Annotated in this window: 54 protein-coding genes (1 of these 54 only partly in view); 27 read left to right on the forward strand and 27 right to left on the reverse strand. The window is 64.0% G+C overall.

Going from position 1 to position 54,860, the window contains the following annotated elements; genetic code table 11:
• The 6 genes from SOM39_RS09245 to SOM39_RS09270 all read right to left on the reverse strand — a co-directional run.
• Positions 1-686, reverse strand: partial view of a hypothetical protein gene (locus SOM39_RS09245; protein WP_320458166.1) — the 5' portion only. It extends 415 nt beyond the left edge of the window; 686 of the gene's 1,101 nt are visible here — the first part of the coding sequence; the start codon lies at positions 684-686; the stop codon falls past the left edge of the window.
• Positions 677-1,882 carry a hypothetical protein gene (locus SOM39_RS09250; RefSeq protein WP_237334311.1) on the reverse strand — a complete coding sequence of 402 codons (1,206 nt, stop codon included), beginning with the start codon at positions 1,880-1,882 and terminating at the stop codon, positions 677-679. Before SOM39_RS09250 ends, SOM39_RS09245 begins: the two co-directional genes overlap by 10 nt.
• A gap of 102 nt (positions 1,883-1,984) precedes the next feature.
• Positions 1,985-3,247: an RNA polymerase sigma factor gene (locus SOM39_RS09255; RefSeq protein WP_320458167.1), complete on the reverse strand. Its 1,263-nt coding sequence runs from the start codon at positions 3,245-3,247 to the stop codon at positions 1,985-1,987.
• 57 nt (positions 3,248-3,304) lie between these two features.
• Complete coding sequence (locus tag SOM39_RS09260) at positions 3,305-3,712, reverse strand: VOC family protein (protein ID WP_068848929.1); 408 nt, start codon at positions 3,710-3,712, stop codon at positions 3,305-3,307.
• A gap of 16 nt (positions 3,713-3,728) precedes the next feature.
• The gene (locus SOM39_RS09265; RefSeq protein ID WP_320458168.1) at positions 3,729-4,154 is read right to left on the reverse strand and encodes a VOC family protein; all 426 of its coding nucleotides are present in this window, start codon (positions 4,152-4,154) and stop codon (positions 3,729-3,731) included.
• 30 nt (positions 4,155-4,184) lie between these two features.
• Positions 4,185-4,604, reverse strand: coding sequence for a YciI family protein (locus SOM39_RS09270; protein WP_095364561.1), 420 nt, complete (start codon positions 4,602-4,604; stop codon positions 4,185-4,187).
• Positions 4,605-4,815: 211 nt separating this feature from the next.
• On the opposite strand from SOM39_RS09270, the gene SOM39_RS09275 reads away from it, so the two are divergent.
• A complete protein-coding gene (locus SOM39_RS09275; RefSeq protein WP_320458169.1) occupies positions 4,816-5,190 on the forward strand; it encodes a YciI family protein in 375 nt (124 codons plus the stop codon).
• Between the two features lie 13 nt (positions 5,191-5,203).
• Here SOM39_RS09275 and SOM39_RS09280 read toward each other — a convergent pair whose 3' ends face one another.
• Positions 5,204-7,288 carry an NHL repeat-containing protein gene (locus tag SOM39_RS09280; protein ID WP_320458170.1) on the reverse strand — a complete coding sequence of 695 codons (2,085 nt, stop codon included), beginning with the start codon at positions 7,286-7,288 and terminating at the stop codon, positions 5,204-5,206.
• A 140-nt stretch (positions 7,289-7,428) separates the two neighbouring features.
• Here SOM39_RS09280 and SOM39_RS09285 point away from each other — a divergent pair, with 140 nt between their 5' ends.
• Positions 7,429-8,949 (forward strand): hypothetical protein, encoded by a 1,521-nt coding sequence (locus SOM39_RS09285; protein WP_320458171.1) that lies wholly within the window; start codon positions 7,429-7,431, stop codon positions 8,947-8,949.
• Between the two features lie 7 nt (positions 8,950-8,956).
• On the opposite strand, the gene SOM39_RS09290 is transcribed toward SOM39_RS09285, so the two are convergent.
• The gene (locus tag SOM39_RS09290) at positions 8,957-9,730 is read right to left on the reverse strand and encodes a transglycosylase SLT domain-containing protein (RefSeq protein ID WP_184124495.1); all 774 of its coding nucleotides are present in this window, start codon (positions 9,728-9,730) and stop codon (positions 8,957-8,959) included.
• A gap of 296 nt (positions 9,731-10,026) precedes the next feature.
• Between SOM39_RS09290 and SOM39_RS09295 the strand changes: the two genes are divergently transcribed.
• From SOM39_RS09295 to SOM39_RS09305, 3 genes are all read left to right on the forward strand, one after another.
• A complete protein-coding gene (locus SOM39_RS09295) occupies positions 10,027-11,628 on the forward strand; it encodes an EAL domain-containing protein (protein WP_068848914.1) in 1,602 nt (533 codons plus the stop codon).
• 166 nt (positions 11,629-11,794) lie between these two features.
• Entirely contained in the window at positions 11,795-13,405 is a 1,611-nt protein-coding gene (locus SOM39_RS09300) for an ABC-F family ATP-binding cassette domain-containing protein (protein WP_320458172.1), read from the forward strand.
• Between the two features lie 132 nt (positions 13,406-13,537).
• The gene (locus SOM39_RS09305; RefSeq protein WP_320458173.1) at positions 13,538-13,909 is read left to right on the forward strand and encodes a MerC domain-containing protein; all 372 of its coding nucleotides are present in this window, start codon (positions 13,538-13,540) and stop codon (positions 13,907-13,909) included.
• Positions 13,910-13,940: 31 nt separating this feature from the next.
• On the opposite strand, the gene SOM39_RS09310 is transcribed toward SOM39_RS09305, so the two are convergent.
• Positions 13,941-14,276 carry a hypothetical protein gene (locus tag SOM39_RS09310; RefSeq protein WP_320458174.1) on the reverse strand — a complete coding sequence of 112 codons (336 nt, stop codon included), beginning with the start codon at positions 14,274-14,276 and terminating at the stop codon, positions 13,941-13,943.
• Positions 14,277-14,387: 111 nt separating this feature from the next.
• On the opposite strand from SOM39_RS09310, the gene SOM39_RS09315 reads away from it, so the two are divergent.
• Positions 14,388-14,813, forward strand: a complete 426-nt coding sequence (locus SOM39_RS09315) for a hypothetical protein (protein WP_068848907.1) — start codon at positions 14,388-14,390, stop codon at positions 14,811-14,813.
• A 306-nt stretch (positions 14,814-15,119) separates the two neighbouring features.
• Here the strand turns inward: SOM39_RS09315 and SOM39_RS09320 are convergent, their stop codons facing one another.
• Both SOM39_RS09320 and SOM39_RS09325 read right to left on the reverse strand, forming a co-directional pair.
• Positions 15,120-15,605, reverse strand: a complete 486-nt coding sequence (locus SOM39_RS09320) for an REP-associated tyrosine transposase (RefSeq protein ID WP_217539100.1) — start codon at positions 15,603-15,605, stop codon at positions 15,120-15,122.
• A gap of 81 nt (positions 15,606-15,686) precedes the next feature.
• Positions 15,687-16,502, reverse strand: a complete 816-nt coding sequence (locus SOM39_RS09325; protein ID WP_320458175.1) for a hypothetical protein — start codon at positions 16,500-16,502, stop codon at positions 15,687-15,689.
• Between the two features lie 151 nt (positions 16,503-16,653).
• Here SOM39_RS09325 and SOM39_RS09330 point away from each other — a divergent pair, with 151 nt between their 5' ends.
• The 3 genes from SOM39_RS09330 (at position 16,654) to SOM39_RS09340 (ending at position 18,978) form a co-directional block, all read left to right on the forward strand.
• On the forward strand, positions 16,654-17,007 hold the full coding sequence (locus tag SOM39_RS09330; protein ID WP_320458176.1) for a hypothetical protein: 354 nt from the start codon (positions 16,654-16,656) through the stop codon (positions 17,005-17,007).
• A gap of 86 nt (positions 17,008-17,093) precedes the next feature.
• Complete coding sequence (locus tag SOM39_RS09335; protein ID WP_320458177.1) at positions 17,094-17,936, forward strand: SAM-dependent methyltransferase; 843 nt, start codon at positions 17,094-17,096, stop codon at positions 17,934-17,936.
• A gap of 109 nt (positions 17,937-18,045) precedes the next feature.
• Entirely contained in the window at positions 18,046-18,978 is a 933-nt protein-coding gene (locus tag SOM39_RS09340; protein ID WP_320458178.1) for a GAF domain-containing protein, read from the forward strand.
• A gap of 78 nt (positions 18,979-19,056) precedes the next feature.
• Here the strand turns inward: SOM39_RS09340 and SOM39_RS09345 are convergent, their stop codons facing one another.
• From SOM39_RS09345 to SOM39_RS09360, 4 genes are all read right to left on the reverse strand, one after another.
• The gene (locus tag SOM39_RS09345) at positions 19,057-19,884 is read right to left on the reverse strand and encodes an alpha/beta hydrolase (RefSeq protein WP_320458179.1); all 828 of its coding nucleotides are present in this window, start codon (positions 19,882-19,884) and stop codon (positions 19,057-19,059) included.
• 193 nt (positions 19,885-20,077) lie between these two features.
• Positions 20,078-20,251: a hypothetical protein gene (locus SOM39_RS09350; protein WP_320458180.1), complete on the reverse strand. Its 174-nt coding sequence runs from the start codon at positions 20,249-20,251 to the stop codon at positions 20,078-20,080.
• A gap of 27 nt (positions 20,252-20,278) precedes the next feature.
• On the reverse strand, positions 20,279-21,091 hold the full coding sequence (locus tag SOM39_RS09355; RefSeq protein WP_320458181.1) for an alpha/beta hydrolase: 813 nt from the start codon (positions 21,089-21,091) through the stop codon (positions 20,279-20,281).
• Between the two features lie 139 nt (positions 21,092-21,230).
• Positions 21,231-22,058 carry an alpha/beta hydrolase gene (locus SOM39_RS09360; protein WP_320458182.1) on the reverse strand — a complete coding sequence of 276 codons (828 nt, stop codon included), beginning with the start codon at positions 22,056-22,058 and terminating at the stop codon, positions 21,231-21,233.
• Between the two features lie 195 nt (positions 22,059-22,253).
• Here SOM39_RS09360 and SOM39_RS09365 point away from each other — a divergent pair, with 195 nt between their 5' ends.
• Positions 22,254-22,427 (forward strand): hypothetical protein, encoded by a 174-nt coding sequence (locus SOM39_RS09365; protein ID WP_320458183.1) that lies wholly within the window; start codon positions 22,254-22,256, stop codon positions 22,425-22,427.
• A gap of 11 nt (positions 22,428-22,438) precedes the next feature.
• Here SOM39_RS09365 and SOM39_RS09370 read toward each other — a convergent pair whose 3' ends face one another.
• The 3 genes from SOM39_RS09370 to SOM39_RS09380 form a co-directional block, all read right to left on the reverse strand.
• Positions 22,439-23,398 carry an XVIPCD domain-containing protein gene (locus tag SOM39_RS09370; RefSeq protein WP_320458184.1) on the reverse strand — a complete coding sequence of 320 codons (960 nt, stop codon included), beginning with the start codon at positions 23,396-23,398 and terminating at the stop codon, positions 22,439-22,441.
• Between the two features lie 3 nt (positions 23,399-23,401).
• On the reverse strand, positions 23,402-23,917 hold the full coding sequence (locus SOM39_RS09375; RefSeq protein WP_320458185.1) for a hypothetical protein: 516 nt from the start codon (positions 23,915-23,917) through the stop codon (positions 23,402-23,404).
• Positions 23,918-24,176: 259 nt separating this feature from the next.
• A complete protein-coding gene (locus SOM39_RS09380) occupies positions 24,177-24,524 on the reverse strand; it encodes a helix-turn-helix domain-containing protein (RefSeq protein WP_320458186.1) in 348 nt (115 codons plus the stop codon).
• Positions 24,525-24,632: 108 nt separating this feature from the next.
• On the opposite strand from SOM39_RS09380, the gene SOM39_RS09385 reads away from it, so the two are divergent.
• Positions 24,633-25,622: an MDR family oxidoreductase gene (locus SOM39_RS09385; RefSeq protein WP_320458187.1), complete on the forward strand. Its 990-nt coding sequence runs from the start codon at positions 24,633-24,635 to the stop codon at positions 25,620-25,622.
• Positions 25,623-25,786: 164 nt separating this feature from the next.
• On the forward strand, positions 25,787-26,869 hold the full coding sequence (locus SOM39_RS09390; protein WP_320458188.1) for a S41 family peptidase: 1,083 nt from the start codon (positions 25,787-25,789) through the stop codon (positions 26,867-26,869).
• A gap of 232 nt (positions 26,870-27,101) precedes the next feature.
• On the opposite strand, the gene SOM39_RS09395 is transcribed toward SOM39_RS09390, so the two are convergent.
• Entirely contained in the window at positions 27,102-28,244 is a 1,143-nt protein-coding gene (locus tag SOM39_RS09395; protein WP_249833675.1) for a YncE family protein, read from the reverse strand.
• A 198-nt stretch (positions 28,245-28,442) separates the two neighbouring features.
• Between SOM39_RS09395 and SOM39_RS09400 the strand changes: the two genes are divergently transcribed.
• Positions 28,443-28,658 carry a hypothetical protein gene (locus SOM39_RS09400; RefSeq protein WP_083214053.1) on the forward strand — a complete coding sequence of 72 codons (216 nt, stop codon included), beginning with the start codon at positions 28,443-28,445 and terminating at the stop codon, positions 28,656-28,658.
• A 6-nt stretch (positions 28,659-28,664) separates the two neighbouring features.
• Here SOM39_RS09400 and SOM39_RS09405 read toward each other — a convergent pair whose 3' ends face one another.
• Together SOM39_RS09405 and SOM39_RS09410 are read right to left on the reverse strand one after the other, a co-directional pair.
• Positions 28,665-32,294, reverse strand: a complete 3,630-nt coding sequence (locus tag SOM39_RS09405) for a zeta toxin family protein (RefSeq protein WP_320458189.1) — start codon at positions 32,292-32,294, stop codon at positions 28,665-28,667.
• A 12-nt stretch (positions 32,295-32,306) separates the two neighbouring features.
• The gene (locus SOM39_RS09410; RefSeq protein WP_320458190.1) at positions 32,307-32,636 is read right to left on the reverse strand and encodes a hypothetical protein; all 330 of its coding nucleotides are present in this window, start codon (positions 32,634-32,636) and stop codon (positions 32,307-32,309) included.
• Between the two features lie 462 nt (positions 32,637-33,098).
• Between SOM39_RS09410 and SOM39_RS09415 the strand changes: the two genes are divergently transcribed.
• Positions 33,099-33,728: a hypothetical protein gene (locus tag SOM39_RS09415; protein ID WP_095364584.1), complete on the forward strand. Its 630-nt coding sequence runs from the start codon at positions 33,099-33,101 to the stop codon at positions 33,726-33,728.
• Positions 33,725-34,255: a hypothetical protein gene (locus SOM39_RS09420; RefSeq protein WP_320458191.1), complete on the forward strand. Its 531-nt coding sequence runs from the start codon at positions 33,725-33,727 to the stop codon at positions 34,253-34,255. Before SOM39_RS09415 ends, SOM39_RS09420 begins: the two co-directional genes overlap by 4 nt.
• A gap of 119 nt (positions 34,256-34,374) precedes the next feature.
• Here SOM39_RS09420 and SOM39_RS09425 read toward each other — a convergent pair whose 3' ends face one another.
• Entirely contained in the window at positions 34,375-35,226 is an 852-nt protein-coding gene (locus SOM39_RS09425; RefSeq protein WP_320458192.1) for a hypothetical protein, read from the reverse strand.
• A 169-nt stretch (positions 35,227-35,395) separates the two neighbouring features.
• Here SOM39_RS09425 and SOM39_RS09430 point away from each other — a divergent pair, with 169 nt between their 5' ends.
• The 5 genes from SOM39_RS09430 (at position 35,396) to SOM39_RS09450 (ending at position 40,886) form a co-directional block, all read left to right on the forward strand.
• A complete protein-coding gene (locus tag SOM39_RS09430) occupies positions 35,396-36,259 on the forward strand; it encodes a hypothetical protein (protein WP_249833667.1) in 864 nt (287 codons plus the stop codon).
• 24 nt (positions 36,260-36,283) lie between these two features.
• Positions 36,284-37,603 carry an XVIPCD domain-containing protein gene (locus SOM39_RS09435; RefSeq protein WP_249833666.1) on the forward strand — a complete coding sequence of 440 codons (1,320 nt, stop codon included), beginning with the start codon at positions 36,284-36,286 and terminating at the stop codon, positions 37,601-37,603.
• 173 nt (positions 37,604-37,776) lie between these two features.
• The gene (locus SOM39_RS09440) at positions 37,777-38,601 is read left to right on the forward strand and encodes an NYN domain-containing protein (protein WP_320458193.1); all 825 of its coding nucleotides are present in this window, start codon (positions 37,777-37,779) and stop codon (positions 38,599-38,601) included.
• A 189-nt stretch (positions 38,602-38,790) separates the two neighbouring features.
• Complete coding sequence (locus tag SOM39_RS09445) at positions 38,791-39,546, forward strand: hypothetical protein (RefSeq protein WP_320458194.1); 756 nt, start codon at positions 38,791-38,793, stop codon at positions 39,544-39,546.
• A 26-nt stretch (positions 39,547-39,572) separates the two neighbouring features.
• A complete protein-coding gene (locus tag SOM39_RS09450) occupies positions 39,573-40,886 on the forward strand; it encodes an XVIPCD domain-containing protein (RefSeq protein WP_320458195.1) in 1,314 nt (437 codons plus the stop codon).
• Between the two features lie 307 nt (positions 40,887-41,193).
• On the opposite strand, the gene SOM39_RS09455 is transcribed toward SOM39_RS09450, so the two are convergent.
• Positions 41,194-41,547 (reverse strand): SymE family type I addiction module toxin, encoded by a 354-nt coding sequence (locus SOM39_RS09455; protein WP_249833662.1) that lies wholly within the window; start codon positions 41,545-41,547, stop codon positions 41,194-41,196.
• 339 nt (positions 41,548-41,886) lie between these two features.
• Here SOM39_RS09455 and SOM39_RS09460 point away from each other — a divergent pair, with 339 nt between their 5' ends.
• A complete protein-coding gene (locus SOM39_RS09460; RefSeq protein WP_320458196.1) occupies positions 41,887-42,078 on the forward strand; it encodes a hypothetical protein in 192 nt (63 codons plus the stop codon).
• A 146-nt stretch (positions 42,079-42,224) separates the two neighbouring features.
• Entirely contained in the window at positions 42,225-43,118 is an 894-nt protein-coding gene (locus tag SOM39_RS09465; RefSeq protein WP_320458197.1) for an HNH endonuclease, read from the forward strand.
• Between the two features lie 307 nt (positions 43,119-43,425).
• Here the strand turns inward: SOM39_RS09465 and SOM39_RS09470 are convergent, their stop codons facing one another.
• Together SOM39_RS09470 and aceE are read right to left on the reverse strand one after the other, a co-directional pair.
• Positions 43,426-46,464, reverse strand: coding sequence for a metallophosphoesterase (locus tag SOM39_RS09470; protein ID WP_320458198.1), 3,039 nt, complete (start codon positions 46,462-46,464; stop codon positions 43,426-43,428).
• A 130-nt stretch (positions 46,465-46,594) separates the two neighbouring features.
• Positions 46,595-49,282 (reverse strand): pyruvate dehydrogenase (acetyl-transferring), homodimeric type, encoded by a 2,688-nt coding sequence (aceE, locus tag SOM39_RS09475; protein WP_068848840.1) that lies wholly within the window; start codon positions 49,280-49,282, stop codon positions 46,595-46,597.
• Between the two features lie 437 nt (positions 49,283-49,719).
• Here aceE and SOM39_RS09480 point away from each other — a divergent pair, with 437 nt between their 5' ends.
• From SOM39_RS09480 to SOM39_RS09490, 3 genes are all read left to right on the forward strand, one after another.
• The gene (locus SOM39_RS09480; RefSeq protein WP_320458199.1) at positions 49,720-50,223 is read left to right on the forward strand and encodes a PadR family transcriptional regulator; all 504 of its coding nucleotides are present in this window, start codon (positions 49,720-49,722) and stop codon (positions 50,221-50,223) included.
• A 93-nt stretch (positions 50,224-50,316) separates the two neighbouring features.
• Entirely contained in the window at positions 50,317-51,111 is a 795-nt protein-coding gene (locus tag SOM39_RS09485; protein ID WP_095364439.1) for a siderophore-interacting protein, read from the forward strand.
• A 187-nt stretch (positions 51,112-51,298) separates the two neighbouring features.
• Positions 51,299-51,715, forward strand: a complete 417-nt coding sequence (locus tag SOM39_RS09490; RefSeq protein ID WP_320458200.1) for a hypothetical protein — start codon at positions 51,299-51,301, stop codon at positions 51,713-51,715.
• Positions 51,716-51,974: 259 nt separating this feature from the next.
• Here SOM39_RS09490 and SOM39_RS09495 read toward each other — a convergent pair whose 3' ends face one another.
• Together SOM39_RS09495 and SOM39_RS09500 are read right to left on the reverse strand one after the other, a co-directional pair.
• Positions 51,975-52,682 (reverse strand): YceI family protein, encoded by a 708-nt coding sequence (locus tag SOM39_RS09495; RefSeq protein WP_320458201.1) that lies wholly within the window; start codon positions 52,680-52,682, stop codon positions 51,975-51,977.
• 88 nt (positions 52,683-52,770) lie between these two features.
• Complete coding sequence (locus SOM39_RS09500; protein ID WP_093533002.1) at positions 52,771-53,361, reverse strand: malonic semialdehyde reductase; 591 nt, start codon at positions 53,359-53,361, stop codon at positions 52,771-52,773.
• A 142-nt stretch (positions 53,362-53,503) separates the two neighbouring features.
• On the opposite strand from SOM39_RS09500, the gene SOM39_RS09505 reads away from it, so the two are divergent.
• Complete coding sequence (locus SOM39_RS09505; RefSeq protein WP_320458202.1) at positions 53,504-54,475, forward strand: mitochondrial fission ELM1 family protein; 972 nt, start codon at positions 53,504-53,506, stop codon at positions 54,473-54,475.
• 75 nt (positions 54,476-54,550) lie between these two features.
• The gene (locus SOM39_RS09510; RefSeq protein ID WP_249833654.1) at positions 54,551-54,766 is read left to right on the forward strand and encodes a hypothetical protein; all 216 of its coding nucleotides are present in this window, start codon (positions 54,551-54,553) and stop codon (positions 54,764-54,766) included.
• The last annotated feature ends 94 nt before the right edge of the window (positions 54,767-54,860 follow it).

Raw genomic sequence — 54,860 nt, forward strand, 5'->3', positions numbered from 1 at the left:
GCTGCGCTGAACGCGCCGGTCATCGCGGTGTTGATCTCGTTGGCGTTGGCCACCTTCCAGGCGATGTTGTCGCTGCGCGCGGTGGTGCTGCCACCGGCGGTGATCGACACCGACGCGTTCTGGTTGATGCTGCCGTTGGTGCTCACCGAGTTGCCACGGAAGCTGTCGCCTTCGCGGGTCTTCTCGTCGTAGCTCTGGCTGGCGTCGACCCGGCGGTATTCCTTGTCCTGGAACGACTGCACGGTGTCCTGCGAGCGCGCCATGAACAGGAAGGTCAGCATCGAGCGCTCATTGCTGCGTGCACCGGCGGTGGCCGAGCCGGCATCCAGCTTGGTCTGCAGCAGGGTGGTATTGATCTCGGCGCGGACGCTGACGGTGTAGGTCTTGGCCTTCTTGTCTTCGGTATCCGACAGCGGCACCGCCGACAGCACGTAACGGTCGATTTCACCGATGAACTCGGCGCGGCGGTCTTCGAACAGGCGCAGCTTGGCCGCGCCGGATTCGGCGATGTACGCCTCCAGTGCATTGACCTTGGCCTTGTTCAGGGCCTGGGCGCGGGTGTCGGCACTCAGGCGCAGGCCATAGCTGGCCGAACCGGTACCACGGGAACTGGCGGTCTGCGCCGAAACCGGCGCGGCAACCAGCAGTGCAATGAGAATCAGCAGTACGGCACGAATCAACGGCATGAGGTGATCAACTCCTGGAGGGCTTGGGTCTGTTGCTGCAGCGGCTTGCCGCCGGGCTTCTGTTCGTCCAGCCACGCTTTCGAATCCGCGCGCTTGGCGGCGGCGCCGGCGAAGGCGTCCAGGCCGGCCAGCGTGGTTTCGTAGCTGGCCGACCACTGGTCAACATGCCACTGGGTCGACGGCACCACCTTGGTGGCGCCCTTGCGCAGCGGCTGGTCGAAGAACACCTTGCCCGAGAACGGCTCCACCACCGTGGCCTGGAAGAACGCGCCGAACAGCATCGTCTTCATCGCCGGGGTTTCATTGATCACGCCGTTCTTCAGCGCATCCAGGCGCAGCTTCACCACGTAATCCGGCTCGGGGATCTTCAGCTGGTACACCTTGCCGTCGGCAAAGCGTGCGGCCATCGCACCGCCGATCGCCTGGCCGGTGGCCGGCGGCAGCAGCCCGATGCCGGTGTTGGACGACAGCGTCTTGGACAGCTCATGGGCCAGCGTGGCGCGCAGCACCTGCTCATCCACCGCGTCGGGCAGCTTGGCGCGCACCGCGTCGGAAAGGGTCACCTCGCCCACCTGCAGGCGCCGCGTCGACGCGGCCGGCAGCTTTGCCTTGGCCAGCGTATCGGCCAGCACCTGCGGCAGGCCGGTGGCGGCCTTGCCGTACAGCAGGTCGGCCACGATCGCATCGATGTCGTCCTCGTCCGGCAGGAACTCCATCACGTCGATGCGCTGCAGCGTGATCGGGTAGGACGCCACCACCTGGCGTTCGCGGAAATCGAAGAACAGCGCCTGCAGCGCCACTTCCACCAGCACCTTGTACTGGCCACCGATCGGTTCGATCGACACCAGCTCGCGGTCCAGCGCGGTGGCCAGCACCGTGGCACTGGTGGTGCCATCAAGCATCGCCAGCGGTTGGTCGATCAGTTCCAGGCTGGCCGGGCGCTGCGCCTGCAGCCGGGCCCACAGGGCCTGGTTGAGCGGGGCCAGGCCACGCGCCTTGAGCACGGCGGCCGCACGCGGGGTGCTGGCTTCAACGGCGCTCTGGTCGGCGGTGTAGGCAAAACCGGCCCAATAGGCCTGCTGCGATTTGTCGGCGGCCTGCGCGGCGCTGGCGAAGGTGGCAGTGCCAACCAGTACGAACCCGCACAACAGCAGCCACGCGCTACGCGCGCGCGTACGCTTCTTCCCTGAAACCATCGTCCCGCAATCCTTCTCGAACGGACCCGGCAAGGCGCCCGGTCACTTTTGTGAGGCGCCACCATAGTGCCTGTTCAGGTTTCGGGCAAGTGGAGAATTGTGTCAGTCCGGCTGCAGCTGCGCCGCCCGCGCCTGCAGCAGCGCGCGTTCGCGCGCGTTGGGAGTAAGCCGCGCCGCCCGCGCAAAGGCATCGGCCGCCTCTGCGTGCCGGCCCATCTGCGACAAAAGGTCACCCTGCACCGCCGCCATCGGCGCGTAGTCGCGCAACCGTGGATCGTCGGCCAGCTGCTCCACCAACGGCCATGCGGCTGCCGCCCCTTCCGCGCGCGAAACCGCCACCGCGCGGTTGAGTTCCACCACCGGTGACGGCTGCACTTCCCCCAACCGCGCATACAGCGCGGCCATGCGCGCCCAGTCGGTCGCATCGGCGTGGCGCGCGCGCGCGTGGCAGTCGGCGATGGCCGCCTGCAGCACGTAGCCATCATCGGCCCCACCCAGCGCCACAGCCTGCTGCAGCGCCGCCTGCCCGCGCGCCACCTGCAGGTGGTCCCAGCGGCTGCGGTCCTGGTCGGGCAGCAGGATCGGATTGCCGTTCACATCCACGCGCGCGGCCGCGCGTGAGGCCTGCAGTTCCATCAGCGCCAGCAGGCCGTGCACCTGCGGCCAGGTCGGCAGGCGCTGCTGCAGCACCCGCCCCAGCCGCAGGGCTTCCTCGCACAGCGCCGGGCGCATCCAGTCATCGCCGCTGCTGGCCGCATAGCCTTCGTTGAAAATCAGGTACACCACTGCCAGCACCGAGCCCAGCCGCTCCGGCAATGCCGCCTGGCGCGGCACTTCGAACGGCACCTGCTTGTCGGCCAGCGTGCGCTTGGCGCGCACGATGCGCTGGGCAATGGTCGGCTCCGGCTGCAGGAACGCGCGCGCGATCTCATCGGTGGTCAGGCCGCCCAGCAGGCGCAGGGTCAGTGCCACCCGTGCATCGGCCGACAGCACCGGGTGGCAGGCCACGAACATCAGCCGCAGCAGGTCATCCCCGATGTCGTCCTGCAGGGCGTCGCTGTCGTCGGGCAGCGGCAAGGGCTGCGGCTCCAGCTCGCTGCCCCATTGCGCATGCTGGCCGGCCACGCGCTGGTGCTGGCGCAGCACGTCGATGGCGCGATTGCGTGCAGTAGTCATCAGCCACGCTCCCGGATTATCCGGAACGCCCTGGGTGGGCCAGCGCTCCAGCGCGGCCAGCCAGGTGTCCTGGGCCAGTTCTTCGGCACGCCCGATATCGCCGCCCAGCATCCGCGCCAGGCGTGCGATCAGCGCCGGCGACTCCATGCGCCAGAGGGTATCCAGTCGTTGTGTCAGCGCAGCTTCCATGCGGCGAATGAGAGCATCCGTCACCGCGCCGCACAAGGTGCGGCGCGGCACCTGGCATCAGCCGGGTTCGCCATCCATGTGCGCCACTTCCCACAGGTGGCCATCGAGGTCCTCGAAGCTGCGCTGGTACATGAAGCCGTAATCGCGCGGCGGGGTCGGTTCACTGCCGCCGGCCTTGAGCACTTTTTCCAGGGTTTCATCCACCGCCGGGCGGCTGGGCGAAGACAACGCAAGAATCACCTGCGCCTGCTTGCGCGCATCGGCGATGGGCCGGTTGATGAAGGTGGCGAAGAACGGCTCCAGCAGCAGCATCAGCATGATGGTGTCGCTGATGTTGAACGAGGCCGCCTTGTCATCGGTGTAGGTCAGGTTGGGCGTGAAACCCAGCGCGGTGAAGAACGCCTTGCTCCTGTCCAGGTCGCGGACGGGCAGGTTCACGAAGATCATCTGGGGCGTGTCGGTCATGATGGGTTTCCCGTGATCAGTAGGGTTTCATGCAGTTGACCATCCACGGCTTGCCGTAGCGGTCTTCCAGCATGCCCCAGCGCTTGGCCCAGAACGTTTCGCCGATCGGGAACGTGACCTTGCCGCCCTCGGACAGCGCCTTGAACAAGCGCTCGGCTTCTTCCTCGGTTTCCACCTCGATGTTGATCGTGGTGGTGCCTTGGCCCGAAGAAGGCGGGCCATCGGCCGCCATCAGGATCGCGCTGCCCACTTCCAGCTGGCTGTGCGCGATCAGGTTCGGATCGGACGGGCCAGGGTTGTCGCCACAGCCGTCCATGTTGTCGCTGGGCGGCATGTCGCTGTACTTCATTTCCGAGGTGACCTTGCCGCCCAGCACCTGGGCATAGAACGCCATGGCTTCGTGGGTCTGGCCATTGAAGCCAAGAAATGGAATCAGTTTCATGGGAATCTCCTGAAAAGCACGGGGGGTGGGTCAGTCGGCCTGGCCGATCTGCTCGCGCAGACGCTGTTCCTGCGCACGTAATTCCGGGGTGAAAACCTCGCCAAAATCTTCTTCGGTATAGAACGGGCGGATCTCCACCACGTCGCCGGGCAGGAACGGGGCGCGCTTGAGCCATTCGGTGGCTTCGTCCACCGAACGCACCTGCCACAGCCAGAACCCGGCCACCAGCTCGCGGGTTTCGGCGAACGGGCCGTCGATCACCTGCGGTGCCGTGCCTGTGTAGGCGACCCGGCGGCCGTGGCTGCTGGGGCGCAGGCCATCGCCGGCCAGCATGATCCCGGCCTTGACCAGCTCCTCGTTGAAGGCGCCCATGTCCCGGAACTGCGCTTCGGTGGGCAGCACCCCGGCCTCGGTGGCCTCGGTCGCCTTCACGATCACCATGACTTTCATCGGCTTTCCTCGTTGTCGGCCCGGTTGGCGGGCCCTTCATGAGATACGACGCCCCAGTGGAACGGAAATCGACATGCCTGCCAAAAAATATTCCGATGCCGGCAGCTGTTGACGGTCACGGCCCTGAACGGGCCGGCAGCGCTGCACTGCAACAGGACCGCAGCGCAGGCTGGGGCATCATGGGCATCCCCTGCCCAGCGGTGCGCCGGCCATGCAATTCCTGCTGCTGATCTATATCGACGAATCCCTGATCCAGGACGTGCCCGCCGAGGAATACGACGCCATGATGCGCGGCTGCATCCAGCATGCTGACACGCTGAAGGCCGAAGGCACGCTGGTCGCCTCGCAGCAGCTCGAGCCGGTCGCCCAGGCGCGCACCCTGCGCACGCGCCAGGCGCAGGTGCGCATCACCGACGGCCCATTCGCCGAAACCCGCGAACTCCTCGCCGGCTTCAACCTCATCAACGCCAGCGACCACGATGAAGCCCTGCGCATCGCCCAAGGGTTCCCGTGGTCGCGCTACGGCAGCATCGAAGTCCGCCCGGTAGCCGACTTCGAAGCAGAACGCCGCCGGGTCGGCGCCTGAGGTTGCCTGGAAATCACGGCAACACCGTGACCTTCAACTCGCGCTCTCCGATCGCCTCGTTCCCGCTGTAGTCCCGCGCGCTCCCACGAATGATGTAATCCCCCGCCGGCAATGCCTCCGGCTGCCAGCGCCCGGTCTCCACCAGGCCATCGCGCACCGTATTGGTCACCAGGTAGCGGAACCGCGTCACCGCACTGCCGTGCACGGTAATCCCACTGTCCGGCGCATACGCCACCACCGTGGCACTGTCCTCGCGCGGCATCCGGTTGAACACGATGTTGAAGCGCGGCTGCTCGTACCCCGCCAGCGGCGTGCCAGCCGCGTCCAGGATCTGGTACCCCACCTGATATGCCCCCAACCGACGCCTCGGCAGGTTGTTGTCCACCTGGTCCCACGCCTCCACCACGATCTGCACGCCCGGCCCAACGCGCGAAATCGGCACGCGCCCGTTCGCCCCGGCCTTGATCGGCTGGTCCAGGTCATCCAGCACCGCGACGTCCGTAATACGCGGCGCGAAGCTGTCGGCGTAGCCCACGAAGCCCAGCGCCACCGCATTGCGCTGGAATCCACCCGCGCCGACGCTCAGGTGCACGTGCGCCATGCGGTTGATGCTGCCCAGCGGCTCACCGGCCTTGAAGCGCGTGCCCCGGCGAACGCGTACCCGCTCCAGCTTGCCGTCCAGGTCGCGCAGCTGCGGCCAGCGCGCGTCGAACGCGCGGTCACGCGCATCGCGGCCTACCTTCATGTGGATGTAGCGCAGCCGGTCCAGCGACAACCCTTCGGCCTGCCCGCCCACCGACCAGCTCGGGAAGGGACTGCTCACCTTCGCATCGGCCATCGCCAGCACCGTCTGCCCGACATCGCCACGGATATCAAAGCCATCGTGCAGGTGGTGGCGGCTCTCACCACTGAAGTTGCCGCGCACCTCACCCAGCGTGCCCACCACCTCATGCCAGCCGAGCTGCGGAGCCAGCGGCCAGCGCCCACCGGTGTCCGGCAGCGCGGCATCGGCGGCTGGACCGATCAATGACGGCGCCGGCGTGGCGCCGACCGCCAGCGCACGCAGGCGATGCACCCGGTATGACGCCGCATCGGACACATACAGCCCGCCATCGGCATCCAGCGCCAGCCCGCCCGGACGCGAGAAGCGTGGCTGCGCCGACGCGCCGGTGAGGTCCACCACATGGCCCAGTGCCGACAACTGCACGACCTTGCCGTCGAAATCGCTCACATACACCACGTCATCGTGGGTCACCGCCAGCGCCAGCGGCCCGTTTAGCAGGCTGCCGCGGGCCAGCAGCGTATCCAGCGTGCCGTCCGGCGCCAGCCGGCGGATCGCGGCGTTGAGCAGGTCGGCGATCAGCAGGTTGCCGTGGGAATCCAGCGCCAACGCCACGGGCGTATCCAGCCGCGCGCCCACCCCTGCCCCATCCACGTTGCCCGGCGCATCACCGCCGGCCAGCGTGCGCACCTGGCCATCGGGCTCGATCACGCGGATGCGGTCGTTCCAGGTATCGGCCACGAACACACGGCCACCGGCATCCACCGCCACGCCCATCGGCCCATCAAAGCGCGCCTGTGCGGCCGGGCCATCGGCGTAACCGGCGGTGCCATCACCGGCAATCGTGCTGACCACACCATCGGCGCCGATCCGGCGGATCACGTGGTTGCCGGTATCGGCGACGAACACATTGCCGGCACCATCCAGTGCAATGCCTGACGGCGTATTGAACTGCGCCTGCAGCGCCGGGCCATCGCGCCAGCCCTCGCCCTGCCCGGCCAGCGTGTCCACCCGCCCATCGGCAAACACCCGGCGGATGCGGTTGTTGTCGCCCGCATCGGCCACATACAGCACGCCGTGCGCATCCAGTGCGAGGCCGTAGGGGTCGGCAAACCGGGCCTGCGCCGCCGCGCCATCGCGCAGCCCGCCCACGCCGTCACCGGCCAGCAGGCTGACCTGCGGGGTCCAGCCCAGCACCGTGGCCACCGGGCCCGGCGGCGGGGCCGGCGCGGCCGGTTCGCGCAGGAAGGTCCACGCCAGTGCCGCTGCCACCGCCACGCCTACCAGCGCCACCATTGCCCATCGTGCGCGCGTCATCGCTGTCCTTGCCTGCTCGTTCGGGACACGACCTTAGCCGCTCGCCGCGTGCCTGCAAACCCTGCGTGCGTCCGCATCGACTTGTGTGGATGCCGCGTTCCGGTTTCAATCGTGGCTCAGACCAAGGAAGGAAGCACCGCATGACCTGCCATACCGGCACTGCCCTCGTCCTGCTGCTCTCGCTGTGCGGGGTGCCGGCCGCAGGCGCGGCCGCCGCTGCCAGTGGCGCTACCCTGGATGCTTCCACTGTTGAGGCATCGCCCGCCAACGCCGCGTTCCTGGCCGAAGTAGGCGCCGCCCTGCAGCAGTCCGACGCAGGTGACAGCCTGGGCGCGGCCATTACCCTGGATCGCCTGCTGGTCGATCCGCGCATGGCGCAGCTGGAGGTGGCCCAGCGCAGCGACGTATGGGCATCGGCGGCCATGGTGTCCGGTGCACAGAAGCAGGACGACATCGCCCTGCAGCGCCTGCAGCAGGCGCTGGCGATCAATCCACGCAACGCCTACGCGCGGCTGCGGCTGGCGTGGACGCAGATGGTCGATGGCACGCCGGAGAACGCCGCCGACAACGTCATTCTCGCGCTGGCCGATGGCGAAGGGCAGCCGGACATGTCCGCCGAGATGGTGTGGCAGCTGGACACGGACCTGAAGCACCTGCCGGCCAAACGCCTGGCTGTGCTGCAGGGTCTGTTCGACCGCGAGTGGAAGATCGACGGCATCGAACCGGTTGAACTGTGGTCCATCCTGGCCATCCTCCAGGTCGAGGCCGGCCAGACCGACAAGGTCGCTGCCGCGCTGGAACGCATCGATGCACCGATCCCGCTGGTGCGTCTGCGCGCCGACAAGCGCTTTGACCGCTTCCTGCGCCGCGATGATCCCCGCTACGACCCGGTGGCCGCCGCACGTCGCCATATCGACCGGCTTCGCGTGGACACCATGCTGTCACCGGGCGTGAATGAAACCGCCGTTGAACTGACCTCGGCGCTCATGGTGGCCGGCGAGCTGCAGGAAGTGGTGGGCATGACCGCACCCATCGCCGAGGCTGCCGCGGCCGCGCGTTCGGCGCCGCCGGAGATGGCGCGCCACATTGCGTGGATGCTCGACACCCGCAGCCGCGCCTACCGGCGCCTGGGCAAGGCCGACGACGCGGTAGGCGCGCAGCTGCTGGCGATCCGCATGGCCGACCCCGCGGGCGATACGGTCAGTCAGCGCCTCAACCTGGCCAACCTGTATGCCGCCCTGCACCGTCCGTCGATGGCACGCGAAACGATGCAGGGCCTGGACAACATGAGCACGTATGGCCGCAGCACGAAGGCGGTGATCGAACTGCAGGCAGCCCTGCAGCTCGACGATGCCGCCGCAGCGTCGCGCGCACGCGAGCAACTGTTCGCCAGCCGCGTTGAAACCCCCGGCCACTACCGTGAGGCGCTGTTGCTGGAGAATCGGATGGACGAAGCCGCGGCCGGCCTGATCGTCCAGCTGCAGGACCCGATGGACCGCAGCGATGCCCTGCTTGAGCTGCAGGACACGCGCGATGCGCCACCGCTGCCGGAGGAAGTCCTGCTTACGGCGCGTTGGAAGCAGCTCAAGCAACGTGCCGATGTGCAGGCTGCGGTGCGTCGTGTTGGCCGCATCGAGTCCTACCCGCTGTTCACCTTCTGAGCGCAGGTCAGCGCGCCGGGGTTTCCGCCTTGAACCCCATCGCCTCGCGGTAGCGCGCGTACAGCGTGCCCACCTTCTCCACGTAGGCCAGCGTTTCGGCATACGGCGGCACGCCCTTGTAGCGGGTCACCGCACCGATGCCTGCGTTGTAGGCGGCCGCCGCCAGGGTGCGGTCGCCCTTGTAGCGCGCCAGCAACGCCTTCAGGTACCGCGCGCCGCCATTGATCGACTGCTCGGCGGAAAGCGGATCGGACACGCCCAGTTCGGTAGCGGTATCGGGCATCAGCTGCATCACCCCCTGCGCGCCCTTGGGCGACACCGCGCCGGCATCGAAGCCGCTTTCGGCATGGGCAATCGCGCGCAGCCAGGCATCGTCCACGCCCGTGGCACGCGCCGCCGCCTTGAACTGTTTCGCATGGCGGTTGAGCTGCGGCGCGCCGACCTTGCCCAGCCCTTCGTGCGCGGGTTCGCCTGGTGGGGTGGCCACAGTGAATTTCAGGAATACCCGCGAACCGGGAAGGTTGCGGGTGGAGTACACCAGCTGCCCGTCCTGTTCGCGCTCATACAAGGTGCCGCTGAACACCCCCATGTTGCCCCACAGGTTGGGAGCCTGCACCGCGTTGTCGTCGATCTGCTGCGCCTTGCACTTCGAACCCGGCTCCGGCGCCGTGGCCAGGCTGACGGTGTTGTTCTGTACGCAGCGATACACCGTGCGCGCGGACGCAGTGCCGGGCAACAGCAACGGCAACAGGGCCAGCACGGCAGGCAGCAGGGGCTTCATGGCTCCGGGGCCGCACGGGGGCGGCCAGATCTAGGGGTGGCGCGATCATCCGGCGGGCAGTGCGAACCGCAGGTGAAGCCTATGCGGGTGGTTGAGAAAATGACCCTGTTGGCCAACGGGGTGGGCGAAGCAAGCACCAGCCATGGCTGCCGGGGTGACGGCTTCACCTCCCCCTTGCGACCTGATGCCGACACTGGGGAAATACCGACAGGAATCTACGTGAAGCCCTGTTCCAAACCGACGTTACAGATGGTCATATAGGGCTCAATCCACGCCCGCCGGGCAGAGAGGTCCGCTTGAAGCGCGCCAGCACCATCGCCGCCATCGCGCTTGCCGCCCTTCTGGGGGCGATCCTGCCCGTGGCCGCGCTGGTCTACATCAGCTGGAGCCGCGCCCAGGTCGCCGAGACCGACCGCCTCGAGCGCACCGCCGAACGCACCCTTCAACGTGCCCACCGCGCCTACGAGGCCGGCCTGCTGGCGCTGCGCAAGCTCAACCAGGCGCAACTGCCCGGCTGCTCGCCCGAGCACCTCAAGCTGATGCGCAGCCTCACGCTGAGCACCACCTCCGCCGAACAGGTGGGCTATTTCGAGGAAGGCCGGCTGCGCTGCACCTCCTGGGGCATGGTCGAGGACCTGGTGCCCGAACCCACTCCAGACCACATCACCGCCGACGGCGCCTCCATCACCCTTGGCGTGCGGCCGGTGGCCGGCGATGGTGCCGCCTCGCTGCTCTCCCTGCAGCTTGGCCGCCACGACATCCTGATGGACCCCTCCCGGTTCGTGGATGTCATCGCCGAACCCAACGTGCGGCTGGCGGTGGCCACGCCCGATGGCCGCCTGATCGCCCAGCAGCCCATGGCCGACCCGGAACTGCTGCAGCGGCTGCTGCGCGAACCGCACAACGGACATACCCCGCGTACGCTGTTTGCCAGCGCGCAGGACCAGGAATGGCTGGCCATCGCCATCGCCCCACGGGTCGGGCTGGTGGCCGCCTTCCAGCAGCAGCTGTGGCAGCTGGTGCCGCTGGGCGTGGTCGGCGCCGTGCTGGCTACCGTCGCCGGTATCTGGCTCTCGCGCCGCCGCCTGTCGCTGCGCAACGAACTGGCCAGCGCGGTGCGCCGCCGTGAGTTCCGCATGGACTACCAGCCCATCATCGAACTGGACACCGGCATCTGCGTGGGCGCCGAAGCGCTGGTGCGCTGGTCGCGCGCAGACGGCACCCAGGTGCGGCCGGATCTGTTCATTCCGGTCGCCGAAGAAACCGGCCTGATCGAAGCGCTCACCGACCACGTGATGGACCTGGTGATCAGCGACATGCGTGAGCTGCTCATCCATGATCGCAGCGCGCATATCGCCATCAACCTGTCTGCCGGCGATGTCAGCAGCGGGCGGGCATTGAAGGTGCTGTCCGGCAAGCTGGTCGGCAGCGGCATCCACCCGCAGCAGATCTGGCTGGAAGCCACCGAACGGGGTTTCCTCGATATCCAGGGCGCGCGCACCTCGCTGGCTGCCGCGCGGCGTGCCGGGCACTGCGTGGCCATCGATGATTTCGGCGTCGGCTATTCCAGCCTGCAGTACCTGCAGCAGCTGCCCCTGGATGCGTTGAAGATCGACAAGTCGTTCATTGATTCCATCGGCACCCACAGCGTGACCAGCCCGGTCACCTCGCACATCATCGACATGGCCAAGACGCTGGGGCTGTTCACCGTGGCCGAGGGCATCGAAACCTCGGCCCAGCTCGCCTACCTGCAGTCGCGGCAAGTGGAGTTCGGCCAAGGCTGGTTGTTCTCGCGGCCGCTGCCGGCCCCCGAGTTCGTGGCCTTTCATGAGCAGCGGCGCATGCAGTATGGGAAGGCGCCGGAAGACATGCAGAACCCCAACTCGATCACCGAGTAGCGGGTTCATCGGCCGGTTGAAATGCAGCCCTATAATGGGCACGCGGCATCCAGCCGTCCCCGTCATGAGGTGTGCCTGCATGCGCCAGTAATGCCGCCGTCGTTGGACGGCCAGTCTCCTCCCCGCCCTGTTCGCAGGGGGAGTCCTTGGCATTGCTGGAGGTCGCATGACCGCATTCACCCTCACGCTCGACCGCGTGACATTCACCCTGCCCGATGGCCGGGTGCTGTTCCCAGAGCTTTCTGCTTCGTTCGATACCACCCCCACCGGCCTTGTCGGTCGCAACGGCGTGGGCAAGAGCGTGCTCGGCCGCCTGCTGGCCGGGCGGCTCCAGCCCAGCAGCGGACACATCCAACGGCAAGGCCACGTGCACCTGCTTGCCCAGCACAGTGGCGTGCTGCCCGGCCGCATTGCCGACCTGGCGGGCGTCGCCCCGCAGTTGGATGCACTGGACCGGATCGAAGCCGGCAGCGTGGACCCGCACGACTTTGCTTTGGTGGGCGAACGCTGGACCCTGCGCGAGCAGTTGCAGGCGCAATGGCAGCGACTTGGCCTGCCCGAACTGGATCCCGCGCAACCGGCCGCCACGCTCAGCGGCGGCCAGGCCATGCAGGTGGCGTTGGCCGGTGCCCTGCTCTCAGACGCGGATGCCCTGGTGCTGGACGAGCCCAGCAACCACCTCGACAGCGCACATCGGACCCGGCTGATCGATGCGCTGGCGCAGTGGCGTGGCGGCCTGATCGTCATCAGCCACGACCGCGCGTTGCTGCGGGAGATGCAGCGCATTGTCGAACTCACGCCCAGCGGGTTGCGCAGCTACGGCGGCAACTACGACCTGTATGCCGCGCAGAAGCAGGCCGAACAGGCCAGCGCCGAAGCCGAGCTCGCCCTGCGCAAGCGCGAGCGCCGACAGGAGCAGGCCGCACTGCGCGAACAGCGTGAGCGGCAGGAACACCGCCAGTCACGCGCCCAGCGCGATGCCCGCACCGCCAACCAGGCCCCCATCCTGCTGGGCGGCATGAAGAACCGCGCCGAGCACAGCGCCGGCCGGCTGCAGGCGCAGCAGCTTGAACGGCGCGCAGCGGCCGACAACCGGGTACGGGAGGCGGCAGCGGGGGTTGATGAGGCCGCCCAGATTGCAATGCTCGGGCCCAGCCTGGCTGCGCCCGGTCCGCAACAGGTCGCCACGCTTGCCAACGTGCACCTGCCATGGGTGGAGGCGCCCTGCCAGCGCATCACCCTGCACCTCCAGCGCGGCGACCGCATCGGCGTGCGTGGCCGCAACGGCAGTGGCAAATCCACCCTGCTGCGGGTGCTGGCCGGTGAGGTGGCGCCGCTCAGTGGCGAGGTCAGGCGCGGGGCTGACATCGCCCTGCTTGACCAGACGTTGTCCGCGCTCCCCGCGCAGGATTCCGCGCTGCAGCTGTTGCAGCGCGCGAACCCGAAGGCCAGCGAGGGCACCTTGCGCACCCGGCTGGCCCTGCTCGGCCTGGATGCCGAGCGCAGCCTGCGTCCGTTGGCCAGCCTGAGCGGTGGCGAACGGGTCAAGGCCGCGCTGGCCTCCGTGCTGTATGCGGACGTCCCGCCGCAGCTACTGCTGCTCGACGAGCCGGGCAACCACCTGGACCTGGCCTCGCTGGCCGCGCTGGAGCAGATGCTCAACCAGTACTGCGGCAGCGTGGTGATCGTCTCGCACGACCAGGCACTGCTGGATGCGGTGCAGCTGACCCATCATCTGGATGCCGGCGAGGAGGGGTGGCAGTTGAAGCTGCTGTAGTCGCGAACATCAGCACGCGCCCAAGTGAACGGCAGGCGGGAGTCGAAAGGGATGAGGCAGTCATGGTGGCGAAAGCTTGGAAGTGGATTGAAATGTTACTATATAACACCCAACGTTCCAGACCCTTCCCCCATGAAGACCACCAACGCCCTGCTCGACGCCGGCGCCATCGCCCTTTCCAGCCTGTGCCTGCTGCACTGCCTGGCCCTGCCGCTGCTCGCCGCCGCCCTGCCGCTGATGGGGGTGTGGGCCGAAGCGGAGTGGGTGCACATCGTGTTCGTGGCCATCGCCGCCCCGACCACCGGTTTCGCGCTATGGCGCGCCCACCGCAAGCAACCGCTGCCGGCCGCGGCGATCATCAGTGCAACCGCCGGTCTGCTTTTGCTGCTGGCGGGCGCAGCCGGGTGGCCGAGCCACGAAGCGGAGACGCCGATGACTGTAACCGGCAGCCTGCTCCTCGCCAGCACCCACATCTGGAACGCCTGGCGCCGCCACCGTCATTGAACCCGCATGGCTCTACGCCGCATGCCTGGTGTTACAGGCGGAGCAACATTCCTGCGAGGAACAGCAGCAGCGGCAAGGCGCTGATGATCGCGCCCACAATGCCCACCCATGGCCAGCGCTCGCGGCGTACGCGCGAGCCAATGGTCAGCAGCAGGCCCAGTACTGACGACGCCAGTACGCCCACCGCTACTCCGGCACTTCCGACCAGTAGGCGCCCCATTTCAGGTGATGCCTGCGCCACTGCGTAGGCCGCCGCCAGGATCACCGGGGCCACCAGCCAACTGGCGGTGCCGAGCAGCGGCCAGCGCTGGCCAGCGGCGCGGGAATCGACACGGGTGTGCAGCGGCTGGGAAGTCGGTTGCGGCATGTACGTGCTCCGTAGGTCTCTCCAACCGTACACCCAACGCAACGCGTACACACCGCCTGCGCAGGTAAAGGCTCACGATGCCCGCAAACCTGTCCCTGGGGGGAATCCGCCATGCGCACATTACCGTTCATGCTTCTGCTGCCCGGCCTGCTGCTGCTCTCAGCCTGCGGCGACCGCGACAATGCCGCCGGGATGTTCTCTTCCGACCCGCTGCTGGGCTGCTTTGCCACCCACCCCCGCAAGCCGGCCGAGTTCCGCATCGAACAGCAGCAGGGGCAGTACTTCGTTTCCTTCAACCGCGACGAGCAATGGCAGCGCGACACCACGCCGCTGCAGCTCTCCTCGCGCGCCGATATCGCCCGCTTCTTCAAGGATGATGCCGACCAGATCGACAAGGCGCTGGTGCGTCCGACGGGCGGCTTCGGCATCTTTCACTTCAATCCCGGCGCCACCCTCAAGGGCAAGGACAAGGACAGCGACTACATGGCGCTGGTGCTGATCGGCGCCGGCCCGGTGTTCCAGGTGACCTGCCCTTGAGCGCCTCACCCAAGGCGCCGCCCTACGGCGAACCACGGATATGCAATTGCCGCCGGGGTTTCCTCGTCGGTGCGGATCCCCACCGCACCAAACCCCGGGGTGACTTACGCACGTAGCGGCGCGTATGCCGCCGTGCTCCCGCTCCCCTGTACGGCCGACCCGCCCAACGCCACGCACGCCTCCGTTGCACGGCCACCCCCGGTAGCGGCATACGGCGGCGCGAGTCCCTGCGCACGGGACGCGCCAGCCATCCGAGTCGCCCGCCCACCATCCAGCGCACGCCACGCGGCACGGCCCGCCCGTACTTCAGCATGGCCCGCCCTCCCTGGCACAACGGCGGTGGATGGAACTGTAGGGCCACTCGCAGGCCTCCCGCACGAACCCGTGCTGCACGGGATAGCTGTGCACGTAGGCGATGTGGCGCTGCACGTCATCGGCATCGACCAACCGTCGTTCACGGAAGTCGGTGTGCCATAGCGGCCGCACTGTGCGGTCACGGCGTACCATCGCACGCGGTGGATGACCCGGCAGCTGGCGGTCGAACACGGCCTGGATCTGCAGCCATCGCCGGTGGCCCTCTTCGTCCCCGTCCGGCAGCGTCCACACGCCGTGCAGATGATCGGGCAGCACCACGATTGCATTGATCCGGAACGGCCGCGCCTGCTGCGCTATCCGGAATGCCAGTCGCAGTAACTGCGCGTGCTCCACCAGCAGGCGGCTGTAGCGATCACGAAGATGCGCGCTGAAGAAGTACGCGCTGCCGGGTTGCCAGGAGGGGTTTTCAGTAGCCATGGGCGCAGTGTGCAAATCTGCGCGAGCGCGAACGATCGGGGCAGCCCGCGCGCAGGCGTCAGTGCGCCGCCCGGCCCGCGGTCAGGATGCGGCGCGTGGCGGTCCCAGTTCGCTTTCACATGCCTGTTGAGCTGCGTGCCTGATCTGCTCGCCCAGCATCAGGGCGTTCTCTCCGCCCAAGCGCTTCGCCGCCAGCGAAGCAGGCGACAGCAGACGCCGCAGGGCATCGCTGACCGGCACCGACCAACTGCGCGGCGTGGAGGGGACATCCACTTCCGGCAGGTCACCCAAGGTCCACGGCAGCATCTGCAGCTTCTGCGATCGCGACGAAATGACCTGATCGGGCGCGTCGCGGAAACGGATGACCACGCGCATCATGGGGTAGTCGTCGGTCCATTCCATCTGCGTGTAGTACGTATCCAGCTGCGCTCGCAACGCGCTCCCCTTCATGAGGTCAAACATCCGATTGCGGATGTTTTCGGCGGTACACGCAGGTACGTTGCGGCTCGCACCGGGCGCTGCGCTTTCCAGCATCCCGAGCGGGCGCACCCGCCGCGCCATCACCTGCATACCCCGCTCGCGCGGCCAGGGGGGTGCCGACAGCGCCCACACCAGCTCGCCCACCCGCTGCGCCGGCACCGTGGCCTGCGTGGTTTCCACTCCCTCGGCCGTTTCCACCTTCGAGGTACGGGTAAACGCACGTTGGCCACCGCTGCGCTGCAGCCGGTGTACTTCGTCCGCACGGCTCCAGCCGCTGTACTGGTACTGGATCTCCACCGAGCGCACGTTGTCTATCGCAGCCGGCGGCGGCCCGCTGCCCGGTACCGTGCACGCCACCAGCAGCACGGCAGGCGTGCACCCAAGGAAGCGCAGAACGACACGGTGGAAGATAGGCATGCTGTCATTCTAGACCCGTCCGCAGGCGACGCGCCGCACAGTATTGAACCTCTCAATCGCTCCAGTTCCGGCTCTGCGACGCAGTGCACGGCGACGGTCCGATCGACCGGGACACAGTGCCCTCACCTCGGCCCACCGCGCAGCCCCTCCCATGTTCTCCGTGCTTCTGTTCCTGCTTGCCAGCACCCGTTCCGAGCCGTTCCCGCCTGGCTACCACGACCGCCCCGGATTCTCCGACGACGGTACCCACGTCATCATCCGTACCGCCCTGTGGGACGACTTCAACGGCGGCAAGGCCCCGGTAGAGCAGGTCCTCATTCCCAACGAGGACGGCTCCTTCGCCTACCAGTACGCGCGTCAGTCCCGCGCCACGCGGATGTACCACGCCACCTACTGCTGGTTCCACCAGATGTACCCCGAAGACTCAACCTCCAGCGGCCCCGGCACGTACGGCGGGTGGAGCTGCGGCCGCAGCACGGAACATCCACCGGCGCCCCCTGCGTGAACCAGCCCGGCGGCCATCTCGGTTACGATGCCCACCCCTTCCTGCCCGTCGGCCGGCTGCCCTGCAGTACCGTCCGCCCTGATCCCGTGACGCACTACACCGGCCCCCTGCTCACCCGCCCCCTCGCCGAAGCCCTGGTCCGCGCCCGCGATGCCGGTGCGACCGAGTGGACCGGCTCGCTCGATCTGGCACGCTCCAGCGGTACCGCCACGCTGGGGACCGAGAGCTGGCAGTGGAAGGGTGAAACCTACGCCTACCCGGGCAAGACCAAGGACCGCACCCTGTACTACTGGGATGGTGAGGAATTCCTGGCGGTATCCCGGTTCGGCTCGGCGCTGATCAAGCTGGTGCCCACCGAGTGGGACGCGCCCACCTTCGAGATCGACGGCATCAAGATGCTGCCCAGCGCGCAGGTTTCGCCCTACGAGGATGCGCGCCGCAAGGTGGCGCTGGTGGCCCCGGCAGGCAAGACCGTGCTCGATACCTGCGGCGGGCTGGGTTACTTCGCTGCCTGCTGCCTGGAAGCCGGGGTCACCCGCATCCAGTCGTTCGAGAAGAACCCGGATGTGCTGTGGCTGCGCACGCTCAACCCGTGGTCGCCCGACCCGGAAGCGGCCAGCAGTGGTGGCCGCCTATCGCTGACCCACGCCGATGTCTCGCAGGCGATCGAGGGGCTGGGAAGCAGCTCGGTGGACGCGATCCTGCATGACCCGCCGCGCTTCGGGATCGCCGGCGAGCTGTACTCGCAGGTGTTCTATGACCAGCTGGCGCGGGTGATCCGCAAGGGCGGGCGCATGTTCCATTACACCGGCGCGCCCAACAAGCTGACCAGCGGCCGCGATGTGCCGCGCGAGGTCGCCAAGCGGCTGGAAAAGGCCGGCTTCAAGGCTGAATTGGCGCTCGACGGGGTGCTGGCGGTCAAGCGCTGATCCCGGCCGACGCGCAGGTGAACCGGCGGCCACGCCTCTACCCGCGCTTAACCCCGGCGCGGGTCCGCTGACCTACGCTACCGTTTCGTTCCACGTCCCAGGTACCTGCATGACCCCGAGCACTCCTGTCGCCTTCGATGAAACCGAACGCCAGCGCGCCCTGGATGCGCTGCACATCGTGGGCAGCCTGCCCGAACCGGCGTACGACGATATCGTCAAAGTCGCTGCCGCCGTCTGCGGTACCCCGATGGCACTGGTCACCCTGATCGACCGTGACCGCCAGTGGTTCAAGGCCCGCACCGGCTTGGAAGGCGTGCAGACCGAACGCAACGTGGCCGTGTGCGACCACGCCATCCGCCAGCCGACCCAGCTGATGGAAGTGGGCGACCTCAACCAGGACGCGCGCTTCGCCGACAACCCCGTGCTGAAGGACCTGGGCGCCCGCTTCTACGCAGGCATGCCGCTGGTCACCGAAGCGGGCGCCGCCGTAGGCAGCGTGTGCGTGGTGGACGTCAACCCACGCGAGCTCAACACGACCCAGCGCGAAGCCCTGCAGGCATTGGCCCGCCTGACCATGACCCTGATGGAAAGCCGCGGCCGCGAACGCGAGCAGCAGGTGGCCGCCATCCTGGACCATGGCGTGGCGGAAGAAACCGCCGTTGCCCCCGACGCTGCCGGCAGCTACACCGTGGTGATCCTGGAGCTGCAGGACCTGTCGGAGCTGGCCCAGCGCCTCGGCGAGCGCACCCTGGACCGCCAGCTGCAGCAGCTGGACCAAGCGCTGGAACACTGCCTGCAGCCAGACCGTGGGGACAGCATCAACCGCGTGACCGGCAGCGGCGAGTTCATCGCCGTGCTCGGCGGCGACCACGTGGACGATACCGTGGAGAAATTGCAGCGGGTGGCTCGTGAAACGAGCCAGAGCCTCGGCAGCCCGCTGCTGCTTGGCGCCGCGTCCACCAGCACCGGCGAAGCCACTACCGCTGTTTTCCTTCGGGCCGACCAGGCATTGAGCGCCGCGAAAGACGCGCTACGCGCCTAAGGAAAGACCACCGGGTGCGACGTCCCCACAGTCCCAGCGGCCGCGTTCGCCACGGCCGGACCGCTCAGCGGTACTAGGTCATCTTGAGATGAAATCAAGCAGAAGCGCGTTGACTTCATCGGCATGGGTCAGGTTGCACCCATGGGGCGCCCCCTCCAGGACCACCAGCTGGCTGCCCGGTATGAGTTCCTGGGTAAGGGTTGCGGTGTTCGGGCATGGAGAGAAGGCGTCGCTGTCGCCATGGATGATCAAGGTGGGCTTGTTGATATCCGCCAACTGGCGACGGAAGTCCCGGGAACAGAACCTCTCGAAGCATTCCACCGCTGCGGTCGGATCTGAGAACTTGCACATCCGGATAGCGTCCCTGAACTGTTGATCGGTAATTTTCAGTTCGCCATTGACACTGTAGTAGCGGGTGACCAGATCAACGAAGAAGGCATTCCGATCATCTTCGAGTGCTTGCCGCATCGCCTCCTGCTCATCGAGCGGAAGCCAGCCGTCCGGATTCCCGAAGCCTTTCAGAACAAATGGGGTGAATGTGGAAATGAGCACGGCTTTGTCCACAATCGCTCCCCCGAACCGGCTGAAGAACTGCACGATTTCACCGCACCCCATTCCGATGCCGACCAGCGTGGCGCCGGTCAGCCTCAGGCTAACGATGAGCTTGACCAGATCAGTCGCGAAGCTGTCCCAATCGTATCCTGCAGCGGGCTTTTCCGAGTCGCCGAAGCCACGGCGGTCGTAGGAGATCACCCGATACCCGGCCGCCATCAAGGCGCTGATCTGTGGCTTGCATGCCGCCAAGGTCATTGGCCAGGGATGAATGAGCACGACAGGCGGGCCGCCGCCGCCGGTGTCCTGGACGTTGAGGGTTATGTCGTCGAGCGTGATGGAGTGCTGCTGCATGACTGGCTCCGGAATCAAAGGCGCCCGACCACGCGGTCCCCTGGAGGAGGCCGCGCCTTGAGCTGCCTTCTACAACCCGTTCCCCGTCCGGCGTAAACACTCCGGTCGCCTCACCGTGTGAGGCCTGCTGCAAGCGTAAAGCCCGATTGCTAAAGGTTGGGTGAAACCCAAACCCTGCCACCGCTCCGAGGCGTCAGTCCCCTCGCGGCAGCTTCTTCGCCCACATGTTATCGACCAGATTCGGGTAAGCCCGCCCATTTTCTTCGGCGCGCTGCCGCGCCGCCGCCTTTTGCGACGGCGACAGCGGCTGCCCCTTCTTCCCCTTGGGATTGGGCTTATTCCACGGCGGCGTTACTGTCTTTCGCATTCAGTCACCTGTACAACCCGGCCAGCCTCACCGCGCCAGAAACGCAACCAACGCCGCATTGAACTGCTCGGCATGGCTGGCATTACACCCATGCGGCGCATCCTTCAGCAGCACCACCTCGCTGCCCCGAATCGCCTCATGCGTACGGCGGCCCGAGCCTTCATACGGCACCGTGCCGTCGCTGTCACCATGCAGCACCAGCGTGGGCACCGTAACCTTCTTCAGGTCCTCGCGGAAATCGGTGGTGCCAAACGCCTTCATGCAACTGAGCGCTGCCGTCTGATCAGACTGCTTGCACAGCTCGATCGCTTCCTGGCGCTGCTTTTCAGTGACCTTCAACTCGCCCTTGGCGCTGAAGAAATCCTTGGTGAACCCGTCGAAGAACTCGTCACGGTGGTTCTCCAGCCCCATCCGCATCTGCTCGGCTTTTTCTTCGGTCAGCGGGCCGTCCGGGTTGTCGGCGGTCTTGAGCATGTACGGCGGCACCGCCGCAGCGAATACCACGCTGCGAAGGCGCTGCTCGCCATGGCGTGCGATGTAGCGCGCCACTTCGCCGCCGCCCATCGAGAAGCCCACCAGCGTCGCATCCTGCAGGTCCAGCTGCTCCAGCACCCCGGCAAGGTCGTCGGCCAGCGTGTCGTACTCATAGCCATCGGCCGGCTTTTCCGAACGGCCGAAGCCACGGCGGTCATAGGCCACCACGCGGTAGCCTGCGGCCTTGAGTACAGGCACCTGGGCACGCCATGATTCGGCCGACAGCGGCCAGCCGTGAATCAGCACAACCGGGCGACCGGTGCCGCCGGTGTCTTCAACGTGTAGACGTACGCGTGTTGCAGTCATGGATAGCTCCAGATTCGCCAATGGATGGCCCATGCTAATCGGCTGATGCGGACATGACGTGAGCATATCTTTGCTTTGAACTTACACATTGTGCACAAAGTGCACGCGTTTTATGACCTTGCCTTGACCGTTGGCTCCGCTACTCCGGAAGAAGCCGCAACAATGCTTCATTGAACTCATCTGCATTGCTGATGTTCAGGCCATGCGGCGCACCTGTGATAAGGGCAACCAAGCCGCTATTCATGGCCCACCGCGTTCCAAGCGCTGCGTTCTGAACTGGCGCGAATTCATCTGCCGTGCCGTGCAGGATCGTTGCAGATGCTCCGACTACGGCAAGTTCGGACCGGTGGTCGGTCGTACAGACCGATTCCAGGCATCTCATGGCGGCAGTTTGGTCGGACGTCTCGCACATTCGGACGAGCTCTTCAAGCTGGTCCAAGGTGATCTTCAATTCGCCGTTGACGCTGTGATGGTCCTCCATCAATGAAGTAAAGAACGCGCTGCGATCGTCGCCGAGCGCCTGCAACATGCGCACGTATTCCGAAGATTGCAGCCACCCGTTCGGGTTCGTATCGGATCTGAGCATGAATGGCGTCACGGTCGAAACCAGCATCAGGCGTCTGATGCCTTCCCCGCCTAATAGCACCTCGGCCCGCGCTGCTTCGGCCGCTCCCATGCCGAAGCCAACGAGGCTGACGTTGGTGAGCTGCATGTCCACGATCAACGCGGCCAGGTCAGCGGCTGTTTCATCGTAGCTGTAGCCCTCGCTCGGCTTCTCCGATCGCCCGAAACCTCGCCGGTCATAGGAAATGACGCGGTAGCCGGCGCTGCGCAGTGAGGGCACCTGCAGCTTCCACTGGTCCAGGGTAAGTGGCCAATCGTGCACCAGCACCACCGGGCGACCATCGCCGCCGGTGTCTTCAACATGCAGGTTCACGCGCTTGTGTTTGGCAAGAACATCATTCATGACAGGCTCCAGAATGGAGGACGGCTGACTACGCATGACCGCTGGCCATGCGTGAAGTTGCCTTCCTTACAACCTGTTCCCCGTCCAGCGCGAGCGCACCGGCCGCCTCACGGTGTGAGGCCTTCAGCAAGCGTACGACGGGGTTTCTAAGGATCTCGTGAACACTCGGTCGCCAATGACGAAGTGCGGGTGGGCGTGGCCGGAACCCCGCGCGACGGCCAGGTGCTGCCGCTCAGCCCGAACCGGTTCGTGTCACCGGATATCGATGGGCTGCAGGTGGAGTTCCATCGGGATGCGCATGGGCGGGTGAACGCGCTGAGCGTGGTGCATGGGGAGGGGCACGCGCGGTATGTGCGGAAACGGACGTAACGGGCAGGGCATCAGCCCATTCGCCGCAAGGCAGCCTCACGCTCCTGTGATTGCGTCTGTTCGGCCTGCGCCGCCAGCTGCTGGGTCTGCTGATTGGCGTTGGCCAACTGCTCGCCACGTTCCAGCGAGGCTTCAACCGGGGTCTGGGCGGCCTGTGCTGTCGGCATGGAGGCGCGCAGGTGCCCCGGGTCGTTGCGCTCGCCCTGCACGATGAAGATGTTTTCAGCTGCCGTCGCGTTTGGGGTGCGCTCACTGAGCATCACTTGGTCCACGCGCGATAGCCCATTTTCCTTGGCGAGCACATACAGGCTTGCGCTGACCCGCTCACTGGTGGAGTCGAAGGTTCGGCCATTGGCGGCGTCCAGTTCTGCCACCTTCTCCCGGATCTGGGACAGCATGGGGTCGCCTCTCACGCCTTCGTGGACATCATTCTCGGAGATCAGACGCTGCATCAGCGTCCGCTTCGGCATCTCGTGATGCACCTCGCTGTTCAACTTGCTGTCAGGGTAAGGCGCTCGAATGCTCTGGATCTCAGACTTGTTATCCAGAGGCTTGAGCGCGCCCTCGAAGCTCGTATCCTGCTGTGACTTCACTTGCCTGTGCAGCCCCGCGTGGTTGAGCGCACCCCATGTGAAGTCAATGCAGCTGTTGGAGAGCCCGTTGTACTGCTGAGCAAAGCCATGCTTACCCGGCTCAGTACTGTAAGCAATGATCTTTTCGTACTGCTCCTTCGATATCTCCATCTTCCGTGCATAGAACGGATTCTGGTATTCATCGACGTCCTTGTCAGTGACGGCACCCGGACCGCTGCGGGCGCCGTGTTCTCTGGGTGCGAACCCGTAGCTTCGTGTCACGCCGTCATGCGTCACGGCCAGATACATGTGGCCCGCTGCCGACGTGCCACCGTTCTTCAGCGGTGTTCCTGGTGCTGCTACATAGACCGTTACGGTGTACGGCGCATCCTTGGCCATTCGTTACTTCCCCTTGCCCATGTATGCAATGAGCAGCTGCACCGGTTCCGAACCCAGCTCTGGATGGTCCTGCTGCAACTCAACAGTCAGTCGGTAGTGGCCAGGCTTGGCGTCTTTTGCGCCTGCGAGCAAAAGAACATCGTAGAACTTTGAGGGATCAACCAACCCAGCGCTCTCCAGCTGAGTGCGCTCGACGTCCGACGCTGTAACTCCCGGCACCAAACCATCATCGCCAACCACAATGCGGTCCTGCAGATCCGGGCTGTTACGGAACAGCCCCACTTGAGTGATGGAAGTTTCCTCCACTCGAAGCAGCCGAACACGGGCGGACAGCTGAGCACGGATGACTTCATCGGATTGCCTGATTCCGGTCGGAGCATCTGGCGCGACCACGCGGAGGCCCACGACGAGCGTAGACGAGGCGTTCTCAATCGGCGGCGGCAACTCAAACTCGAGGCTTACCACCTCTCCGGCCCTATCCAAAGAGACTGGTCGGACAAGGGGAGCTTCATTACGCATGAGTGCATCCTCGTTGGAGACGGGCTGAATCTGGTGGCTGCCCTGCGCACCTTGCCCACATGCCGCGAGGCCCGCCACGGCAAGCATGGCCAGCGCTCTCAGCAGATTTGATACGCACCTGCGCCTTCTCATTGCTCACCCCTGATCCACATTCGGTCGATCCTATCGCCCACGCAGTCTGAGGTGCGCACTCGAGCCCTAAAATAGGGAAATTCTTACTCGTCAGACGCACTTCGTCACACTTCGGCACAGCGCAAGCTCAACTCTCGCCCGCCTGCCCCGAGTTCTGGGCCTTGTACGCATCCCCCCAATCCCGCATCGCCAACAGCACCGGCACCAGTGTCCGGCCCAGCTCCGAAAGCCGGTACTCCACCTTCGGCGGGACCTCCGAGTACACATGCCGCACCACCACGCCATCGGCCTCCAGCTCGCGGAGCTGGCTGGTCAACATCGATTGGGTGGCGTTGGGGATGAGCCGGGTCAGCTCCATGAATCGCCGGGTGCGTGACACCAGGTAGAACAGGATCACCGGCTTCCACGTGCCGCCTATGACCGACAGCGTGGCTTCCACGCTGCAGCCGGTTTTGCCATATACACGCCGCGCCATTACGGGATACTCCTGAAAACCATAGTACCTATGGGAAAGCATAGTTCTTGTGGCAACCACGGTGCGACCATAGCATGCAGGTCATGTCCCCCGAGGTGATCGATGCCCATGAAATTCAATGCCCTGCTGGCCACGAAAGAAGACGGCCAGGTCTCCACCCAGCTGGTGGCCTTTGACGAAGCCGACCTGCACGAAGGCGATGTGCTCGTGCAGGTGGACTACTCCACCCTGAACTACAAAGACTCGCTGGCGATGACCAACGCCTCGCCGGTGATCCGTACGTTCCCGCTCATTCCCGGCATCGACCTGGCCGGCACCGTGCTGGAATCGGGCAATGCCGGCTTCCGCCAGGGCGACCGCGTCGTGCTCAACGGTTACGGCCTCAGCCAGACCCACCACGGCGGGCTGGCCCAGCGCGCGCGCGTTCCCGGGGAGTGGCTGGTGAAGCTGCCGGACAGCATCAGCAGCAAAGACGCCATGGCGATCGGCACGGCAGGCTACACCGCCATGCTGTGCGTGCTGGCGCTGGAACACGGCGGCGTGAAGCCCGAGCACGGCGACATCCTGGTGACGGGTGCCAACGGCGGCGTAGGCTCCATCGCCTTGGCCATCCTCTCCAAGCTGGGCTACCGCACGGTGGCGTCCACCGGCCGACCCGAACATGCGCAGTACCTCAAGGACCTGGGTGCCGACGAGATCATCGACCGGGCCACGCTGTCCGAGCCGCGCACCCGCCCGCTGGATGCCGAGCGCTGGGCCGGCGTGGTGGACGTCGCCGGCAGCCACACGCTGGCCAATGCCCTGGCGCAGACGAAATACCGGGGCGTGGTGGCGGCCGCCGGGCTGGCGCAGGGTACCGACCTGCCTACCTCGGTGCTGCCCTTCATCCTGCGCAATGTCACCCTCGCCGGTATCGACTCGGTGCAGGCACCGCACGCCGTGCGTGCCGAGGCGTGGAAGCGGCTCGCGACCGACCTGGACCTGGGCAAGCTGGCCAGCACCGTTGAAGTGATCGGGCTGGAAAAGGTGCTGGACGTGTTCCCGGCATTCCTGGAAGGCAAGGTGCGTGGCCGGCTGGTGGTGGATGTGAACGCCTGAGCATTTCGCCGTAACATCGAAGCAAAGAGCGCCGCGGCGCCTTCGAACCAGGCCGCACCACGGTAGGGTCGCACCCCAGTCGACTGCACGTAACCGTGCAACAACCGATTACGGCATGACTCGCAACGAAGGCGCCGCACCCCAGGCAACCACGGAGACCGCAGGTGGCAAAAGCTAAAGGATTAGCAGTACTACTCACCACAACAGCACTAACCGCAGCCTGCATATTCCCAACCCGGGCCGCCCCGGCTCCGCCAACGCCGGATACGCCAGACGTACGCGAGACCATCCTCCAGCTGCTCGAACAACGCGCCCTCCACAGCGACCAGATCGACTGGCCTGCAGCACACCAGCAGCTTAAGCAGGCCCGCAGCACGGACGAAGCCGACAGGATCGTCACCGACCTTATCTCCCGCAGCACGGCCAACCACGGCCGCTGGCGCCGTGCTCAGTCAGCGCCGAGTGTCGCCGGTGAAAGGCCGCGAACCGCTGATACCGAGCAGCGTCGCCAGCTCGATACCCAAGCAGGTGCACCTGGGCTGCAGCGTAAGCCGGCAGATCCCAAGGACCCTATCGGCTCCATCCGCGTACCACCTTTCATGGACAAGCCGTCAGCACCACGAGAAATCAAGCATCAACGGCGTCAGGCCTTCGCCCGGATGCTGCAGTCGTGGCTCCGAAGCGAGGATCAGCGCAACCTCTGCGGCTGGATCGTGGACCTCAGGGAGAACCGGGGCGGAAATATGTGGCCAATGCTGGCCGGCATTGCACCCCTGTTGTCCACAGACCCGAAGCATCGCGAAGTCATAGGCGCGTTTGTCCGTGGCGCAGAGCACCAGACCTGGAGTATCGAATCCGGTCGGGTGCTGCTCGGTGAGCGCTCACCCATGAGCTTGGATTCCGCGTCTTATGTACTACGGCACCCTGCCCCACCGGTGGCAGTCCTGATAGGACCGAGAACCGCCAGCTCCGGGGAAGCAGTGGCGTTGGCCTTTCGCGGTCGCCCGGCCACTCGCAGCTTCGGCCAGAAGACGTCCGGCTATTCCACAGCCAACGTGCCGACTCCACTTCCTGACGGAAGTACGCTTTCGCTCACCGTATCGGTATCGGTTGATAGGAATCTGAAAGGCGATGGCGGGAAGCTGGAGCCGGATTTCACGATAGAGGATGGGGTAGAGGCAGAATCGGCTGCGCGCAGTTGGTTGATGGCGCAACCTGCATGTCGCGGCGTCGCGAAAGCCCCATAGTCCCTTCGGCAATGCTGCCTACAGCGGTGCTACCAGAACGCTTGGCACGTGTCAGTCCGCGCCGCCTGCGTAACATGAAATTTCGCTGTAACACGACCAGCGTTACGGTGAAAATTCATGTTACGACCTTCGCTTTCATCAACGGGCAGGGTGGATCATTCCGCCTGCGTTCGTCACGAACGAAGTTGCCCGACGTCCATCAGCTACGCCGGGCAACCCTGCCGATCACGCCTTACAGCGCGATACGCGCCACAGACTCCTCACTTCCCTTCTCGTCCTTATCCCCATTCTTGATGGTCACGTACAGGACGTTCTTCTTCGCATCCAGCGCCAGGCTGTTCGGGTGGGTCGGCACGTCATAGGTGCCCACCTGCTTGTAGCTCTCGCTGTCATACGCGGTCACCGTGCCGGCTTCGCGGTTGGTCACGTACAGGCGCTTGCGCGGTGCATCCAGCAGCAGGCCCAGCGGGCCGGCATCGGTGGCGATGCTGGCCAGTTCCTTGCCGGTGGTCGGGTCCAGCACCAGCACGCGCTGGCCCGGGTGCTTGGAGACGAAGCCCGGAATGCTGCTGCCCTGGTACTTGCGGATCATCTCCAGGCCCTGGTCGGTCACGAACAGGCGCTTGCCGCTCGGGTCCAGCGCCAGGTTCATCGGCTGCTCGGCACTGACCTTGAAGCGCTGCTCCACCTTACCGGTGTCGGTGCCCACGGTGACCACTTCACCCAGCAGGTTCGAGGTGAGCACGCGCTTGTTGGCCGCATCCAAGGTCAAGCCCGGCGCCTTGGCGTTGCCCAGGCCCGGAATGGTGTTGATCAGCTTCAGCGACTGGGTGTCCACCACGAACAGGACGCTGCCTTCGCCGGAGTGGCCGGTCACGTACAGGCGGTTGTTCGGGGAATCCACCACCAGCTCGCGCAGGTCGTGGGTGTAGCCGGCCTTGCCGTCCTTGCCGACCTTCTTCTCCATCAGCTGCACGATGCCTACAGCCTTGTTCGACGCGGTATCCACCACGGTGACCGAGGTATCCACGGTGTTGCCCACGTACAGGCGGTTGTGGGCGTCGTCGAGTACCACGCCGAAGGCTTTGCGCTCCAGCGGGATCTTGGCTTCAACGGCCAGCGAATCAGGATTCAGGCGCAGCACCTGGGCCGGGCCGGCGGTATCGCCGAAACCGCCCGAAGAGGCCACAAACAGCGCGTTCTGGGTGGGGCTGAAGGCCAGCTCGTACAGGCCTTGGGCAACGGCGGCGCGCTGCACGGAGGATGCGGCGGCAGTGGTGGCAGCCTTTTCGGCGGCAAAGGCAGACGGGGCGCCAAGGGTCAGGCTGACGGCCAGCGCCAGGGCGGCCGAACGGAACAGGGAACGAGGGTGCATGCGAGCGTCCTTGTGAGAGGCAGAGGAAGGATCCTGGCTCGCGTGGCCGCTGGGAGGAGCGGCCAACCACACGGTCGAATGACGTGGGAAGGCTGGCTGGCCCGGACATCTTAACAGGGGTGGCCGGCGGCGGGATTCTTCCGTCCCACGCCATGAGACGCCCCTGCGCGATCCTGCGAACCGCTTCGGAGGATCAACATGAACAAGATCGACCTTGATTGGCTGGAAGAGTTCGACCAGGCCATGCTGGGGCTGTATGCCATCAACCACAGCGACGCCGGGATGGACGAGCAGCTGCTGGTGAGCTACTACGACCTGGAGCCGCGTGAGGCGGCGCTGGCGTTTGGCAATGACTACGACCTGGACCGGATGAATCCGCTGTGGCCGCCGATGGGGTTGGCGCTGAACAGTTGAGCGCAGTCAGTACCCCATGCTTGCCGCCGCAACCTGCATCTCCTGCTGCACGCGCTGATCTTCTTCCTGCTGCTGCGTTGCCAGTTGCGCGGCGCGCTGTTCCTGCTCGAACGCCGCGACGTCGAACTGCTCAAGTGACTCCTCGAACGGTGTCTTCACCGCCTGCGCCGTTGGCATGCCGGCGCGTTGGTGACCGGGGTTGTCCAGCTCGCCTTGAACCACGAATACGTTCTGGCCGCCGGGTTGGTCTGCAGTGGGTTGACTGAGCACTACGTGGTCCACGCTGTCCAGGCCGTTGCTCTTGGCCAACACCATCAGGCTGCCGGTGAGGCGCTCGCTGGTCTGGTCGTAGCTGCGGCCGTGGGCTTCGTCCAGCTTCGCTACGCCCTCGCGGATCTGCTGGTAGAGGGCGTGGTCGGGGTGCTCGGGGTTGAGGGGTGTCCAAGGGTCCTGCTCAGCGGGCTGCGCCATCCGCTCCATGGCAGGCTCCGGCTCCAGCTGTTGCCCCGGCACAGCCTGATTCGCGATGACGTCGTTCGCGGGTTCTTTCAATGGAACGGCATCCGGTTCCTCGGCCACCACCACCTGCTCAACCACGTCTCTCGGCGCTGCCTCTGTAACAGGCTCGTCGAGCGAAACTTCATCCCGCAGTGGGTGCTGTGTTGACGCTGCATCCTCCATGCCCGGTCGCCCGGACGTCTCAGCCTGCACCCCGATCTCAGGCTGGCTGGCGTCCACGCGGATAACAGTCTCCGGCACCGCTTCGGGGGTTACCTTCTGCTCTGCCTTCGCTTCTGACGCAGCGACGGTCGCAGCGAGGTCGGGGACTTCTACCGGTGGCCGTACGACAAGTTCGGGCTCAGGCAGTGGCTGTATCGGTGTCGAGGCGATGTCGGGTGAAGTGGGCGCCGTGTGAGCTTGTGCCTCCGCCACGGACGCTTCGCGCCGGGCCTCCTCTTCCTCGGCAGTACGAGCGAACGCCTCCTGGGTACGCTGCTCTTCGACGTGCTCACGTGCGCCCTGCTCAGCCCCCTGAGCTGTCTGGGGCTCTCGCTGGGCCGTGGACTGCTCCTCGACCGCGGAGCGCTCGACAGAAGCCGCAATCGCTGCTGCAGCCAGATGAGGGGCTGGCTGCGAGGGAGGTGGCTGAGTGGTGTCTCGCTCATTCTCAACCAACTCCGGCACGCGGACTTCATCGAACCGAACGCTGTCCGCCCTCATTGCCGCCAACGCAGCCAACTGCTCAGCCTCATCGGTGGAGGCCCCTTGCCGGTTCGCCTCCCGCAGCGCCTGCTGATATGCGTCACGCTCGTCCGCCGATAGCGCGTCGATGCGCAACTCTGGCGTGTCCTGGAGCGTAGGCTTTTCCTGCCTCTCTTGGAGATCACGGTGCGCTTGGCGGATATCCTCCGCGCTGGTCATGGCAACACGGTGCGCCACACCGTCCGGACCGGCTTGGTAGTGGGCGACAGCGCTTTCAGCACTGTACGGCGAATTTCCATCGCGCTGGAGTTCCTGGAGCGTGCGGCCCGTGAGACCATTGGCCTCGCGAGTACGCTGTGTCGCAAGCTCGATGGCCGGAACCCACTCTTCGGGTACTCGCACGTTGTAATTCTGATACCGGTGCAGCAATTCGCTTCGGTCAACCTCCGCGTTCGAGGGCGCTGGACGCGCACTTGTCTCAGCAAGTCGCGCGTTGAACTGCTCAAGCGATGGCTGACGGATCTGTCTCGTGAGGTTCAACTCGAGCGCAAGGTTGCCTTGGGCCGCACTACCCCCATGCATCCATTGCCCGTCTTCGTTCAAGCGGTACAGGTGACCGTCTGACGCGAACACGGAGTCGGCCTTTGCCCTTGAGTACTCCACCGCTGGCGGGACCTCTACAAAGTCGGCAGATCGAAGCGCGGCATGGCTCTCAAGGTATGCAGCCGCAACAGCTTCCTTCCCATTGGCGATGTTACTCTCGACGCGCGCCATGGCTTCCCGGTCCAGCGCTTCAGCGCGCTCCGGGCTGGCAATCTGTTGGGCGTAGGTTCCACGGTCATTGGCGCCGGTTACACCGGTCTTGACCTGTCGCACCCACTGCTCGGACTGTGCATCACGCCGCCAATTCGGGTTGTCGAGTCCGTATTGATCATCGGCTCGAGCAGGAATGTTGAATGGGTCCTGCGGCGCCGGCACTCTTCCCAGCTCAAGTTCCACGGCTCTGGCGCTTGCCAGCGCATTAAGCTCGCGTGCCTTCTCGTAGTTGGCACTCACGTCCTGCTTGATGGGGTTATCTATTCCATCCTGCGTACGGTCAAGCGCAACTTCCCGCACCCAACTGTACCCGTTGTACTCCCACTCCGTGCCTGCCTTGTCCTTCTGTTGATAGATGGCATGGCTGTCCCGCAGGGTGGCCGCCTTCTCGAATGCCTTGGAGAAAAGGTAGGCATCTGCAGCGACCAGCGCCACCGGTCCTGCACCGCTGGTCCCCAAAATGCCAGCCGCCAACGTCCCACCAGCCCAGCCGCCGATCCCGCGTGCAGCAAAGTGGGTAAGCTGGGATTGCGCCGCTGGCAGATTCTGCTGTTGCAGCAGGGCGCCGACACGTTGCCCGGTTTCATGGGCATCGTAGGCGCTTGCTGCCAACCCAAGCCCGACAACACCTGTGGCGGCTCCAGCACGGCGCATCGCAGGAGTTCCAGGGTCGATAGTGGCCGGCCGCGCAGCCGGTGCCCCGGGACGAACCAGTTCATCCAGCGTGGCACTCCCCTCCGCACGGACTAGCGATTCCTCCAGCCCGCTATGACGAACTTGCTCTTCGAGAAGCCGCGCTTGCGTGTCGGGGGCCATACCCGGAATGTGCCTGGAATGCCTGGGCAAATCGCGATGCCACTCCGCAAGCCGTGCTGAGGTGTCTCTAAGTTTCTCCACGATTTCCGGCTGCTTGAGCCGATCAATGCGCGCTTCACTCAGCACCTTCCCAGGAGCCTCATAATCTCTAGCGCTGTTGTACAGCTCATCACCCTCCCGGGTGAATATCCGGATAGCCGCATCAGTCCTTGAATGGATGGTATCCAGGCTTGCCGGGATCTTTTCGTAAATGGCATCCCGCGCGGCTTTTGGCACGTGCCTTCCGTAACCTTCCCTATCAAGACCACCGGCGAATCGCTGATCGACGCCAATCTCGCTCTCAAGCTTATGTGCGGCAACAACATGCACTTCAACTTGGTACCCCTTCTCTTTAAGACCGGCGATCAATGAATCGGCTGCCCAGTCGCCATTGCTCAGCGTTGTATCGAAGACCAGGTTCTTCCTACCTGAAACTGCCTCAGCAAGCAGCTCGTCCGCCCACGCCCCCGCATCCTTGTGGGTGCGGCTTGACCAGCTATAGGGATTCTCGCGGCTGTACCGCCCAAACTCCGGATGATACTTGCGCAACTCGTCGGGATCGATCTCGACCGCATCGCCACGCATCTCTCGTGCGGCCGCCCTCGCCAAGCCACCCTTACCAGCACCCGGCTGCCCACCGAGAATTACAGCTCTTGGATGCTCCTGCGAAGTGACGACGTCGAATCCGCTCTCGGCAACGATGCGATCTCGAAATATTCGATCGTGCTGCGACTTTGAAAGTTGATCCGGATCACTGGTCACCGCAGCCCCCTCTTACTTTCCGAAGTAGTCCCAGAGAGCCCCATCGGTGTGCCAAACGTGCTTCCGGGCCGCTTGCGACATCAGCCGCTCAATATCTACTGCCCTCACCACACGCTCCGCGTCCCCACTAGCCCTGGCGGCCGCAAGTTCTTCTCTTGCCTCTATCAGGAAACTGTCCAGCCGGGCCTCCAATGCCCAGATGGCGAGGTCGAAATGCGGCGTTGCTCCAGCCGGCTCCCGGGCAACTGCATCCAGCACTTCCTGCAATCGATCGATATGGACCGGGTACTCCTTCAGCATCCTCCTGAGGCTTGCGGGTACCGGTGGCAACTGATCAATCATGGTGTTGATCCCACTTTGGAGGGAAGACTGCCAACCAGGCTGCAGCCCCCGCAGCGCTAACATCACGTTGTTGGAAGCATGCGCGGAGGGTAGCCGCGTGCCCGACGAGCTGGCGGAGGCTGTCCTGCCCTGTAGCTCAGGATGCCATAACGACTGGCGATGCAACCATAGGAAAAATCTTATACCTTCACGCCCCCACAAGCGACATGTTCAAGCATCCAGTGCCTTCATCTTGGTTCTCATCCCGCTCAAGAGATCAAGGCAACCCCAGTCGCAAATCCATTGCAGCTTCAATGCCGAACGAGGCATGAGCATTTCCTTCGCTTCGGCGTGGCGGGTACCATCGGTATTCGCCTTGGCCTTAGTACCGTGGTCAGGGGAGTATGGTCGCCAAGGGCTCTGCAGGACAGGTCCGCCCAGATGGGACCGGCTCAGCTCATGACGGATAACGGGAGGAATTGAATGTCGCTCAGGAACATGCTCAGCCGGATATTTGGGGAGGCCCAGAGCACGGAACGCGATCCCCTCGCCCAGGCCGCGTTGACCACCCGCGACCCGCTGCCAGAGAAGGGAAAGACGGATCTCGACTTTGTGCTCAGGGGAGGCTCGTCCTTTGATCCCGTCACCGGCATTGTGATTCCAGTGCCAAGAATCCATATGGACACGTTGAGGAACGGCAGCCAAGTGACGGAGTACCAGTACGCTTTCTATCTCAATGATCGAATGGCCTGGCGGCTAGGTTTCTGGGGCCGAGACACAAGGGTCGATGCAACGGGGCCCACAGAGTCGATATCCACATTCGACCTTGCGCATGACGGGTTGATAGCGTCAATTTTGCAGTTCAACCGGGCACTCGGCTTTGATGTCGACAGTCTGACGTTCCTGCGTGGGTTGTGTCGAGGAATGTTGCTGGCTTACGCCGGCACCCCTGACAGTGAAGAGACCAGGCGTTACAGGGCTGTCACCACGACAGCTGCGCTGGCTGCGGCTGGCGTGCCGCTACCATCCAGCTACCCCACTTCGCCAATGGGTGGCGTCCTTCTTGCGGAATTGCTCTCCGCCCGAGATACGACAGGCGGGCTTAGGGCATGAGCAACTTCAATTTTGATGACTTCGCACGCGTGGCACTTCATGTCGCCCGCAGGAACGATGGTGCCGTCCTGACCCCAGAGCAGGTTGACGGCATCATTGCCTATCTCAAGACGCCCGGCTCCGGCACGGATGCAGCTAGCAGCTTCGCCGAGTATGTGGCGGAAATGCAGAGGGAGCATCCGGCAGTACTGATCGCAAGGGACTACGTCCTTTGTTCAGGGATTGACGATCGCGGGACGACAAACTATCAGACAGCCGCCATATACATACGCAATGTTGGGGGAAGCGCCGGCGTCATCAACGACACGCTTTGGGGATACTTCATTGAGTACCTTCAGAACATCGAGCCCCTGCATGCCAAGTTCCGTGCGATGGCTGAGGGACTGAGGACCTTCATGCGTGCACAGGGCTCAAGGCCTTTCAATAACAACTATGAGGCTATGCTGCGGGACATCATGTGGAACTCCGGGTCACCTGAGTTCGCTGAGAATGGTCGTATTGCACACTCTGGTACGCGAGGCGAATGAATCGGCCGCCGCTCCTCGTCAGGCTTGAATCTTCTGATTCATGAGGTCGCTCGCATTGTAGTTCGATGTACTTCCATCAATCGATCTGAAGGCATCACGAACCGCCTCGGCGCCTTTTGCTACCCCTCAACCAACCGAAGTATCTCCGTCACCCTACGCTCCAAGTCCCTTCGCTCCGCTTCGTTCATCATCGCCCGCTTGAGGTAGGCCTCGAAGTCCTCACCCGTACAAGCGTTCTGAATCAGGCACAGCGTTCCCATCAGTTTGCCGGAAGGCCCGCAGTCGTACCCCATCCGGCAGCCAGCCACCATCCATGCCTCGCCTGCGTGCTCCCCGGTCATCAAGCCCTCCGCCGGGCCGCCTGCGCTGGCGGGGTAGTTGCTGTGCAACGTGCTGCCCATGGCAAACACGGCCGCTGGATCATTGGAGCCCAATACTTCTTCAAGCTGCTCGGCGGCTTCAGCGGTATCCAGCCGCTTCTGCTTGAACGCGTTGTCCATCAAGCGGGCGGCCAGGTCACCGTTCTCGGCCGCCTGCGCGTACCAGCCCGTGACGAGCTGCATCGGCACGATGGCGCCACCGTCCACTGCCCCGCATTGGGCGAAACGTTCGGCGGCCACCTGCTCCAGCACAGAGAGCTGGGCAGGCGCCCTGATCATCTGCCTATAGAAATCGAGACTGTCCATGAAGTGCTCGCGGTCAATATTGACGAAGTAGCAGCCTTCATAGGTTTCGGCCAACAGGCGCTGGGCCACGGCATCACCCGCCTTGGCCCTCTGTTTCAGGTCCTCGAAGGCCTTTACCCGGTCTACTTCAGCAGGGCCGCCTCGGCTGGTGCGGCTTTCCGTGGCATTGGCGCGCACCTCGGCCGCAACAGCCGACGGCGCCACCTTGGCTTTCCCGCCCGGCGCGCCACCGCGCGTCGCCGGAGCATTCCACCACAGCGCAATGCCCACCACGGCGGTGACCATGCCAACTGCCAGCCAACCTCTGGTTCTTCCAACCACAGCGCCAACTCCCTTTGCCATCGCGGCTACAGCCGTTCAATACCATGGAAGGGCAGCAGCAAGCACGCCCATTCCTGTCCCGTTGACACCACATTCCCTATAGTTGACCCCAACCACTGCAATGGAATGGCCCATGAGCGTGATGTCATCCGGCCGGTGCCTGACAGTTGCACTCGCCGTCGCCCTGAGCGCCAGCGCCTGCGCACGGACGCCGCCCACCGAACACAAAGGGACTTCGAACATGTCGGAAGCAACTGAAACCGGTCGCACCCTCAACGGCCATACCTACACCAATGCACCGGTGGACGTGAAGCTGGGGCCGAATACCTTCCGCATTCCCGCCAACTACCTGGACAGCCAGATCGCACCGTGGCCCGGCGAGGGGGTGAGCCTGGTGATCGAGTGGCCGGACATGAAACCCACGCCCCCGGGCGCGCGCGCCAACCCCCGCACCAATGATTTCCGCAAGGAGATCCGGATCCTGGTTGACCACATCGACCGGGTCCCGATAGAGACCCTGCTGCAGCGCCAGGTGAGCAACGACGCCATCACGGTAGGAGGTTCATTGGAGCGGAACGATCCTTCCAGCCGACTTGACCTGCGTGTTGCCCAGAACGAGCAGCTGGGGCTCACCCCTTACGCCATCAACGATGCGCTGATGGCCGAGTATGCGCGCGCCTACGAAGCAAAGTATGGGCATCCGCATCCGCGCAACCCCGCGTATGAAGATGACTGGTACATCGGCCGAGACCCAGCCGGCCAACTGAGTACCTTCATCAAGTGCGACAGCCGCAAGCATCGTCCAGATGGGTTTGAGATCAAGGGCAAGGAGCTGGTCAACACCGATTCAAGGACGGTTGCCAGCTGCACCCACTACATCGTGGATACCGAGAACAGTCTTTCAATCAGCCTCCACTACAACCGTGTGTTCCTCAAAGACTGGAAGGCCATGGAAGTAGCCGTACGCGACGTCTTGAACCGCTCCAAGGTCAAGTAGTCCGGATAGATACAGGAGTTCTCCATGAGTGGATTGACTGCAGACAACCTGCGCGTGCTCGGGCACTACGCCACCACCGGCAACCGCGAGCTGTACTGGAACTACCTCTCCCAGCTGCCCGGCGCCGATGGATACGGAACGCTGGCCCTTGGCGTGGTGCGCAACGACAGCCTGCCCGGCCGGGTGGCCAACAGCTATGCCCAGTCACACGCTTCAAGCCAGGGCGATTCGGGCTCGCAGTTCGCCAATGCCAACCTGAGCGAGCGCGAATGGGAAGAATTTGGCCAGACGCTGCTCCGTAAAGACCTGGAGCTGCGTTCGCAGCAGCTGCAAGCCGGGCGTGCCGACCTTGCACTGAACCTGCCAGGCAAGGACGTCATGCTGGCCCATGATCAGGCCTTCGTAGATCACCGGCTGGACCCCAACTGCTGGACGCCCCGCGTACTGCTTCAGGCAGCGCGTGAGAACAGCGGCCCGGAGAAGGTTGAGCAGATCTGGACCAACATGCTGGACAACAACTACCTGGGCGCAACCCGCGTAGGCAGGACCGGCTATGACGCCATCGCCCAGATGGGCGTGGTGGAAGGCGGCCAGTACCTGGCCAGGCTGGGCGCCACAGAAGCCACCCAGCTGCTGGAAGGGCGCTCGGCCACCAACCCCAATGTCATTGGCGGCAACAGCTACTACGCCATGTATTTCGAGGCGGAACGGAAGTGGGCGAACGTCAGCACCGGCGGCGGCCACGTTTCCATGCGGGAAGAGACCAACCCCAGCCGCATTGCCGAACTCAACGACGCCCGCGAGGTGCGCCTGGAGCGCCAGCAGAAGGCCACCCAGTTCCATGAGGATGACCCGTACCGCACCATCACCCGCAGCCCGTTCACGGCCTCGATAGACGGCGCGCCGGGGGACAAGCAGCAAGCCCCCACCCGGCTGGCCGACATCGGCGCGGGCCATGCGGACTACGCCCTGGTACAGCAGGTACGCGAAGGCGTGGCCGCCATCGACGCCAGGCAGGGCCGCGCCCCGGATGAGAACAGCGAACGGCTCACCGCCAGCGTGGTGGCACTGGCCCGCCAGAACGGGCTGGAGCGCGCCGACCACGTGCTGCTGAGCCACCAGACCGCCGACAGCCCCGCCGGGCGGAATGTATTCGTGGTGCAGGGCGACCCTGCCGACCCGGCGCACCGCCGCGCCTCCATGCCCACGGACGTGGCCGTGCAGACGCCAGTGGAGCAATCACTGCAGCGGCTGGAGGAGGTCGGCAAGGAGCGCCAGCAGCAGGCGCTGGCACAGACCCAGCAGCAGGAACACAACCACCACCAAACAATGCGCATGGGATAACAGCACAATGCGCATGGGATAACACCCAGCGGCAGCGCAACCCCGGCCTCCCGGTAGCGCCGACTGTCAGTCGGCTCCCCCCGCAAGCCAGCCCTCCCAAACCCCGCGCGCACCCACCACCAAATTGCCTATAGTTCCCCTACCGGCACCCCGGCCCAGCACAAGGAACTGCCATGGCCCTCCCCACCCAGGAAGCGTCCGTCGCCCTCCTGATTGATTGCGACAACGTGCCGCCGGAGATCGCCGAATTCGCGCTGCAGCGAGCCGCACAGGCAGGGCGGGTGACAATTCGCCGGGGCTACGGCAACCCGAACACGATCAACAAGGGTTGGGAACAGGTTCTGGTTCGGCAGTCGTTTACCAGCTGCCTGCAGTTCCCCTACGCGCCCAGGAAGAACAGCACCGACATCGCCTTGTCGCTGGACGCGCTTGAGCTTCTGTTGGACAAGCGTGCACAGACCTTCTGCCTGGTCACGGGTGACAGCGACTTTGCCTACCTGTGCCGCAAGCTCAGGGAACGTGGCGCAATTGTCTATATCGCGGGCGCCGCCAATAGCCCCGAAGCACTGCGAAAAGCGTGCGATCAGTTCTTTGAGTGGACGCCGGTAGCGAAGCCCGTACCGAAGCCTGTGGCAAAGGTGGCAGACGTGCCCAAGCCCGTCGTTGCGCCCGTGGTGAAGGTAAAGAAGCAGGTGCCGAAGAAGCCTGCTGCGAACGCACCCCCGCCCAAGCAGAGCCCTCCATTCGTCGTGAAGGCAGTCGAGGAGTTGGTGACTTCCTCCCCCAATGGTCGGGTGACGTTGAACGCGCTGTCGGAACATATTCGGCTCACACGACCGACCTTCAAACCGGGCACCTACGGTCACGCCAAGCTGGTGACCATGGTCAAGACGTATCCCTTGCTGAAAACCCATCAGGACTCCAAGGGCCACTGGACGGTGAGCTTGGCCTCAAAGACCAAAAACGGGTCGACCGCCCCAAAGGCACTGGTCGTGTAGCCACGCGCTCACCCCGTTCCTGTCCCGTTGACAGAGCATTCCCTATAGTTGACCCCAACCAATGCAATGGAATGGCCCATGAGCGTGATGTCATCCGGCCGGTGCCTGACAGTTGCACTCGCCGTCGCCCTGAGCGCCAGCGCCTGTGCCAAGGCCCCACCCACGGAAAAGGGAAACAAGGAACCTGCCATGTCTGAAGACGCCAGCCAGAGCCGCACGGTGGATGGCTATACCTACACCACCGCGCCGGTAGTGGCCCAGCTCGGCCCGCACCGCTACGCCTTCCCGGCCAACCTCTACGACGACCAGATCGGCCCGGCCATTGGCGGCGGCGTTGGCCTGACCCTGATGTGGCCCGAGCTGAAGGCAGCCGCCCCTGGCACGCGCGCATCCCGCTCCATGGCCGACCACCACCGCGCGATGTCCATGTCGGTGGACTACATCGACGGCGTGCCGATCACGGAGCTGCTGGGCCGTATGACCAGCACCGACGCCACCAGCGAGGAAGGCTCGGCCTACCGCAAGGATCCGCGCCGCCGGCTCGACATGCGCACCCCCGGCGCCGAACAGTTCGGGCTGACGCCCTATGCCATTGATGAAGCGCGGATGGTCGAGTTCGCCCAGGCGTACGAAAAGCAGACCGGCATGCCGGCCAAGCGCAACGCCAACGTGGAAAGCGACTGGTACATCGCCCGCACCCCGGGCGGCGAGCTGGCAACCTTCATCAAGTGCGACAAGCTCCAGGAGGGGCGCGACTCACTGACGCTGAAGGGCGACCAGGTTGAGATCGACGAAAATGTCCCGGTCTCCGGCTGCACCCATAACTTCGTGGATGCCGACAACGACCTTTCAGTGACCCTCTCCTACCCCCGGGTGTTCCTGAAGGACTGGAAGGCCATCGAAGCCGCCGCGCGCGGCGTGCTGAGCGCATACAAGGTTGAGTGACCCAGGATGTTCAGGAGGAACAACGCGTGAGCGGATTGAATCAAAAGGATCTCGATATCCTGCGTGCGTACGCCGACGACGGCAACCGCGAGCGGTATTGGAACTACCTTGCCCAGAAGCAGGGCAATGATGGCTACGGCCTGCTGGCGCTGGGCGTGGTGCGCAACGACAACCTGCCCGGCCAGGTGGCCAATGCCTATGCACAGCTCGAAGCGGCCGATCAGCACGACCGCAACCCAAAGCTGCAGAACCGCACCCTGACAGAGCGCCAGTGGGAGGAGTTCGGCCAGACCCTGCTGCACCGCGATCTGGAGCGCCGCGAGGCCTGGCTGGAAGCCGGTAACCCCACCCTGGCCCTCAACCTTCCGGGCCGGGATGTGCAGAAGGCGCACGACCTTGCCTTCGAGCGCCACAACCTGGACCCGAACTGCTGGACCCCGCGCATCCTGCTGGAAGCCACCCGCAAGAACCTGAGCGAAGACGCTGCCGAGAACGTCTGGAAGGAAATGCTCAACAACGATTACCGGGGCACCGCGCGGGCATGGAACACCGCCGGCCATGCCTACGACGCCATGCCGTGGGGCCAGGCCACCGCCTACGTGGCCAAGCTGGGCGTGTATGAGCTGAGCATGGCCGACCAGTCGCTGCCCACCAGCAACCCCAACGTCATCGGCATACGCAGCTCGCACCACGAGTATGACCCGAAGGCCGGCACTTGGTCGCACCACACCGAAAGCGGCTTCCCCATGCAGGAACGCAACCCACGCGTACTGGAAGGGCTGAACGACACCCGCGAGGTCCGCCTGGAGCGCGAGGAGAAGGCAACCCACTTCCACCCAGATGACCCGTACCGGCAGCGCATCGAAACCCCGAAGGTGGTGCTCAATGACCTGCCCGGCCAGGACCCGAACACCCGGCTGGCGGCACTGCGCCCCGGCGATGCGCATTACCCGCTCTACCAGCAGATACGCGAACACGTGGCCGCGCTGGACGCCAAACACGGGCGCAGCTTCGATGAAACCAGCGAACGGCTGACCGCCAGCCTCACCGCGCTGGCCGTGGAGAACAAGCTGGACCGGGCTGACCACGTGGTACTGAGCCAAGCCACCGCAGAGGGTGCCGCAGGCCGCAACGTGTTCGTGGTGCAGGGCAACCTGCATGACCCGGCACAGCAGCGCGCTGCCATGGCCACTGAAACAGCGGTGCAGACGCCGGTGGAGCAATCGCTGCAGCGGCTGGATGAAGCAGGCCAGGAACGGCAGGCCTTGGCCATGCAGACCGAACAGCGCACGCAGCAGAACCAGCAGGAGCTGGAAGCCCGCAGCATGCGAATGGGGTGAGGCAAACATCCCTCCGGAAGCCACGTGCACATGGCTTCACGGAACTACCAATCAGGGCCGGTGGCGCAGGCCGGCCCGGCACGCCCTCAGCGGGGCCTGCCCTGCTCCTTCGGTACTTCGCTCCCCACCGGGAACGAATCCCCCCAAACGTAGAGATCAACGCCTTGGGCGCTTCGATCCAAGTTGACGCAGTCCTGGATCAACGACCGCAGCACGTTCGTAGGCGAACGCTCGCTACGCCACGCCGAAAGCTGAAAGGCGCGGCGTAGATCCGGGTCTACCTTCACCCTCATGTACACCTGCTTCTTCATTGGATGACGTCCTCGGGGACAAACTGCCCCGACTCGGAATTGATCTCACCGTGGTAGATCGTGCGCTCCACGAAACGGGGCACCCGTGGGTCCTCCACAGCCGGCGGGCCGAGCAGCTTGATGGTGATCACCCCTGCGCAGGCCTCGATCTGCAGCTTGCGGCCCACGTTGAAGCCCATCTGCCGCAGCCAGCGGCCGCGGATCTTCAGGTAGGGCACCTTCAGCTCCTCGTGGAACTCCGGGGGCGGTGAGCACGCTGCAGGCTTCGCGGTGCCGGCCAGATGCGCCTGGCGCGCGCGGCGCCGTGAGGGCAGTTCATCGAAGGACGTGTCGTCCCAGTGCGTTTGCATGTTGGACCTCCTGTAAGGATCGCCCCTCGCCGGGATGGCGAGGGGGTCGGGAGGTTAGAAACCGTCTGACTACATTCGGCGGGCGTATTTCCACAGGGGGTGTTGTATTAGCCACCCTCCCGACAACGGGACGTCCAACATTGTGTAGTCAGAGGAGTTTCTACGCTCCGGAGACCACTCTGATGGAGTCGTCAACGGATGGGAAATCGCTTGTTGCTGTTGATTTCTGCGGTTTGGTAGGCGCTGCCTAATGCTTGCCGCAAATGGCCCGCTACGGTCTCAAGATCTGGGATGGGGTGCACGCAATCTTGGGAAATCGCTGAGAGGGCAGTAGAAAAAATGAATCGTATCGATGCTAACTGGTTGCGGGAATTTGATGAGGCGATGCTGGGCTACTTCGCCATCGACCATGCGGAGGCTGGAATGGATGAGAGAGAGCTGTCCTGGTACGCAGATCTCCCGCCTAGTGATGCTGCACTGGCCTACGGGCAGGACTTCGATCTGTGCCGGGTTGACAAGTTCTGGGGCTAGATAGGTCTCCGAAGGCCCGGCCAGACATGCCAGTTGCGTTGCTAACGGCCTGCCGCATACTCCAACTATCGATCTCGAGCGATTGGCACCTCACTTAACTTGTCGCATTCGGCCTGATAGGCTAGACCTATCACATGGAGAGTGCCATGACGAAGGCCGTCCTCACCGCTGCGGAAAACTCCGCCTACGAAGACTTGAAAGAACATTGGTATCACTTCCCGAATACCTACCTCAGACAAGTGATGGAGGCTGAGGGGGATCAGGTAGTGTTTTACGAACCGCGAAGGAGTAGCGGCCTCGATCGTTCCGGATCCCAGTCTTATTTCGCGACTGCGCAAATAGTAAGGGTTCGGCCGGATCCCAACCGCGCCGACCACCATTTCGCCGACCTTGCCGGATACGTGGCGTTCGACGAGAAGGTGCCATTCAAGGTCAACGGAAGCTACTGGGAAAGTCTTCTGCAGAAGGAGGACGGATCGACTAACAAGGGCGCGTTTGGCCGCTCCGTGCGCCTGATCCCGGACGAGGAGTTTTCAGCAATCATCGCCGCCGGCCTCGGACCTTCAATCGAGGAAGCCCGCATTGAATCTGACAAGGAACGTTTCAATCCTTTGCTCCCGGTTCCGCCCCTGACCGAGCGGCCAACCGCCACTACGACGGTTACACGAAAGATTCGAGACGTGGCGTTTCGCAGGCAAGTCAGAATTGTGTACTCGAATACTTGCGCGATCACCGGACTGCGATTCTCGGATAGGAAGGGTAGTCCAGAGGTTCAAGGCGCACACATCTTGCCCGTTGAAGAGAACGGACCCGACAGCGTTCGCAACGGCATCGCCATGACCGCAACGGTCCACTGGCTATTTGATCGAGGCCTGATTTCAATCGGCGACGACTACAGAATTCTTCGCTCGGCGATGCACCACGACGCCCTTGCAGCACTACCGCTCCGCACCGTGATGACTGTGCCTGAGAAGATCAGCGACAGACCCCACCCCACGTACCTTGAGTGGCATAGAGCGAACCGATTCAACGGCTCTTAGGGCGTACGACACGCCCCGCATTTCACCTGTTCGACATGAAGGCCGGCACCCGCTCTTGCCGGACTGTCGGATCCTCATACGCCAAACACAGTTCACTAGCCTGTAGGGACATTGTAGAGGTGGAGCAACCATAGGCTGCTCCTTTTTGAGCGGCTACGCCGAGTAAAAAACCTACTCCTCGCACCATCGCCCGCCATCTGCACTGCCACTATCGCATCAGCTCATCTCAAGTACGTAGCTGGAACTTGACGTGCCCCACAAGGTGACGACAAGACGGGCTGGCGCGCGCCAGCCCGTCGAACCCCAACTATCTTCTTGCCCGATGCTCCAGTTTAGGGATCGTGGCTTGGCGTATTCCAAGTCTTGCACAAGCCGCGTCTCTAATTGCACGAGATGGCGGGGACAAGAAAAACATCCTGGCTACCGAATACGACAACGCCGCATAGGACAGTATATCGCTATCAGGTATTCTGCGAAGCATCGAGTTTACACGATCTTGAGGATACTCCTGCTCTGCCGATATTCTTGCGCAAAGCGCTATAAGCTCAAGATCCAAATCCTTTGCGGTGGCGGCCTCTCGTTCGATGCTATCGATCAGCGGGAGGAGGTCCTTGGTAGCCATCACATCGGCCGCTCTGCTTACTAAACCCTTAGCGATCCCCCCTACCACGTTAGCAATCAGCTGCGTTGCCTGATGCCTCGCCTCGCGCGAGTTTGACTTGACGTCCGAGTCAAATAGCTCGGAAGCATGCTCGATAATTGTATCTGCAGAAATCTCAGCGGCACCATAGAGCACAGTCATCAATCTACGGGCGAGCGACATTGCACTTCTCGCGATTGCAGTCTTTCCGTGGGCATCGACACCACCTGCTCTACTTCGCATGATCTGCCCAAGCACTTGAATGATTCGGGCGGCTGTCATGTACTTGAAAGCGTCCTCCAGCTCAGGGGTGGAGAGATCGCCATCCGCCTGGTCCTCAACATCGCTCACATGATCGGTTACCTCTGACGGGCTTCCGTCGAGGAGCACAACCCCCGCGTCAAGAGGACGATATTTCGTGGCTAGCGCGCCATGCTCTGCAAGTACGCACTCGGTAGATCCCTCAAAGAGCTTGTCTGCAGCGGGCATTAGATAGCCGAGCACCCACTTCTCGTTGCCAAAGTGAGCCAGGAAGGTGACAACGTTCGCTGCAGACTCACTGTGAATTTTATCGATGAAATCAACGAGAAGTTCTGAGGCAGCCTGGCTCTCCTTGTTGAACGATATCCACCTTGCCAAGTAGTAAAAATAGAAATGATCGTACTTGAACGCCACGCCCGAGCCAGACTTGTGCAAAATCCTTGATGAAATGAGCTCGTTGAGCAAGGATGGATGCTGAATGTCGACAAATCTATCTCTTTTAAACTCAGCAACAATGCGGCGGTAGCCGTCCTCGCCAATTATGTGCGATTCCTCTCCGTGGAGCTCGAGCGCAAGCTGCGACAGGAAATCGTGGACGACACCCACATCGTGTGATCTAACGTGCTCATCGATTGCAGACGATATCATCGCCTCAAATATATGACCCTGCGTACCATTTCGCACGACCGTTCGCGCGTCCAGCCCGGCATCGATCTGCTGCAGAACTACTAACAGGAAGAATGGTAGCTTGATCGAGATGCTTCGACCCATGGATCTGTCCATCAGGACTTTGATTCTGCGCGCTTCGGACTCGATGAGCTCCGCCTCAGCAAATTCATCCCGTCCTACTGCGACCCATCGACGGATCAGAGCAGCCCTTGACTTATTGCTTAGCGGAAGTACTTCGTACCATTTTGCGTCACTCCATTGCTTAACTTCCACCCCCGATGAGTGGCTGGCTGCAAGTATGGTCACTGCGGGGTTCTGAGCGGTCAGATAGACTGAATGAGCGGCGAACACCTTCAGCTTGTCGATGATTCCGGAAACGATGGAGGACGAACCCGGAATTTCGTGGGTGTTATCGACCACGATCAGTGCATGCTCAGGAGATACCTGATTCACTAGATCTATGCAGTCTGACTCGTACTGACTATCGATGCAGCTCCTGATCCATGCAGTGACGTCGCCAGCATTTGAACTCTTCAATCGCGCGCAGTCAAAGTAGAGCGGAGTGAGACCATGATGCCTCGCATCCTCAACCAGATACTTTGCAAAAGTCGTTTTGCCTGACTGCTCCACGCCAAATATTGCAGTCAGCGGATTCTTCCGAATTTCGTCGAGAAGGGTGGAAAAGGAAACAGACCTATCTACGCGATCCAGTTCAGGAGAGCTTGCAGAGAAGTAGCGGAAGCTTGGATCGATGAAGACGTCTTGCAACGAAAGATTTCGTTCGAGTCGAGGATGCTTAAACACGCCCCCCATGTCCGTCAGGAAGGCCCTGAAACTTCCACTGAATCTAATCTGTCCGAGTTGACGGGCCGGGTTCTTTTTGACTTCCACAGCCTCGCGCGTGGACTGTATGAAACGATCCCCTTTCAGCGCGAACGAAACCTCAACGCCCACGCCCTCGCCAGATATCACGAGACAACGAAATCCGCACTCCACGGTGTCGTCTTCTAACGGACGTGCCAGGTAGTGCTGAACTGACGAACCCATTCTCTTACGCGTGACTTTGAAGGAGTCCTCGCGGTGCTCATGCCCCCAGAACGCAATATCTGCATTCGAGTCTAGCCAGTCGGATAGGCCCTTTCCGTCCTGTGGCTCATACCAATTCAAGGGGTGATGGAGGAGCGCGAAGGTTAGATCGTCTGACTGCGCAACATGCGGAAGCATTCCAGTTGGCATCCGCATGGATCCAGGAACCTCCTTGATTCTGGACGACCAAGAGGTGTTAGCGCATATTAGATTGAATCTGACACCTCCCATTTCCGCGTGGGCAACTCCGACGAGAGCTGTCAATTGCTCCAGTTGAATGTCCAACGCTGCTGAAAACGCAGCAAACTCTGCCTGGGCTTCCGCCAAGCTTTGAACAACCTCCGTCATATCAGAGCTTGAATCAAGCGCGCCCAGCAGTGCTGATCGGATTGCAGGCTTCTGTGTGGAGAAGTTGACGTCGTGATTTCCTGGACATGCCACGAGCCTTACATCGGAGAAGTGCCACTCATCTAGCAACCTCCTTTTCAACTCACTCAGTTCGCGCAAGGCCACTGCGTATTCGGCGGCGTTACCGCTGTATGCGATGTCCCCCGTTAGAAGGATGAGTATTGATTCGGACTCGCTCCGGAGGGACCCTAGAGAGCCAGCGAGCGCCTGAATCCTCGTGGCTCCCTTTGAATTCTCGTCCGTAATATGAAGATCTGAAACCTGCGCCACAATAACGCCCACACACACCCCCTGTTGGTTAATTTCCTATAGAACCACAGTCGACATTATCAGATTTTTTGAGGTAGCCTTACTCCAGAAAAGAAAAGGGCGGCCTTGCGGTCGCCCTTTTCTGGATGAGTCAGACGTCGAATCAAACCCCGACAGGATTAGCCTTCTCAGGATCAATCTTGTACTGCTTGATAGCCCGGGCCACATCCTTCCCGGTCATCTTCCCGTCCTTGGCCAGTGCCGCAATCGCGGCATGCGCGATGTAGTACCGGTCCACTTCAAAGAAGCGACGCAGGTTCGCACGGGTATCCGAGCGGCCGAAGCCATCGGTGCCCAGCACGGTGAAGGTGGCCGGCACGAACGCGCGGATCTGGTCCGCATACGCACGCACGTAGTCGGTTGCGGCAATCACCGGGCCCTGGCGGTCTTCCAGCAGCTCGGTCACGTAGGCCTTGCGCTGGGTTTCTTCCGGGTGCAGGCGGTTCCAACGTTCGGCGTCGAAACCATCGCGGCGCAGTTCGTTGTAGCTGGGGCAGCTCCAGATATCGGCGGTGACGCCGAAGTCCTTCTCCAGCAGCGCGGCCGCTTCAATGGCTTCGCGCAGGATGGTGCCCGAACCCATCAGCTGCACGCGCAGCTCGTTCTTCTTCGGCTTGCCGGCGTCGGTGAGCAGGTACATGCCCTTGACGATGCCTTCGGCCGCACCTTCCGGCATTTCCGGGTGGGTGTAGTTTTCGTTCATCAGGGTCAGGTAGTAGTACTCGTCTACCTGGTCTTCCATCATGCGCTTGGTGCCGTGCTGCAGGATGACCGTGACTTCGAAGCCGAAGGTGGGGTCGTAGCTGCGCACGTTCGGAATGCCGCCAGCGGCCAGATGGCTGTGGCCATCTTCGTGCTGCAGGCCTTCACCGTTGAGCGTGGTGCGGCCGGCGGTGCCGCCGAGCAGGAAGCCGCGGGTACGCATGTCGGCGGCCTGCCAGGCAATGTCGCCCACGCGCTGGAAGCCGAACATGCTGTAGTAGATGTAGAACGGCAACATCGGCACGTTGCTGACCGAGTAGCTGGTACCGGCGGCCATCCAGGAGCTGATGGCGCCCGGCTCGCTGATGCCCTGCTGCAGCACCTGGCCGCTCTGGTCTTCGCGGTAGAACATGAGCTGGTCGGCATCTACCGGCTTGTACTTCTGGCCGAACGGGGCATAGATGCCGATCTGGCGGAACAGGCCTTCCATGCCGAAGGTACGGGCTTCGTCGGCCACGATCGGCACGATGTGCGGGCCCAGTTCCTTGTCGCGCAGGGTGATGTTCAGGCTCTGCACGAAGGCCATGGTGGTGGAGTAGCTGCGCTCGCCGCTGCTCTTGAGCAGGCGTTCGTAGGTTTCCAGCTTCGGTGCGTTGAAGCTCTTGGTGGCCTTGCGGCGGCGCTGCGGCAGGTAGCCGCCCAGTGCGGCACGACGCTCCTGCAGGTACTTCACTTCCGGCGAATCCGGGCCCGGGTGGTAGAACGGCACCTGGCCATCGGCCAGCTGCGCGTCGGTCACCGGAATGTTGAAGCGGTCGCGGAAGTGCTTGACCGCTTCGTCGTCCAGCTTCTTGGTCTGGTGGGTCGGGTTGAGCGCTTCACCGGCGCTGCCCATGCCGTAGCCCTTGACCGTCTTGGCCAGGATCACGGTCGGCATGCCCTTGGTGTTCACGGCCTCGTGGTAGGCGGCGTACACCTTGTGCGGGTCGTGGCCACCACGGTTGAGGCGCCAGATGTCGTCGTCGGAAAGACCGGCCACCATGGCGGCGGTTTCCGGGTACTTGCCGAAGAAATGCTCGCGCGTGTACGCGCCACCGAAGGCCTTGCAGTTCTGGTATTCGCCGTCGACGGTTTCCATCATCAGCTTGCGCAGCACACCGTTGGTGTCCTTGGCCAGCAGGGCATCCCAGTAACCGCCCCACAGCAGCTTGATGACATTCCAGCCGCCGCCACGGAACACGCCTTCCAGTTCCTGGATGATCTTGCCGTTGCCGCGCACCGGGCCATCGAGGCGCTGCAGGTTGCAGTTCACCACGAAGATCAGGTTGTCCAGTCCTTCACGGCCGGCCAGCGCGATGGCGCCCAGGGTTTCCGGTTCGTCCGATTCGCCGTCGCCGATGAAGCACCACACCTTGCGGTCGCTCTTTTCGATCAGGCCACGGTTTTCCAGATAACGCAGGAACTGCGCCTGGTAGATGGCGGCCAGCGGGCCCAGGCCCATCGACACGGTGGGGGTCTGCCAGTAATCGGGCATCAGCCACGGGTGCGGGTAGCTGGAAAGGCCACCGCCGTCGACTTCCATGCGGAACTTGTCCAGCTGCTGCTCGTCGATGCGGCCTTCGAGGAACGAACGCGCATAGATGCCCGGGGCGCTGTGGCCCTGGATGAAGAGCAGGTCGCCGGGGTGGTTGTCGCTGGGGGCGCGCCAGAAGTGGTTGAAGCCCACGTCATACAGGGTGGCACCGGAGGCGAAGCTGGCGATGTGGCCGCCCAGGTCGCCCGGCTTGCGGTTGGCGCGCACCACGGTGGCCATGGCGTTCCAACGGATGATGGAACGAATGCGCCATTCCAGTTCGGCGTTGCCCGGGCTCTTGGCCTCCAGGGTCGGCGCGATGGTGTTCACGTACTCGGTGGTGGGAGAGAACGGCAGGTAAGCACCCGAACGACGGGTCAGTTCCACCATGCCTTCCAACAGTTGATGCGCGCGCTCAGGGCCCTCGACATCAATAACGGCCTTCAGCGACTCGATCCATTCCTGGGTTTCCACAGGATTCGGGTCGTTGTTCAGCACCTCGTTCAACCAGTTCATTAGCGCTCCCATGACCGCACGCACGCGCGCGACTGTTTTAGATTTCTAGCCGCAAAGTGTAGCGCACCAATGGGTTTGCTTACTTCGCTACGGGTGCGTATGGAAGTGCTGCGGTTGTGTCTTGGGGACATGGGGCGACAGTGGCGCGTGGTGTTGCGGGGGTTCCACGGGGGGCTTCAGGTTGGTGCGTGGGCGGTTTTTTGGGGGGCTGGGTTGGCTAGCGCTGTCATTGGGGGCGTGGAACCTGGGGAGTGTTCTACCTGGGGGACGAACCGTTGTGGTGGCGGCGGACCGGTTGGAACTAGGCCATGCCTGGCTGGGCGCGGTCCTTTCGGGGGTCAATGGTTGCTGAACGTGTCCGCAGTCACGCATGGCGTGACCCTACACGCCTGGTCTTTTTCGATATATCGTTATCGCACTTCATTCGATATATCGAAATGACCGCTCCCCGTGATCTGGATGGGCCTGCCCGTCCGCTGACTTCCCGCCCGCTCAGCCGCGGCGACCTGCGCCTGCTGGTGCTGTCGCTGCTGGCGGCGCAGCCGCGCCATGGCTATGAGCTGATCCAGTGCATCAGTGAGATGTTCGTGCGGGTGTACACGCCCAGCGCGGGCTCGATCTACCCGGTGCTGGCGCAGTTCGAGGCCGCCGGCTGGGTGAGCGCGCTGGAAGAGGCCGGGCGCAAGCGCTACCAGCTCACCGAACTGGGCCAGGCCGAGCTGGCCGCCCAGCGCGAGGAGGTGGACGCGGCGCTGCACCGTGTGCGCCACAGCGCGCGCTCGATTGCCAAGGCCAACCTGCCGCCGGTGGTGCGCGATGCGATGCGCGAGCTGAAGCAGGCGCTGGGCCTGCACCACGCGCGTTGGCAGGACGACAACGCGGTGGCGGTGGCCCAGGCGCTGCGTGAGGCCGCCGCGCAGATCCGCGCGCAGGGCCGCTGAACCGTTCTTCCCCTTATTCGACCCCGCCCGCGTTTCGCCAGCCAGGTCATTCCCCCTACGCCGCTGCGGCGGCTTTGAAACAGGTACATCGCCATGGCTCTGCATGAAAACAAGTTGGTGCGCCACACCGTGAAGTTCCGCCCGCTGCAGGTGCTGCGCACCGAGGAAATCAGCCCGTGCATGCGCCGGGTGATCGTGGGCGGTGAGGCGCTGGAGGGCTTTGAGTCGCCCTCGCCGGATGACCACGTGAAGCTGTTCTTCCCGAATGCGGAAGGCCAGTTCGTGGTGCCCACCATGACTCCGGAAGGCCCGCGCTACCCGGAAGGCCAGGAGCCCTCGCCCGCCCGCGATTACACCCCGCGCTGGTGGGACCTGGAGGCGAAGGAGCTGGCCATCGACTTCGTGATGCACGGCGATGGCGTGGCCTCGCGCTGGGCGGCCAATGCCATGGCCGGCGATGCGATTGCGGTGGGTGGGCCGCGTGGCTCGCATATCACCGCCGATGACTTCGATACCTATGTGCTGTTTGGCGATGAGACCGCGCTGCCGGCCATTGGGCGCTGGCTGGAGACGCTGCCGGAAGGGGCGCGGGCGGATGTGTATATCGAAATTCCGGAAGCGGATGACCGCCAGGAGCTGCCGGAGGATGAACGCATCCGGGTGTCGTGGCTGGAGCGCAACGGGTTTGATGCGGCCACCAGCACGCTGCTGGAAGACGTGCTGACCGATTTCGAGGAGCCCGAGGGCGATACGTTCTACTGGATCGCCACCGAATCGCGCCGGGCGCGGATGATGCGCAAGTACGTGGAGGGGCATCTGGGCGTGCCGAAGGACTGGATCCGCTCGAAGGGGTATTGGAAGGCGCATCCGGAGCACGAAGGCGACTGAGTGCTGTAGCCCCGGCCGTTGGCCGGACCACGTACCGCTTGGGCCGGCCAACGGCCGGCGCTACCGGATTGCGGCGTTCCTTGGCCGGATCATGCACTGCTTGGGCCGGCCAACGGCCGGCGCTACCGGGTGCGGCGTTCGGTGACCTTCGCCATGCGACAATCGCGTTTTGGGCCGGTGCCTTTCGATGCAAGCAGCTTCTCTTTCGGCACTGGCCGACCTGATCGCGCGCCTGGAGCGCGCCGATGCCACGCTGGACGCCACCCTGGCTGAGATCGCCCCGCAGGCCACCGTGCCCATGCGCGAGGCGGTGCTGCCGTTGGCCCGCGCCCAGCTGGCGCTGGTGCAGGCCAACGCCGATATCACCTTGGTGGCCGACGAGCTGCGCCGCTACCAGAAGTACGCGATGCCGGGTAAGCCGAGCCTGCAGATCGTGCAGCTGCGCAAGCAGCAGGGCGCGGTGAAGCAGACGGCATTGATTGCTCGCCAGAACTTCGCCCAGGCCACGCACGCATTCCTGCGCGAAAGCGGGTTGAACGCCCCCGCACGCCGGCTGCCGACCGATTTCGCCACCGGTTGGCTGGCGAAGATCGCCACGGCGTAACCGCGTCGTTAACCTACGGTACGCACGGCGGTAGGGTCGCATCCCAATCGACTGCCGTGGAATTGCCCGCGTTCGATTGAGGCATGAACGTCGGCGGGGACGGCTTTTGCTTCGGTGCAGGTCATGCGTAACCGAGCGTTGCACCGTTCCGTGCAGTCGTTTGGGAACCGACCCTACCAATGCAGCACCCCGTTGTTCATTACGCACAAACAAAAATCCCGCCTTTCGGCGGGATTTCTGCGTTCTACATCGTTACCGCTTAGGCAGCCGGCTTTTCGCCGGTGGCTTCGGTGGTGATGCGGATGTTCACTTCATCGCTCACGTTCGGGGCGTACGCGCCGACGCCGAAATCGCTGCGCTTGATGGTGGTGGTGGCGTCGAAACCGGCGGCCGGAACCTTGGCCATCGGGTGCTCGCCGCCGGCGTTGACGGTCACATCCAGGGTCACCGGCTTGGTGATGTCCTTGATGGTCAGGTCGCCGGTCACGGTCAGCTTGTTGGTGCCAGCGGCTTCCACCTTGGTGCTCTTGAAGGTGGCGGCCGGGAACTTGGCGGCGTCGAAGAAGTCACCGCTCTTCAGGTGCTCGTCGAACTTGGCGGTGAAGCTGTTCAGGCCGGTCAGCGGCAGCTTCACTTCCACGGTGGACTTGGTCACGTCTGCGGCGTCGTACACCAGGGTGCCTTCGGCGCTGCCGAAGTGCGCGGTCGGGTGCGAGAAGCCGAAGTGGCTCCACTGGGCCAGCACGTCGGTGTGGCTCGGGTCGAGCTTGTAGGTGCCCGAAGCGATCTGGATGGCTTCGGCGGCCGGGGCGGCAGCAGCCGGGGCAGCGGCTTCGGCAGCCGGGGTGGTGGCAGCAGCCGGGGTCGCATCGGCGGCCGGGGCAGCGGTTTCTTCAGCCGGCTTGGAGCAGGCGGCGATGGCCAGGGTCAGGGCCAGCGGCAGGAGCAGTTTGCGGGTCACGGTCATGTCGGTTCTCTCTCGAATTCGTAGGGAAAAAGGGAAAAGTAAGGAAACAACCCGTCCGCACGGACGGGCCAGGGTCCGGCGGAAACGCTTATTCGATGCGGGCAGCTTCGTCGAAGGCCAGGCGAGGCAGCCGCGGGAACAGGCCCGAAGAATCACCGTAACCCAGATTGACCAGGAAATTCGACTTGATGGTGGTGCCCTTGAAGAAGGCTTCGTCCACCTTGGCCGGGTCGAAACCGCTCATCGGGCCGGCATCCAGCCCCAGCGCGCGCGCGGCCAGGATCAGGTAGGCGCCCTGCAGGCTGCCGTTGCGGAACGCCGATTCGTGGCGGCCTTCACGCGGGCCGTCGAACCATGCCTTGGCATCGGTATGCGGGAACAGGTACGGCAGCTTTTCGTGGAAGTCTTCGTCGAAGGCGACGATCACGGTGACCGGGGCGGCCAGGGTCTTGTCGTGGTTGCCTTCGGACAGCGCCGGGGCGAGCTTGGCCTTGGCTTCGGGCGACTTCACGAACACGAAACGCGCCGGGCTGCCGTTGGCGGCCGTGGGGCCCCACTTCAGCAGTTCGTACAGCGCCTTCAGCTGGCTGTCTTCGACCGGCTTGTCGAGGAAAGCGTTCTGGGTACGGGCGGTACGGAACAACTGGTCAAGCGCAGCATCGTTGAGCACGTTGGACATGAAGCCTCCGGTAAAACACGTTGGACGAAGAAGGAATCCCGCACGCCGTGCGCTACCTTTACGGGGCACTGCGCGGTCGGCGAAGGTTGGCAGTGTAGAGTGTCGCGACTGTTGCAACACCCAGCCTGACTGAAACGAATTAATGCCATACGTGAAACGATGGAGTCCGCCCTGGACGATCACTGACGGCCGTGCCGGCAATGTGCGGCAGGCAGTGGCCCTGGCCACGGCATTGAAGCTGGGGGTGCATCGCCCGCTGGTGCTGCTGCCGCGCGCGCCCTGGAAATGGGTGGCGCCGCGCTGGCTGCCGGGCATGGCACAGGGCTTTGGTGAGGCATTCGCGACATTGACTGCGCAACCGCCCGAGCTGGCGGTGGGCTGTGGCCGCCAGGCGGCGGGGGCGCTGCGCGAGCTGCGCCGGCACGGCAGCAAGGTGGTGCAGATCCTGGACCCACGGCTGGGCACGCGCCACTGGGACCTGCTGGTGGTGCCCGAACACGATGCCCTGCGTGGCAGCAACGTACTTACCCTGCTGGGCAGCCTGAACCCGGTGGACGACGACTGGCTCACGGTGGGCCGCGCGGCGTTTGCCCCCTTCGGCGACCTGCCCGGGCCGCGCACCGCGCTGCTGGTGGGTGGGCCGACCGCGCACGCGCCGTGGCACGAGCCGGACATGGTGAACGTGTTCCAGCAGCTGGCCGGACAGCTGCGCGCCGAGGGTGGCAGCCTGCTGGCCACCACCTCGCGGCGTACGCCGCCGGCGCTGGTGGGTGCGCTGCGTAGCGCATTTGCGGATGTGCCCGGGGTGATCTGGGGCGATGGTGGTGACGGGGTGAACCCATATGCGGGGTTGCTGGGCTGGGCCGACCGCATCGTGGTGTCGCCCGATTCGGTGAACCTGCTGTCTGAAGCGTGCGGGACGCGGCTGCCGGTGGCGGTGGCGCTGGAACAGCAGGCGCAGGGAAGGATGGTGCAGTTCCAGCAGGCGCTGCGTGCGCGCGGGCGGTTGCAGGAGCGCTGGTTGGATTGGGGGTATCCCGGGCCGATCGAACCGCTGCGCGAGACCGGACGGATTGCCGCGCAGGTGCGCGAGGCTTTGGGTATCCCGGCTTAACGGCGGTGGTCGGGCGGCTACCGATGCGGTGGCGATGCCGTTAGATTCGGGGTTCACCAGGGAAGGAGCGTGCGTATGCGCAGTGCTGTAGTGGCGTTGATGGTTGTGTTGATGGCGGGGTGTTCGAGCATGCCTGCCGGGCAGGATGCGGTGTCGTGGAGCTGCCATAAGGAGCTCACCGCGTATCGCAACCAGCCGCCGCGAACGGACGAGCAGAAGAAGGAGCGCTGGCCGCCGGAGGATCAGCCTGCGCCGGTGAGCGAATCATGCGCGCGCGAGTTGAGCCGCTGAGTAATCTGGTACCGCGATGACACCCATGGGGTGTCACTACGTGGCCGCCAATACCGCATCGTCGACACCAACGGTAGCGCCGACTGTTAGCCGG

The organism is Stenotrophomonas sp. CFBP8994 (assembly GCF_034044835.1).
In the GTDB taxonomy this organism is placed as follows: Bacteria; Pseudomonadota; Gammaproteobacteria; order Xanthomonadales; family Xanthomonadaceae; genus Stenotrophomonas; species Stenotrophomonas rhizophila_A.

What these genes read in the sequence shown, in the direction of transcription:
- SOM39_RS09300 (WP_320458172.1), top strand. Translation starts at nt 11,795, where the DNA reads ATGACCGCATTCACCCTCACGCTCGACCGCGTGACATTCACCCTGCCC.
- SOM39_RS09495 (WP_320458201.1), bottom strand. Translation starts at nt 52,682, where the DNA reads ATGACCGTGACCCGCAAACTGCTCCTGCCGCTGGCCCTGACCCTGGCC.
- SOM39_RS09345 (WP_320458179.1), bottom strand. Translation starts at nt 19,884, where the DNA reads ATGCAGCAGCACTCCATCACGCTCGACGACATAACCCTCAACGTCCAG.
- SOM39_RS09485 (WP_095364439.1), top strand. Translation starts at nt 50,317, where the DNA reads ATGGCTCTGCATGAAAACAAGTTGGTGCGCCACACCGTGAAGTTCCGC.
- SOM39_RS09395 (WP_249833675.1), bottom strand. Translation starts at nt 28,244, where the DNA reads ATGCACCCTCGTTCCCTGTTCCGTTCGGCCGCCCTGGCGCTGGCCGTC.
- SOM39_RS09250 (WP_237334311.1), bottom strand. Translation starts at nt 1,882, where the DNA reads ATGGTTTCAGGGAAGAAGCGTACGCGCGCGCGTAGCGCGTGGCTGCTG.
- SOM39_RS09490 (WP_320458200.1), top strand. Translation starts at nt 51,299, where the DNA reads ATGCAAGCAGCTTCTCTTTCGGCACTGGCCGACCTGATCGCGCGCCTG.
- SOM39_RS09260 (WP_068848929.1), bottom strand. Translation starts at nt 3,712, where the DNA reads ATGACCGACACGCCCCAGATGATCTTCGTGAACCTGCCCGTCCGCGAC.
- SOM39_RS09460 (WP_320458196.1), top strand. Translation starts at nt 41,887, where the DNA reads ATGAATCGTATCGATGCTAACTGGTTGCGGGAATTTGATGAGGCGATG.
- SOM39_RS09275 (WP_320458169.1), top strand. Translation starts at nt 4,816, where the DNA reads ATGCAATTCCTGCTGCTGATCTATATCGACGAATCCCTGATCCAGGAC.
- SOM39_RS09255 (WP_320458167.1), bottom strand. Translation starts at nt 3,247, where the DNA reads ATGGAAGCTGCGCTGACACAACGACTGGATACCCTCTGGCGCATGGAG.
- SOM39_RS09265 (WP_320458168.1), bottom strand. Translation starts at nt 4,154, where the DNA reads ATGAAACTGATTCCATTTCTTGGCTTCAATGGCCAGACCCACGAAGCC.
- SOM39_RS09380 (WP_320458186.1), bottom strand. Translation starts at nt 24,524, where the DNA reads ATGGCGCGGCGTGTATATGGCAAAACCGGCTGCAGCGTGGAAGCCACG.
- SOM39_RS09440 (WP_320458193.1), top strand. Translation starts at nt 37,777, where the DNA reads ATGGCCCTCCCCACCCAGGAAGCGTCCGTCGCCCTCCTGATTGATTGC.
- SOM39_RS09270 (WP_095364561.1), bottom strand. Translation starts at nt 4,604, where the DNA reads ATGAAAGTCATGGTGATCGTGAAGGCGACCGAGGCCACCGAGGCCGGG.
- SOM39_RS09305 (WP_320458173.1), top strand. Translation starts at nt 13,538, where the DNA reads ATGAAGACCACCAACGCCCTGCTCGACGCCGGCGCCATCGCCCTTTCC.
- SOM39_RS09315 (WP_068848907.1), top strand. Translation starts at nt 14,388, where the DNA reads ATGCGCACATTACCGTTCATGCTTCTGCTGCCCGGCCTGCTGCTGCTC.
- SOM39_RS09325 (WP_320458175.1), bottom strand. Translation starts at nt 16,502, where the DNA reads ATGCCTATCTTCCACCGTGTCGTTCTGCGCTTCCTTGGGTGCACGCCT.
- SOM39_RS09350 (WP_320458180.1), bottom strand. Translation starts at nt 20,251, where the DNA reads ATGCGAAAGACAGTAACGCCGCCGTGGAATAAGCCCAATCCCAAGGGG.
- SOM39_RS09330 (WP_320458176.1), top strand. Translation starts at nt 16,654, where the DNA reads ATGTTCTCCGTGCTTCTGTTCCTGCTTGCCAGCACCCGTTCCGAGCCG.
- SOM39_RS09410 (WP_320458190.1), bottom strand. Translation starts at nt 32,636, where the DNA reads ATGATTGATCAGTTGCCACCGGTACCCGCAAGCCTCAGGAGGATGCTG.
- SOM39_RS09430 (WP_249833667.1), top strand. Translation starts at nt 35,396, where the DNA reads ATGAGCGTGATGTCATCCGGCCGGTGCCTGACAGTTGCACTCGCCGTC.
- SOM39_RS09340 (WP_320458178.1), top strand. Translation starts at nt 18,046, where the DNA reads ATGACCCCGAGCACTCCTGTCGCCTTCGATGAAACCGAACGCCAGCGC.
- SOM39_RS09280 (WP_320458170.1), bottom strand. Translation starts at nt 7,288, where the DNA reads ATGACGCGCGCACGATGGGCAATGGTGGCGCTGGTAGGCGTGGCGGTG.
- SOM39_RS09425 (WP_320458192.1), bottom strand. Translation starts at nt 35,226, where the DNA reads ATGGTCACCGCCGTGGTGGGCATTGCGCTGTGGTGGAATGCTCCGGCG.
- SOM39_RS09505 (WP_320458202.1), top strand. Translation starts at nt 53,504, where the DNA reads ATGCCATACGTGAAACGATGGAGTCCGCCCTGGACGATCACTGACGGC.
- SOM39_RS09400 (WP_083214053.1), top strand. Translation starts at nt 28,443, where the DNA reads ATGAACAAGATCGACCTTGATTGGCTGGAAGAGTTCGACCAGGCCATG.
- SOM39_RS09500 (WP_093533002.1), bottom strand. Translation starts at nt 53,361, where the DNA reads ATGTCCAACGTGCTCAACGATGCTGCGCTTGACCAGTTGTTCCGTACC.
- SOM39_RS09465 (WP_320458197.1), top strand. Translation starts at nt 42,225, where the DNA reads ATGACGAAGGCCGTCCTCACCGCTGCGGAAAACTCCGCCTACGAAGAC.
- SOM39_RS09355 (WP_320458181.1), bottom strand. Translation starts at nt 21,091, where the DNA reads ATGACTGCAACACGCGTACGTCTACACGTTGAAGACACCGGCGGCACC.
- SOM39_RS09385 (WP_320458187.1), top strand. Translation starts at nt 24,633, where the DNA reads ATGAAATTCAATGCCCTGCTGGCCACGAAAGAAGACGGCCAGGTCTCC.
- SOM39_RS09510 (WP_249833654.1), top strand. Translation starts at nt 54,551, where the DNA reads ATGCGCAGTGCTGTAGTGGCGTTGATGGTTGTGTTGATGGCGGGGTGT.
- SOM39_RS09445 (WP_320458194.1), top strand. Translation starts at nt 38,791, where the DNA reads ATGTCTGAAGACGCCAGCCAGAGCCGCACGGTGGATGGCTATACCTAC.
- SOM39_RS09290 (WP_184124495.1), bottom strand. Translation starts at nt 9,730, where the DNA reads ATGAAGCCCCTGCTGCCTGCCGTGCTGGCCCTGTTGCCGTTGCTGTTG.
- SOM39_RS09310 (WP_320458174.1), bottom strand. Translation starts at nt 14,276, where the DNA reads ATGCCGCAACCGACTTCCCAGCCGCTGCACACCCGTGTCGATTCCCGC.
- SOM39_RS09285 (WP_320458171.1), top strand. Translation starts at nt 7,429, where the DNA reads ATGACCTGCCATACCGGCACTGCCCTCGTCCTGCTGCTCTCGCTGTGC.
- SOM39_RS09320 (WP_217539100.1), bottom strand. Translation starts at nt 15,605, where the DNA reads ATGGCTACTGAAAACCCCTCCTGGCAACCCGGCAGCGCGTACTTCTTC.
- SOM39_RS09415 (WP_095364584.1), top strand. Translation starts at nt 33,099, where the DNA reads ATGTCGCTCAGGAACATGCTCAGCCGGATATTTGGGGAGGCCCAGAGC.
- SOM39_RS09370 (WP_320458184.1), bottom strand. Translation starts at nt 23,398, where the DNA reads ATGGCCAAGGATGCGCCGTACACCGTAACGGTCTATGTAGCAGCACCA.
- SOM39_RS09375 (WP_320458185.1), bottom strand. Translation starts at nt 23,917, where the DNA reads ATGCGTAATGAAGCTCCCCTTGTCCGACCAGTCTCTTTGGATAGGGCC.
- SOM39_RS09435 (WP_249833666.1), top strand. Translation starts at nt 36,284, where the DNA reads ATGAGTGGATTGACTGCAGACAACCTGCGCGTGCTCGGGCACTACGCC.
- aceE (WP_068848840.1), bottom strand. Translation starts at nt 49,282, where the DNA reads ATGAACTGGTTGAACGAGGTGCTGAACAACGACCCGAATCCTGTGGAA.
- SOM39_RS09480 (WP_320458199.1), top strand. Translation starts at nt 49,720, where the DNA reads ATGACCGCTCCCCGTGATCTGGATGGGCCTGCCCGTCCGCTGACTTCC.
- SOM39_RS09360 (WP_320458182.1), bottom strand. Translation starts at nt 22,058, where the DNA reads ATGAATGATGTTCTTGCCAAACACAAGCGCGTGAACCTGCATGTTGAA.
- SOM39_RS09420 (WP_320458191.1), top strand. Translation starts at nt 33,725, where the DNA reads ATGAGCAACTTCAATTTTGATGACTTCGCACGCGTGGCACTTCATGTC.
- SOM39_RS09455 (WP_249833662.1), bottom strand. Translation starts at nt 41,547, where the DNA reads ATGCAAACGCACTGGGACGACACGTCCTTCGATGAACTGCCCTCACGG.